Here is a 56,174-nt window from a genome sequence, read left to right on the forward strand (position 1 = left end):
ACCCACGTGGTCACCCTCGGCGGCCAGGCCAACGACGCCGAGCTGACGGTGCGCACCTCGGACGGGGAGGTCTACGCTGCCACCGTCGTGGGCACCGACCCGCTGTCCGACCTGGCCGTCATCAAGATCGACGCCCCGGACCTCACCCCCATCCAGATCGGCCGGTCCGGGGATTTGAAGGTCGGGGACGAGGCCGTCGCCATCGGCGCCCCCCTGGGCCTGCCGAACACCGTGACCGACGGGATCATCTCCACCCTGGACCGGACCATCGCGGTGGCGTCCTCCGAGGCGCCCGAGCCGCAGGGCGAGAGCTCCGGCTCGTCCTCCGGCACCGATCAGTACCGTTTCCAGCTGCCGGGCACCCCGCAGGGCACCCGGGGCGAGGTGTACATCAACGTGCTGCAGACCGACGCGGCCATCAACCCCGGCAACTCCGGAGGCGCGCTCGTCGACGCCGAGGGTCGCCTGGTGGGCGTGAACGTCGCGATCGCCTCGGCCGGCCAGGACCCGAGCGAGGCGGGCAACATCGGGGTCGGATTCGCCATCCCCGTGGACTACGCCCAGCGGGTCGCACAGGACCTGATCGACCACGGCAAGGCCACGCATGCCATGCTCGGCGTGAGCGTCACCCCGGAGCCCGCCGAGGTGCAGGGCGGCAGCGAGAACGCCCGGACCGTGTTCAGCGACGGCGCCCGCGTCCAGCAGGTCGTGGGAGAGTCGGCGGCCGACGCGGCCGGGCTGAAGGAGGGCGACGTGATCACCGCCGTCGGCGACCGCGCGGTGATCGACTCCGAGTCCCTCACCGCCGTCGTCCGCGAGCACCGCGTGGGAGACTCGGTGGACGTCACCTACCTCCGCGACGGCGCGGAGCAGACGACCGAGGTGACGTTCACGGAGGACACCCGCTCGTGACCACCACGCTCACCACCCCCGCCGCGCTCGCGGCCCACCACGGCTGGCGCCGGGTCCTGGCCGTCGGCGCCCACCCGGACGACCTCGACTTCGGGGCCGCCGCCACCCTGGCCGGCTTCCGCGCGGCCGGGCTGCACATCGAGCTGTGCATCGTGACGGACGGGGACGCCGGCGGCTTCGACTCGGAGGGCCCGGAGGCGATGACCGCCCGCCGGCACGCCGAACAGCGCGCGGCCGCCGCCGTCGTCGGTGCCGCCGAGGTCCACTTCCTCGGCGAGCGCGACGGGCATCTCGAGCCGGACCACGGCGTGCGCCGCAAGCTCGTGGCGCTGATGCGCCGCGTCCGGCCGGACGTGGTGCTCAGCACCCACCCGGAGCGGGACTGGGAGCGGATGCAGGCCGCCCACCCGGACCACCTCGCCTGCGGCGAGGCCGTGGTGCGCGCCGCGTACCCGGCGGTCGAGAACCCGTACGCGTACCCGGAGCTCGCGGCGGAGGGGCTGGAGGCGTTCAAGATCCGGAACCTGCTGCTGTACGCCGCCCCCGCCGCACGCCGGAACACGGTCGTGGACGTCACGGGCCTGGCGGAGCAGAAGCTGCGCGCCCTCGACGCCCACCTCTCCCAGCACCCGGACGTCGACGCGATGCGGCGGCACGTGCTCGCCCAGATGGCCGAACACCACCGGCGCGCCGCCGGCCCGGCCGCCGGGCCGGGCCACGCCGAGGCGTTCCACCTGGTCACGGTCAACGGCCCGGGCACCATCGCCGGGTTCTGAACCCTAACCCTGCGGGACCTCTCAGTTGGTGCTCGGTCGCCCGCCGTAGCGCGGGCCGGTCTGCGCGGTGGGGTCGAGGTCCACGCCGACGACGGGCTCCGACGTCGGCACCTCCGAGCCCGAGCTGGGCTCCACGGAGATGCCCATCGCCGCGAAGCGGTCCAGCCCCCGGAAGGTGATGGGCTCGCCGAAGCCGTTGGCGTCGTACGTGCCGAGCGAGGCCGGGGCCGTCCCGTCCGAGGGGTAGAGCCACAGCTGGTAGGACTGGCCCTCCGGCAGCTGGGGCATCCCGCTGATCGTCAGGTAGCCGCTGTTCTGCTCCCGGGACAGGAACGCCTGGACCGTGCCGCCGTCCTGGGCCGGGTACTCCGAGGTCGTGAACAGGTCCTTCGACTGGTCGATGCGGTGCACGATGCCCGGCCGTGTGAACTGGCTCCACACCGTCCACCCGCCGACGCCGAGCACGAGGGCCGCGAGCAGCAGGAGGGCGGTCACTTTGAGCCAGCGCAGGCGGTCCCGCGGCGGGCCGGCGGGGGCGGACTCGTCGCCGATCAGGTCCATGCCCACGTCTTGGGCGGGCAGGCGACGCAGGACCTCGTCGAGCAGGGCCGACGGCGGCTCGGCCGTCACGGACCGGAACGCCCAGGCCACCGCCTGGCGCGCACCGTCCACCCGGGAGCGCCACCGGGCCAGCTCGCCGCCCCGCCGCTGCACGGCGGAGAAGGCCGCGGTGTGCCCGGCCGTGTCGAGCGCGTGCACGGCCGAGAGGTCGGCCAGCTCGAGTGTGCGGCCGGCGTCCACGTCCTCGCGCACGTCCGCGCCGAGTGCCGGGCCGGTCGCCGGGGCCGGCGCGGACGGCCGGGCGGCGTCCTGCGTGAGGTCGCGGCGGGCCGCCACGACCTGCCGCACGCCGTCACGCAGGAGGGTGCGGGCCTGGCCGGCCGGCAGACCCAGCCGATCGGCGACCTCCCGGTCGGTGCAGCCGCCCAGCCACGCCAGTCGCACGGCCTCGTAGGCGTCCGGGGCCACGCGGCCGACGAGGTCCTCGGGCAGCGGCGCGGGCCCGGCCGGGCCGGGACGACGCCCACGTTCCGCCGCGGAGCCGCCGGCGCGACGCAGCGAGGTCATCACGCGGTGGGCGAGGACCTCGAGCCACGTGAACACCTGACGCTCACGGTGGGTCGCGTCGTCACGCTCGCTCAGGTCGAGCCCGGCCTCGGAGGCCTCCTCCCACGCCGTCAGGTAGGTGCGGACCGTGGCCGCGGCGGCGTCGTCGCCGGGGCCGAACATCGCTTCGGCCAGGCCGTGCACCCACGGGACCGTGGCGTCGTAGAACGCGGAGAACGCGGCCCGGTCACCCTCGGCGCTGCGGCGCAGGAGGGTGTCCAGGGCGGGCTGGCCGGCGTCATCGGGGCGGTCGACGTGGGGCTCGGACGCGTCAGGAGTCTGCATGGTGGCCTCAGTCTAGGGAATCGGGACGGACCGCGGATCCGGCGAAGTCGTGCTGGCGCCAGGCCTCGTACACGGCGATGGAGACGGCGTTCGCCAGGTTCAGGGACCGACGGGCCGGCTGCATGGGCAGGCAGACGGTCTCGGTGACCCGCGGATCGGCCAGCACCTCCTCGGGCAGGCCGGTGGACTCGCGGCCGAAGAGCAGCACGTCGCCGGGCCGGTAGGCGACCCGGTCGTGCCGCACGGACCCGCGCGCGGTGAAGGCCAGCACACGGGCGGGGGCGAGGGCAGCGAGCGCAGCGTCGAGGTCCGGGTGCACCGTCACCACCGCGAGGTCGTGGTAGTCCAGGCCGGCGCGGCGCAGGTGGGCGTCCTCGAACCCGAAGCCCAGCGGCTCCACGAGGTGCAGCTCGGCCCCCGTGAGGGCGGCGAGCCGGATCGCGTTGCCGGTGTTGCCGGGGATCTCCGGGGTGAGCAGCAGGATCCGGAAGCCGGGGGTGCCGGGCGCCGGGGCGCGGTCGGCGCCCTCGTGCGGGTTCGGGCGGGGTGGGGTGGGGGAGTCGGGCACGCGCCCAGCCTAGTGGGGCGCCGCCGGGCGGGGACGTGCCTCAGTGGAGCCGGTCGACCAGCGCGCCGAGCGCGCGCCGGTCCACGAGATCCGGGTCCGTGCCGGTGCCCAGGAAGAGCGCGACCTCGCGTGCGAACGCGATCCCGGGTGCGGGCGGGGCGGTGAGCAGGTCGGCCTGCGCCTCCGGCGCGTCGGCGCCGCGCGTGTGGCGGATCACGGGGGCGTGCCGCGCGTCGCGGTCCGTCATCACGTGCACGAATCCGCCGACGGTGACTTGGGGCAGGGCCTGCTGCCACGCCATCATCGCGGGGCCGAGCAGCGGCGGGGCCACGGGGCGGCCCCGGGAGCGCAGGTCCGCCCCGTCCCAGGTGTAGGTCCCTTCCGGGACCATGACGGAGCCGATCAGCGCCAGGCGGTGGCCGCACAGCACCGCGTGGTCCACGTCGAGGTGCCGTCCCCAGCGCCCGCCCAGCCGCAGCCCGGTCAGGACCCGGGCGGCCGGCAGCGCGTCCGCCACGTGGCGCAGCAGCACGTCGAGGGTGCGGGCCTGCCGCAGCACCCGGTGCTCGTCCGGCAGGATCCCGCGCGGCCGCGGCGCCCCGTGGACGCGTTGGCTCGATCGCGGCAGGTCCAGCACGGTCGGGTCCGCCTCCGCCTCGCCGGGCGGGGGTTCGTAGCGCACGGGGCGGTCGGCACGTCCGCCGGGTCCGGACCGTCCCGACGGTCTCGCCCGCCCTGATCCGGCCGTCGCGCGGGGGCTGCGGGCACCGACGTCCGGGACGGGCAGTGAGAGGTCGTACCGGCGCCGGGCCTCGGCGTCGCCGAGCAGGTCCCACGCCCGCGTCACGGCCCGGAAGGCGGCGGGGTCGCCGCCCACGTCGGGGTGCGCGGCCCGGGCCGCGCGGCGGTAGGCCCGCCGGACCTCCTCGGCCGTCGCGTCGCGGGGCACGCCGAGGACCTCGTAGGCGGTGCGGTGCTCCTCGGCCGCGCTCACGGCGTGGGATCCGGGCCGGGGGAGGCGTGCCGCTCGTGGTGCAGGCGCAGGAACAGCATGCCGTCGTCGTGGAGCACCTGGACCAGCTGCAGCCGGGCGGGGAGGCCGGGGCCGTCCTCACCGGTCAGGACGCGGCCGGCGGCGGGTCCGGCCAGCAGCGGCGCCACGGTGAGGTGCACCTCGTCCACGAGGCCGGCCGCCGCGAGGCTGCCGAACAGGCGCGGTCCGCCCTCGCAGTGGACGACGCGGGCGCCGCGCGCGTGCAGGGTGGCCACCACGGTCTGGGGGTCCACGTGCTCCTCGCCGACCGCCAGCACGTCCGCGTGCGCGGCCAGCGCCGCCGCCCGCTCCGGTTCGGCCGCGAGGGCGGCCCGGGACGTCAGGATCCAGGGGCGCACCGGGGCGGCCGTGAAGAACGCGGACTCCAGGTCCAGGTCCAGGCTGCCGCTGACCACGGCCACGGGCGGGTCCGCGGGCCCGCCGGCCTCCGCGCGTCGACGCCGGTCCTCCTCGGACAGCAGCGCTCCCTCGTAGCCCTCGGCCCGGATGGTCCCGGCCCCCACGAGCACGACGTCGGCGTCGTGCCGGGACAGCGAGAGCAGCCGCTGGTCCGCGGGGGAGCCGAGCCCGCCCGCACGGCCGTCCAGGGTGGCCGCACCGTCGGCGGAGGCGATGAACACGACGCGGACCCAGGGTCCGGGGCCGGTGTCCTCGGCCGCCGGGGCCGCGAGGGCGGCGCGGAGGGCGTCGTCGTCCAGGCCGGGGCCGGTCTCGGTCAGCCGTCTCATGCCCGCCCCCGCGGTGGGCGCGGTGTCCGGCCAGGGTGCTGCGGTCCGGCGGCGGGTTCTCCGCCCCCATGTTGTGGACCAGGCGCGCCGGCTGACGCCACCCGAACACGCACTCGAGCATGCGGGCCGCCGAGACGGAGGCGTCGGCGTCGTGCATGCGCAGGATCCGGGCGCCGCCGTACACGCAGGCCGCGGCCGCGGCCAGCGAGCCGGGCAGCCGCTCGTGCCGGTGCCGGTCCAGGCTCTCGCCGATGAAGTCCTTGTTCGAGACCGCGGCCAGCACGGGCAGCCCCAGGGCGGCGATCTCGTCCAGCCGCCGCGTGATCTCGAGGGTGTGCCGGGTGTTCTTGTTCAGATCGTGGCCGGGGTCCACGATGATCCTCTCCTCGGGGACGCCGAGCGCCACGGCCCGGTCGACGGTGCGCCGCAGGTGGTCGCGGACCTCCCTGAGGACGTCGCCGTAGGTCGGCCGGGGGACCACGGCCCGGGGTCCGTGCACGTGGGCGAGGGAGTGGGTGACCACGAGGTGCGCGCCCGCGGCGGCCACCACCCGGCCCAGGTCCGCATGGAACAGCCCCGTGGTGTCGTTGACGACGTCCGCCCCCGCGGCCAGGGCCGCCTCGGCCACGGCCGGCTGGAACGTGTCCGCCGAGAGGATCAGCCGGCGCGACGCCTCGGACGACCCGGCCCCGTCCCCGCTCCGCAGGGCCGCGATCAGGGGGACCACCCGCGCCGCCTCCTCGGCCGGGTCAAGCTCCGCCCCGGGCGCGAACGGCACGCCGCCGACGTCGACCCACTCGGCTCCGGCGTCCGCCGCGGCGTGGGCCTGGGCGAGGGCGTCCTCCAGGACGGCGCCGGCGCCGTCGTCATAGAAGGAGTCCGGGGTGCGGTTGACCACGGCCATCGTGACGATCCGGCGGCGGAAGTCGATCTCGTGGTGGGCGAACCGGTGCACCGGGTGGACGAGGGGGACGGAGGGGGTCGGCACCCGGCCATTCAACCACCGGCGCCGCACAGTGACAGTGCGCCCCGGGAGGACTATGCTTCCCTCCCGTGGCATCCACCTCGTCGCCGCGGGTCGGCCCGCGCCGGCCCCGCATCCGTCCGACCCAGCTCGTGGTCGGGTCCTTCCTCGTCGCCATCGTGACGGGCACCGGCGCACTGCTGCTGCCCGCCTCGTATCAGGGCCGCGCGCCCACCCCGTTGGAGGCTGCGTTCACGGCGACCAGCGCCACCACGGTGACGGGCCTCGGCGTCGTGGACACCCAGACGTTCTGGACACCCCTGGGCCAGGTCGTGATCCTCGCGCTCATCAAGCTCGGTGGCCTGGGCGTCATGACGTTCACGTCGCTGCTGGGGCTGGTGATCCTCCGGCGGCTCGGCCTCACCCAGCGCCTCGACGCCGCGGCCTCCACCCGGGCCGAGGGGATCGGGGACCTGCCCCGGGTGCTGCGGGCCCTGATCCTGTACTCCACGGCCGTCGAGGCCTCGGTGGCGCTGCTGCTGAGCCTGCGCTTCTGGCTGGGCGCGGGAATGTCCCCGGGCCAGGCACTGTGGCAGGGGGTCTTCCACGCGGTCTCCGCATTCAACAACGCCGGGTTCGCGCTGTTCAGCGACAACCTCATGGGCTTCGTCTCGGACCCGTTCATCTGCCTGCCGATCGCGGCGGCGATCATCTTGGGCGGCCTGGGCCTGCCGGTCGTGCTGACCCTGCGGCGAGACCTGCGCCGACCCGAGCGGTGGAACCTCACGGTCCGGCTCGTGCTCGTGGGCACCGCGGTGCTGCTGGTGGGCGGCACGCTCATGTACCTCGTCCTCGAGTGGTCCAACCCGCGGACCCTGGGCGGTCTGGACCCGGCCTCGCGCGTGCTCGCGGCGTTCTTCCAGTCCGTCACGACCCGCACCGCCGGCTTCAACACCCTGGACTACGGGCAGATGCACCCCGTGACGCTCTTCGCCACCGACGTGCTCATGTTCATCGGCGGCGGCCCCGCCGGCACCGCCTCGGGCGTGAAGATCACGACGGCGAGCGTCCTGCTGTTCATCGTGCTCGCGGAGATCCGGGGGAGGGCGCCGTCCATGCGTTCGGCCGCCGGCTCTCCCGGACCACGCACCGCGAGGCGATCACCGTGATCATGCTCTCCGCGACCGCGATCGCCGTCGCCACGATGGCGCTCATGGGCCTGTCCTCGTTCACGACCGACCAGATCCTGTTCGAGTGCGTGTCCGCGTTCAGCACGGTGGGCCTGTCCACCGGCATCACCGCCCAGCTGCCGCCGGCCGCGCAGGGCATCCTGATGCTCCTCATGTTCGTCGGCCGCATCGGCCCCGCCACCGTCGCCGGCAGCCTGGCCCTGACCGACCGCACCCGCCACTTCGAGTACCCGAAGGAGAGACCCCTCATTGGCTGATCTCACCCGTTCCCTGTTCGCCCCCCGCCGGGGCGACCGCCCCACCGTGGCCGTCCTCGGGCTCGGCCGGTTCGGCTCAGGGGTCGCCCGCGAGCTCATGGAGTCCGACTGCCACGTGCTGGGGGTCGACGCCGATGCCGAGGCCGTCCAGGCGCTCAACGGCCGGCTGACCCACGTCGTCCGCGCGGACAGCACGGACGAGGAGGCGATGCGCCAGCTCTCGGTCCACGAGATGGACCACGTCGTCGTCGCCATCGGCGGCGACCTCGCGGACTCGATCCTCACCGTCTCGCTGATGCGGCGGTTCGGGACGCACCAGCTCTGGGCCAAGGCCAATGACGACCGCCACGGCGAGATCCTGCGTCAGCTCGGCGTGGAGCACGTGGTCCACCCGGAGCGGGACATGGGCCGCCGCGTGGCGCACCTGGTCAGCACGTCCTTCCAGGACTTCGTCGAGGTCGAGCCGGGCCTGGCCATGGTCCGGGCCACGCCGCCGTCGCGCCTGCTGGGCAGGGACCTGCGAGCCACCGGGCTCGCGGGGGAGCGGGGCATGCGCGTGGTCGCGGTCCGCAGCCGCGGCACGTGGCTCTACCCGCCGAGTCACTACGTCCTCGAGCCCGAGGACACGATCCTCCTGGTGGGCCCGACCCGCGACGTCGAGCGGTTCCTCGCCCGGGACTGATCCGGGCACATCCGGCGCGGCTCCTAGACTGGCCGGGTGACCACCCCGGACCGCGTGCACCTGGACCACGCCGCCACCACGACGGTGCGCCCCACCGCGCTCGCGGCCCTGGCCGAGGCGGCCGCGCTGCCGGGCAACCCGGCCTCCCTCCACGCCTCCGGCCGCCGGGCCAAGCTGCACCTCGAGGAGGCGCGGGAGCGCATCGCCGCGGCGCTCGGGGCGCACCCCCGAGGTGATCCTCACGTCCGGGGGCACCGAGGCGGACAACCTCGCCGTCCAGGGGCTGTACCGGGCCCGCCGCGCGGTCGCGCCGGAGCGCACCCGGATCGTGCTGACCGGCATCGAGCACCACGCGGTCCTCGACGTGGTGGACTGGCTCGCTGCGCACGAGGGTGCCGAGCCGGTGCTCGTCCCGGTCGACGACGACGGGCGGGTCGACCTCGCCGCATGGGGGGCCGCGCTGGCGGCCGCGCCCGAGCGGACCGCCCTGGCCACGCTGATGTGGGCCAACAACGAGATCGGCACGGTCCAGCCCGTCGCGGAGGCCGCCCGGCTCGCGGCCGACCACGGGATCCCGTTGCACACCGACGCCGTCCAGGCCCTCGGGGCGGTGCCCGTGGACTTCGCCGCGTCCGGGGCCGCGACCCTGGCCGTCTCGGGGCACAAGGTCGGTGCCCCCGTGGGTGTCGGCGCCCTGTTCGTGCGCCGGGACGTCACCCTGGAGGCCGTGGTGCACGGCGGCGGTCAGGAACGCCGCCTGCGCTCGGGCACGGTGTCGGTGGCGCTGGCCGCCGCGCTGGCGGCCGCCGTGGCGGAGGCCGTCGCGGAGCAGCCCGCCGAGGCCGCCCGCCTGGGCGGGCTGCGGGACGAGGTGATCGCCGCCGTCGACGCCCTGGACGGGGTGCGCCTGACCGGGCCGCGGGACCTCGACCCGGCGACGGGGGAGCCGCTGCCGCCGGGGACGCGCCGACTGCCCGGCAACGTCCACATCACCGTGCCGGGCCGGACGGCGGACGCGCTGCTGTTCTCCTTCGACATGGCCGGACTGGACACCTCGTCCGGGTCGGCGTGCACCGCCGGGGTGGCCGAGCCGTCGCACGTGGTCGCGGCCCTGCCGGGGCGGACGGAGGCCGACGCGCGGGCCACCCAGCGGTTCACCCTCGGCCGGACGACGACGCTGGCCGAGACGGCCGCGCTCATCGACGCGCTGCGGACGCTGCTGGGGCCGGGCGTCTAGACTGGAGCGCCCGTCCGTCGTCGAGAGAGGAGTCCGCCCGTGAAGGTCCTGGCCGCCATGTCCGGGGGAGTCGACTCCGCCGTCGCCGCGGCGCGTGCCGTGGACGCCGGGCACGACGTCGTCGGCGTCCACCTGGCCCTGTCCCGCATGCCCGGCACCCTGCGCACCGGCTCGCGTGGCTGCTGCACCATCGAGGACGCCTCGGACGCGTGGCGCGCGTGCGAGCGGCTCGGCATCCCCTTCTACACGTGGGACTTCTCCGAGCGGTTCGCGGAGGACGTCGTGGACGACTTCGTGGCCGAGTACGAGGCCGGCCGCACGCCCAACCCGTGCATGCGCTGCAACGAGCGCATCAAGTTCGCGGCGCTGCTCGAGCGCGCCCTCGAGCTGGGCTTCGACGCCGTCTGCACCGGCCACTACGCCGCCGTGCGGCCCGGTCCGGACGGCTCGCTGGAGCTGCACCGCGCCGCGGACGACGCGAAGGACCAGTCCTACGTGCTCGGCGTGCTCACCGCGGATCAGCTCGCCCACTGCCTCTTCCCGCTCGCGGACACGCCGTCCAAGGAGCTCGTGCGCGCCGAGGCGGCCGAGCGCGGCCTGTCCGTGGCGGCGAAGCCGGACTCCCACGACATCTGCTTCATCCCGGACGGCGACACCCGCGGCTGGCTCGCCGAGCGCATCGACCTCGCCCCCGGCCCCATCGTCGACCCGGAGGGGCAGGAGCTCGGCACCCACGCGGGCGCCCAGGCGTTCACGGTCGGCCAGCGCAAGGGCCTGGCCATCGGCCGTCCCGCGCCCGACGGCAAGCCCCGGTTCGTGCTCGAGGTGCGGCCGAAGGAGAACACCGTGGTCGTCGGCGGGCGCGAGCTGCTCGACGTCGACCGCATCACCGGCATCCGCCCGTCCTGGGCCGGCGCCCCGGTGCCCGAAGCCCGCACGGGCGCCTGGTTCGACTGCGCGCTGCAGTTCCGGGCCCACGGCGAGATCGTCGAGGCCCGCGCCCGCCAGCGCGCGGACGCGGCGGGGCACCCGGGGTGGGAGATCGAGCCGGCGCGCCCCCTGCGCGGGGTGGCCCCCGGTCAGACGGCCGTCCTGTACCGGGGCACCCGCGTGCTCGGCCAGGCCACCATCGACACCGCCCGCAATGCCCGGCTGTCCGCCCCCGCGGATGCGTAGGCTTCGGCCATGAGCCCGGACTACGACCCCCACGCCAGCTCGCTGCCCGGCACCGCGGACCCGGCGGTCCTCGACGAGCTCTTCGCGATCCGCGGCAGCATCGACAACATCGACGCCTCGCTCGTCTACCTGCTGGCCGAGCGGTTCAAGTTCACGCAGCGGGTCGGCGCGCTGAAGGCCCGGCACGACCTGCCGCCCTCGGACCCCGGACGTGAGGCCGCCCAGATCGCGCGGCTGCACCGACTCGCGCTCGAGGCGGACCTCGAGCCCGCGTTCGCCGAGAAGTTCCTGAACTTCATCATCGCCGAGGTCATCCGCCACCACCGCGCGCTGGCGGCCGAGGGCCGGCCGGACGCCGAGGCGGAGCCGGGGGAGAGCCCCGGGGACGCGGATGACTGAGGCCGCCCACGACGACGGCGCCACCGGCCCCGTCGCCCTCGGCGGCACGCCGTGGCGCGGCACCGACGTCGCCGAGGCGCAGCTCGTCACGCTCGGCGAACTCGGCGCGGACCACTGGCCGGTGCTCCCCGAGCTGCCCGATCGCGGACCCGGCGCCGACGCCACCGGCCGCTCGGCCGCCCTCCTGCAGGAGCTGGCCGTCGACCTGCAGCCGCACGGCTGGCGGGTCAGCCCGCCCGGGGCCGCCGGCTCCGGCCGTGACCGACGCCGCGCCGTCTCCCTCTGGCACGAGGACGCGCACCGCTGGGCGGACACCGCGGGGGCCGAGGGCGCCGTCGTCGAACGTCTGGCCGTGCGGGTGCGCGGCCCGCTCAGCCTGCTCGCCGGCCTCTGGCTGCCCGGGGAGAGCGCGTCCTCGGCGACCACGGCGCGCGCCGCGACGTCGCCGAGTCCTATCTCGCGGGGCTGCAGGATGCCCTGCCCCGCCTCCGGAGGGCCACCGGCGCGGCCCGCCTCGGCGTCGTCGTCGACGAGCCGTGGGCGGCGGCCGTCCTCGCCGGGACCCTGCCCACCGCGAGCGGGTACCGCACCGTCCGGTCGCTGCGGCGCGAGGAGGCCCGCGGGCTGTGGCGCGCCGCCCTCGACGGGCTCACCGCCCTGCCCGACGTCGCCCGGGTGTGGCTCGCGCCGGGCCGCCGGGCCGCCTCCCCGGGGGCCGAGCTGCCCGGGCCCGCCGCGCTGGCGACGCTGACGGGAGAGTCCCTGCCCAGGCCCGACGCAGCCGCGGACGCGCCCGCTCCGGCCCCAGTTTCCCTCGTGGTGGGGGTGGGCGCCCTCGACGACGGCGCGGACGGCACACCCGGCACCCGCGAGGCGTGGGAGGCGGCGGCGGGCTGGGCCGACATCGGGCGCGGGCTGACGCTGGCCCCCGAGCCGGGCGTGCGTCCGGTCGACGTCGTCCGCACGTGGGAACGGCTGGGGGTGGACCCCGGACGCGTGGGCGACGTCGGCCTCACGGCGGCGGGGTCGCACGACCCCGCCGTGCTCCGCACTCTGCGGCGGGACGCGGAGGAGCTGACCGCACGGCTCGCCGAGCTGCGCGGCTGAGCCGGCGCCCCGACAGACCAGGGCGACCTCCGGCGTCGTCCGCCGGGGACGGGCCCGCCCGGCGGGTATCATCGGGCTGATCCTGAAAATTTCCTGTGCCCGGGGCCGGTCCCGCCCGCGGCGCCGGGGGGAGCGCTGACGAGGAGGTCAGGATGGGCAAGGCCAAGATCCTGGTGGTGGACGACGACGAGGCGCTGGCCGAGATGATCGGCATCGTCCTGCGCAACGACGGCTTCGAGCCGACGTTCGCCGCAGACGGCACCTCCGCACTGCCCGCGTTCCACCGCGAGCGCCCCGATCTGGTGCTGCTGGACCTCATGCTCCCCGGCATCGACGGCATCGAGGTCTGCAAGCTCATCCGAGCCGAGTCGGACGTGCCGATCGTGATGCTCACGGCCAAGTCGGACACGGCGGATGTGGTGCGCGGCCTCGAGTCGGGTGCGGACGACTACGTGCCCAAGCCGTTCAAGCCCGCCGAGCTCGTGGCTCGCGTCCGGGCGCGCCTGCGTGAGGGGGAGGCCAAGCCGGCGGAGGTCCTGCACATCGGGGACCTCGAGATCGACGTGGCGGGCCACCAGGTCACCCGCGCCGGCGTCGGCATCGCCCTCACCCCGCTGGAGTTTGACCTCCTCGTGGCCCTCGCCCGGCGGCCGCGCCACGTCTTCACTCGCGAGATGCTCCTGGAGGAGGTCTGGGGCTACCGGCACCAGGCCGACACCCGGCTCGTGAACGTCCACGTCCAGCGCCTGCGCTCCAAGGTCGAGCCGGATCCCGAGAACCCGTGCGTCGTGCTGACCGTCCGCGGCGTCGGGTACAAGGCCGGCCAGGGCTGAGCGCATGACCGTGTCCGGCCCGGATGTGAGCGCGGCCCCGGCGGCCGAGTCCGGTGCCGAGCCGGTCGAGCCCGCCGCCGCCCGCCCACGGTCGTGGGGCCCCGGCCCCGCGTGGCGTGCGCTGCGCCGCCGGTGGCGTCGGTCCCTGCGGCTGCGCACGGCGGTGCTCGCGGCCCTGCTCTCGATCCTCGCGGGCCTCGTGGTCGCCGCGTTCCTCACGCAGCAGATCACCCAGGCCCTCTTCGAGGCCCGCTACGAGCAGGTCCAGTCCGAGGCACGCCGTGGCCTGAGCCAGGTGCGCGAGACGTTCGCGCAGACCACCGCCACGGACGCGCAGAGCACGGACGTGCTGGTGACCCAGACCCTGCGCGCCCTCGAAGGCGACTCCGGCACGACGATCCGCCGCCGCTACCACCTCGCCCCGCTGCCGGACTCCGAGTCCGCGTACGTGGGGACGATCTCCTCCGCCGGGCTCGATCCCGCGGTGATCCCCCAGGAGCTGCAGGACGCGGTCGCCTCCGGGCCGGGCGTGTACGACGCGAGCGTGGCGCTGCCGAACCCCGGCGGCGGCACCCGGCCCGGCCTCGTGTTCGGCGCCCAGGTGGTGCTGCCCCCGGGTGCCACCTACGGGCTCTACCTCGTCTACGACCTCGCGGACGTCCAGAGCTCGCTCGACTCGGTGCTCGGGGTGCTGCTGGTGTTCGGCGTCGGCTTCCTGGTGATCAACGTGCTGGTCTCGTGGTGGGTCTCGCGGCATGTGACCCTGCCCGTGCAGCAGGCGGCCCGGGCGGCCGAGTCCCTCTCGAGCGGCAACCTGGCGGTGCGGATGCCGGTCGACGGTGAGGACGAGATGGCCCGCCTGGGCATGTCCTTCAACCGGATGGCGGACAGCATCCAGGACCAGATCGGCCAACTCGCCCAGCTGTCCCAAATGCAGCAGCGGTTCGTCTCGGACGTCTCCCATGAGCTGCGCACGCCGCTGACGACCGTGCGGATGGCGGCCGACGTGCTGTACGGCTCACGCGAGGACTTCGACCCGGTCAGCCGACGCTCGACCGAGCTGCTCTACCACCAGGTGGACCGCTTCCAGGCCATGCTCGCGGACCTGCTGGAGATCACCCGGTTCGACGCCGGCGCCGCCACCCTCGCCCTCGAGGCCACGGACATGCTCGAGCTGGCCCGCGACGTCGTGCTCACCTCTCAGCCGCTGGCCGATCAGATCGGCGTGCCCGTGTACGTGGTGCCCATGGACCGGGACCGCGCCGACGGCCACGTCGCCTGGGTCGACCCGCGGCGCATCGAACGGATCCTGCGCAACCTGGTGAACAACGCGATCGAGCACGCCGAGGGCCGGCCGGTGGACGTGCTCGTGGCGGCCGACGAGGAGGCCGTCACGTTCGCCGTCGTGGACCACGGCATCGGCATGAGCCCCGAGCAGGTGCAGCGCGTGTTCGACCGGTTCTGGCGTGCCGACCCTGCACGCAAGCGCACCACCGGCGGGTCCGGACTGGGTCTGGCGATCGCCACCGAGGACACCCGGCTGCACGGCGGCCGGCTCGAGGCGTGGGGCGAGCTGGGGGAGGGGTCCACCTTCATGGTGACCCTGCCGCGGGCGCCGCGCCCGGCCGCGCAGGGCGCGGAGGCCCCCGAGCCGATCGGCCGCTCCGTGCTGCCCATTCCGCCCCGCTACAGCACGGCGGACCGCCGGTACGCCGATGACCTGTCCCGGCCCGTCCCGCAGGAGGCGGACGCCGACGCCGTCGGCACGGTCGCGGACGTCGCCACGGCGGCCCCGCCGTCCGCGCGCCAGGCCGAGCAGGCCCTGACCGCACCGACCCGGCCGGTGCGCGTGGTCCCTGCGGAGGATCCCGCCCACGGGCCGGCCACCGGGGACCCGACCGGCGATGACCCGGCCGAGGAGGCCCGATGACCACCGTGGATCCGCAGCCGCCCCGCCCGCCGCGGCTCGCCGTCGTCGGCGTGATCGTCGCCCTGATGCTCGCCCTCAGCGGCTGCACTCAGATCCCCCAGAGTTCCGAGGTGCGCAGCGCGGACCCGGTCGACTGGGCCACCGCAGACGCCGACGCGCCGCAGTTCCATCCGCCGGGACCGGCCGAGTCGGACACGGCGGAGGAGGCCATCCGGGGCTTCCTGCTCGCGGGCACGAGCCCGCAGGACGACTACGCGGTGGCGCGCGAGTTCCTCGACGGGCCCGCGGCCACCCAGTGGACGCCCGGGCAGCGCACCCTCGTGTACTCGGCGGAGCCGCGCATCACCCGGGGCGACGGCGCCGGGGACTACCAGATCCAGGTCGAGGTCGACTCGGAGATCGACGAGTACGGCCTGCGGACCATCGCGCCGCCGGGGACCACGCGGGCCTGGGCCGTCACGGTGCAGGAACGGCCGCAGGGCATGCGGATCACGTCCACGGAGAACGGCACGCTGCTCTCCCAGGCGCAGTTCGGACAGCTGTTCGCCCCGCACGAGCTCGCCTTCTACGACACCGCGAAGCGCTACGTCGTGCCGGACGTGCGGTGGTTCGTCAATCGGGGCACCACCGTGACCGCGGTGACGCGAGCGCTGCTGCGCGGGCCGGCACCGTATCTGGCCGGGGCGGTGGACACGGCCTTCCCGCTGCGCACCGGCACCGACCTGGCCGCACCCACGGTGCCCGTCGACGACGACGGCGTGGCCCACGTCGACCTCACCCAGGCGGCCGCCGAGGGGGCCGACGCCGACCGGCGGCACCGCATGCGGGAGCAGCTGGAGCTGACCCTGACGGGCCTCCAATCGGTCAAGGAGGTCGAGGTGACCGTCGCCGGCGCCCAGCTGTCCACGTCGGGAGACGACGGCCCCGCCCCGGTCCAGACCGACCCCGCCGTCGGCTCAGTCCAGGTGGGCATCGACACGGCGACGGGCGGACTCGTGTACGTGCAGGGGACCAGCGTCACGCCGGTGGGCGGCGCCCCGGACGTCACCGCGCTCGATCCGGTCCGCCCGACCATGTCCGGCGACCGCAGCCGCTTCGCGTTCGTCACCCGTGACCGGACGGCGGTCCACGTCGCCGGCACGGACGGCTCCCTGCGGGAGGTGCTGCGCGGCACCGGGCTCACCGTCCCGTCGCTGGACCTCCTGGGCTGGGTGTGGGCGGCCGACCGGGGCACGACCTCGCGGATCCGCGCCGTCTCGGCCCAGCCCGGCGGGCAGGAGCGCATCGTGACGGCCACCTGGCTGCGCCCCGGCGAGCGGATCGTCGACCTGCGGTTGGCCCGGAGCGGGGCCCGGGCCGCGATGCTCGTCGACGACGGCCAGCGGACCACCCTGCGCGTGTCCGGCGTCGTGCGCGGTTCGGACGGGGTGCCGAACGCCCTGACCGAGCCGATCCTGCTGCCCTCCTCCGGGTCGGAGGACTCGGTGGAGTGGGCCGGCGACACGAACCTGCTCGTCTCGGCGTACGCCGCGAAGCCCGACGAGCGCGTGGTGCCGCGGATCGTCTCGGTCGATGGCACCGTCCGGGAGCTCAACCCACTGGGCGGCCTGCGGGGGATCTCCGCCGGCGACGACGGCGCCTATTACGCGGAGACGGAGGAGTTCGTGTTCCTGCTGGTGGGCTCCTCGTGGCGGGCGCAGGAGCTCGACCGCGGGGTACGCGACCTCTCGTTCCCGGACTGAGCCGGGCCGGCGCCGGGCGCCCATCGTCCATTCCTGCACAGCCGCCCCGTCCCGCACAGTGGCCCGCCCCGGCGCCCGGACGGCGGTGGCGTGCGGTGGACTCATCGCCATGCATTCCCCGCCGTCCTCCCCGTCCCCGGCGTTCGGCGCCCTCGGTCGGGCCCTGGCCGACCTGGTCCTGCCCGCCGAGTGCGCGGTGTGCGCGGCGCCGGGCCACCGGCTCTGCCCGGCCTGCGCGGAGGGACTGACCGCCGCCCTGTCCCGGCCCTTCCGGGCGGAACAGGACGCCCCGGCCCTGCCCGTGGGCCCCGGCGGCGCTCCCCTGCCGGTGATGGCGGCCGGCCGCTACGCAGACCCGCTGGCGGCCGCCGTGCTCGCGTTCAAGGACCATCACGCGCTGCACCTGCGCGGCGTGCTGGGCGAGGCCCTCTGCCGGACCGTCGCCGCGGCGCGCCTCGAGCCGGACCTGCCCGGGGCACCGCACGCCCTGCTCGTTCCGGTCCCGGGCGGCGCGGTCGGATTCCGACGGCGCGGCTACGACCCGCTCGCCGAGCTCACCCGGGCGCTGCCGGCGCCGTGGCTGGTCTCCGACGCCGTCCGCGCTCGGCTGCTGCCCCGCGCGAGCACACTCCGGGGCGGCGGCCCGTCCCATGCGGGCACCGGGGCGGGCCAGCGCCGCCGGCGGGCCCGGGACTGGCGCGTCCTCGCCGCACGGCTGCCGGCCGGCGCGCCCGTCCTGCTCGTGGACGACGTCCTCACCACCGGCGCCACCCTCGCCGCGCTCGCGGAGGCGGTGCGCCGCGCCGGCGGGCACCCCGTCGGGGCCGTCGTGCTCGCGGCGGTGGCCCCGCCGCGGGACCCCGCCGAGCCTGGCCCCCGGCCAGGCCCCCGGGTAGGGTGAACGGCACGGAATCGCCCCTACGGTTCCCGTCCTGCCGACGGCTGGAAGGAGGTCGCCCCCTCGGACCCGACGCCCCCCTGCGGACGCGACACCGAGGCGCACCTCCCTCCCGAGGCCGGACCCGTGAGAGTCGGACCAGGAGGACGCCATGACCATGGATGTCAGCTACATCGCCCGCAACATCAGCCTCTCGGAGAGCTTCCGCGACCACGTCGTCGAGCGCACCGAGCGCCTCCAGCGGCTCGCCGAGGGCGCCGACACGCTCGAGGTCCGCGTGACGAAGGAATCCCACCACAAGCACTCAGACGAGGCGGTCCGCGTGGAACTGACGGTCCGCGGCCCGCGGGACGTCGTGCGGGCTGAGGCCGCCGCGGACGACGAGCTGGCAGCCTTCGACAAAGCCGCCGCCCGACTGACCGAGCGCCTGCGGCGCCTGCGCGACCGGCGCAAGGACCGTCGCCGCGGCAAGCTCGGCGCCTCCCGCGGCGCGGGCGAGGTCGGCTTCGTGCCACCGCTGCCGCCGTCGGGCGCCGCGCTGGCCGCGGAGGACGCCTCCGCGCAGGACGCCCCCGAGGCGGGCACCCCGGTGCGCATCCGGCAGAAGGCGTTCCCCGCGACCCCCATGAGCGTGGACGACGCCGTGGACGCGATGGAGCTGGTCGGCCACGACTTCTACCTCTTCCAGAACGCCGAGACCGGCGTGCCCTCCGTCGTCTACCGCCGCCGAGGCTGGAGCTACGGCGTGATCCGCCTGGACGAGTCCCTCCCTCAGGATCACGTCTCCGCCTCCGAGGGGGAGCAGGCATACCAGACGCGGGAGGACTGACCGCCCCGCCGACGTCGACCACGACCTGCTGACGCCGCGACGCCCCTCCCTCCGGGACGGGCGCCGCGGCCCGTCCGGACTCGGCCCGTACACTGTCCCGGAGACCGCGCCACGGCCGCGCGCGAGGGGCATCCCGTCCCGCCCCGGCCACACCGCAAGGGAGCAGAGAACCAGTGCCTTCGATCATCGACCGCGTCCTGAAGATCTCGGACAACCGCGTCCTCAAGCGCATGCAGGCCACGGTGGACGCCGTGAACCTCCTCGAGGACGACTTCCGGGCGCTCAGCGACGCGGAGCTGCGTGCCGAGACGGACACGCTCCGGGCCCGGCATGCGGACGGCGAGTCGTTGGACCTGCTCCTGCCGGAGGCCTTCGCCGCGGTCCGCGAGGCCGCGGGACGCACGCTCGGCCAGCGGCACTACGACGTCCAGCTGCTCGGCGGCATCGCGCTGCACCAGGGCAACATCGCGGAGATGAAGACCGGCGAGGGCAAGACCCTCGTGGCCACCGCTCCGGCCTACCTCAACGCGCTGTCCGGCAGGGGCGTGCACGTGGTGACGGTCAACGACTTCCTCGCCTCCTACCAGGCCGACCTCATGGGCCGCGTGTTCCGCTTCCTCGGCATGCAGACGGGCGTCATCGTGGCGGGCCAGACCCCGGCCGTACGGCGCGAGCAGTACGCCGCGGACATCACCTACGGCACGAACAACGAGTTCGGCTTCGACTTCCTCCGCGACAACATGGCCTGGTCCCTCGACGAGCTCGTGCAGCGTGAGCACCACTACGCGATCGTCGACGAGGTGGACTCGATCCTCATCGACGAGGCCCGCACCCCGCTGATCATCTCCGGCCCCGCCCAGGGCGAGGCCAACCGGTGGTACGGCGAGTTCGCCCGGCTGGTGCGCCGCCTCGAGGCGAACACGGACTACGAGGTGGACCACAAGAAGCGCACCGTCGGCATCCTCGGCCCCGGCATCGAGAAGGTCGAGGACCACCTCGGCATCACGAACCTGTACGAGACGCAGAACACCACGCTCATCCAGTTCCTGAACAACGCGGTCAAGGCCAAGGAGCTGTTCAAGCGGGACAAGGACTACGTGGTCCTCGACGGCGAGGTGCAGATCGTCGACGAGCACACGGGCCGCGTGCTCAAGGGACGCCGCTACAACGAGGGGCTCCACCAGGCCATCGAGGCCAAGGAGGGCGTGGAGGTCAAGCCCGAGAACCAGACGCTGGCCACGGTGACCCTGCAGAACTACTTCCGCGGCTACGAGAAGCTCGCCGGCATGACGGGCACCGCCGAGACGGAGGCCGCCGAGTTCACGTCGACCTACGGCCTCGGCGTCGTCGTGATCCCGCCGAACCGGGAGCCACAGCGTGTGGACCGCAACGACGTGGTGTACAAGAACGAGAAGGTCAAGTTCGACGCCGTCGTCGACGACATCGCCGAGCGGCACGCGAAGGGCCAGCCGGTCCTGGTGGGCACCACCTCCGTGGAGAAGTCCGAGTACCTCTCCACGCTGCTGGCCAAGCGCGGCATCCGCCACGAGGTCCTGAACGCGAAGAACCACGCCCGCGAGGCCGCCATCGTGGCGCAGGCGGGCCGCCCGGGCGCCGTCACCGTGGCCACCAACATGGCCGGCCGCGGCACCGACATCATGCTCGGCGGCAACGCCGAGTTCACGGCGGTGGCCCGCATGCAGGAACTGGGCCTCGACGCCGCCGAGGACCCGGAGGCGTACGAGGCCCGCTGGCCCGAGGTGCTGGCGGAGGCCGAGGCCGCCGTGGAGGACGCGCACCGCGCGGTCATCGAGGCCGGCGGCCTGTACGTGGTGGGCACCGAGCGCCACGACTCGCGCCGCATCGACAACCAGCTGCGCGGTCGTTCCGGCCGTCAGGGCGACCCGGGCGAGTCCCGGTTCTACCTCTCCCTCACGGACGAGCTCATGCGCAACTTCAACCCGGGCGTGGCCCAGCGGATCATGAACAGCCCGTCGATCCCGGACGACATGGCGCTCGAGTTCGGCTTCGTCTCGAAGGCGATCCAGAACGCGCAGGCGCAGGTCGAGGGGCGCAACGCCGAGCAGCGCAAGAACGTGCTCAAGTACGACGACGTGATGAACCGCCAGCGCGAGGCCATCTACACGGACCGCCGTTCCATCCTCGAGGGGGAGGACCTGCAGGACCGGGTGCGCCGCTTCGTGGAGGACGCCGTCGGGAACATCGTGGACGCGGCCACCGAGGAGGGCCACGCCACCGACTGGGACCTCGACCAGCTGTGGCGGGACCTGGCAGAGCTCTACCCCGTGGGCATCTCGCAGGAGGACGTCCTCGACGAGGTCGGCGGCCGGGGCCGGCTCAAGGCCGAGGTCCTCAAGCGCGAACTCGTCTCCGATGCGCTCCTGGCGTACGAGGACCGGGAGGCGCAGGTGGGGTCCGAGGCGCTGCGGGAGGCGGAGCGTCGCGTGGTGCTCGCCACCATCGGGCGCCGCTGGCAGGAGCATCTCTACGAGATGGACTACCTCAAGGAGGGCATCGGGCTGCGCGCGATGGCCCAGCGCGAGCCCCTCGTGGAGTACCAGCGCGAGGGCTACACGATGTTCCAGAACATGCTCGCCGCCATCCGCGAGGACGCCGTGCGCACGCTGTTCCAGGCGCAGATCAGTGCGGCCCCCGCGCCGACGTCGCTGCCCGGCGTCCAGGACGCCCGCGCCGTGACGATGGCCCCGCAGATCTCCGTGGAGGGCATCGACGCCCCGCAGCAGCCGGCGCAGCTGCGTTTCACCGGTCCGTCCGAGGACGGGCAGAGCGCGGTCACCCGCAGCGGCACGGACTCCGGCGCCACGGTCGCGGCGGGCACGAACCGCCGCTCCCGCCGTCAGGCGGAGCGCCGCGGCCGCCGCGGCTGACCGGCATCCCGCCACGACGCAGGACGAGGGCCCGCAGACCTCCAGGTCTCCGGGCCCTCGATCGTCGGTCCGACGGGACGATCCGGCTCAGCCGATCTCGACCGACGTCACCTTCCACCGGCTGAGCCGCCGCTCGAGTCGGAGCGCGAAGGCCCGGGCCCGGCCCTCCCACAGCACCGTCGCGCTGGCCTCCACCCGGCCGGGCGCGACCTCGCACACGCGGGCACCCACCGGGCGGGGTGCGGACGCGGGCGTCCGGGGCGGGACGGCCGCGGAGGGCCGTCGACCGGGCCCGGTCGGCGCGACGGCGCCCAGCAGCTCCATGCGACGGGTCAACTTGTCCAGGACCTCGGGCGAGAGCCAGGCGGAGAGGTCCCGCAGGGCACGGCGGCCCGTCTCGACCTCGACGCAGGCGACGGCGATCACGGCGGCGAGCGAGCGGACGCGGCGCAGCTCCTCGCGCCCCTGTTCGGTGCGGGCCCGCCGGGCGATCTCCTCACCGCGGGGCAGGACTGCGGGGCTGTGGGCGGGCCCGTGGAGGAGGGTGTCGGCGGTGCGCCGGTCGGAAGCGGCGCGGGGGCGGGTGGCGAGGGTGGTCATGGCGGTCTCCTGAGGACGAGGCGAAGCGGGGGAGTGCAGGGTCGTGGATGTCATGGCCGTGGTCCGTCCACGCCGGCGTGCGGGGTGAACACGGGGGAGGTCAGCACGGTGCCGGGCAGCAGCAGGTGCGGGTCGTCGCCGATCACCCGTCGGTTGGCCTCGTACCAGCGGCGCCAGCGGGCGTCGATCTCTCGGGGGGTCGCGTCCGGGCCGAGCTCGGCGGCGGCGAGGTGCCACAGGCAGTCGCCGCGCCGGACGGTGACGGTCGGGTGGTCCGGATCCGCACGGCCGGTGCCGGCGCCCGGTGGGGCCGGCGCCGGGGGCCGGGGCGTCCACGCGGCGTCCGGCGCCGGGGCCTCGACGCCGGTGGCGTGCGCAGGCACCGCAGCCACGGTCCAGGAGGCGTCCGGCACGGGATGAGCCGCGTCCGCCCACGCGGCCGGTGCCGCGAGCAGCTGGGCACCGACGACGGCGCCTGCCACGCGTCCGAGCAGGGCGGGAGTGAGGCTCCGGCCCAGGCGGGCCCAGGCCGGCCGACCCGCGCGGCGCCCCAGCGCGACGAGCGCCAGCCCGATCAGGCCCACCGCCCACCATGCGAGCAGTCCGAGCCCGGCGAGACCGGCACCGAGGCCCAGCACGCGGGTCAGTTCCGCCCCGGGCGCGCTGGTGCCCGTCTGCAGCAGCGCCGCGGCACAGGCGAGCAGACCGGGACCGGCCAGAAGCAGGACGGTGAGGCCGACGGCGTCCGCCGCGTCGACCGGACGGGTCGGGGCCGGGCCGGCCGGTGATGTCGAGCGCTCCATGGATTCCCCTCCTGTGCGTCCGTCCGGCCGGGATCCCGCGATCAGGCCGGTGATGATGATCACAGTGAACTGCACGGGCCGATAGGTGTCAAGAGTGATGTTTGATGATGTTTGATGACGACCGATGTCCGGCGCTGAGCCTCCTATGCTGAGCGCATGCGGTGGAACGGACTCTTCGACGACCTGGAGGCGCACTGGGCCGACCTCGGCTGGCAGGAGACGGTGGCCGAGGCCGCGGAGCTGACCCGAGCGGAGTGGATGGCGCTGTCCCTGGCCGACCGCCTGCGCGGAGCTCGAGGGCGGCAGGTCCGGCTGCACCTGGCCTGGGGCGAGGTCGTGGACGGCGTGGTGCACACGGTGGGCCAGGGCTGGGTCGGCGTGCACGTCGACGGCTCGGGGTCGGCGATCGTCGCGGTGGACTGCGTGGCGGCCGTGGAGGCCGACCTGACCCGGGCCGCGGTCGCGCCCGAGCTCGCCGCGGCCGGCTGGGGGACGGTGCTGCGCGGCATCGCGCGGACGCGCCAGCCGGTGGCGGTGACGGGGCGCCTCGGCGCGGCACTGGCAGAGGGCACCGTGGACCGGGTCGGCGGCGACCACCTCGACATCGCCCGCCACCCGCGGGACGAGGCCCGGCGGGCCGCCGCCGTCCGCGGGCGGCTCGTCATCCCGTTCGGGGCGCTGGGGACGGTCCGGACCGCGCTGCGCCCCGCCTGAGCAGACCGTGTGGGCTCAGCGGGCCTGCGCGTCCGCCTCGGTCCACTCCCGGACGCGGGCGCGCGTCACTTCCTTCTGACGCTCCACGTAGTCCTCGAGCCAGGACACCTCGATGCGCCACTGACCGCGGCCCCCGACCTGGATGGCCTGCAGCTCACCCGAGCGGACCAGGGCACGGGCGGCCTGACCGGAGATGTTCAGGGTCTCCGCCACGTCGGTCAGGGTGAGAAAGCGCTGCACGGTGCTCCTTCGGTCGAGGCGTCCAGGACGGTCGCGGGCGGCCCACGACGTCGACCCATTCAACCCCGGGAACACCCGGAGGCGACACTTTTCCACAGCGTACGCGGCGGATCCGGCGATCCACGGCCCCTGTGGTTACTCTGGGCGCAGCGCGGAGGGGCCGACACCGACGGGGTGCCGGGGCCGCGGCGGCCCGAGAGGCCGGTCCGAAGGGGGGAACATCCGGTGTCCACGACCATGTCCGCGTCCGCCGAGGGCGGCCGTCTGCGCCGGCCCCGCTGGCGGGATCCCCGGCTCCTCGTCGGTCTCATGCTCGTCCTCGCCTCGATCGCCGGCGTCGTGGCGCTGGTCGCCTCCTCCCAGCGGACCGCCGCGTACTGGACGGCTGCGGAGGACCTGCCCCCGGGCACACCCATCGCGGCCGGGGACCTGCGGCCCGTGGAGGTGAACCTCAGCGAGGCCGGCGAGCGGTACCTCAGCGCCGATGCTCCGGCGCCCGAGGGGCGGATGGTCTCCGGGACGGTCCGGGCCGGCGAGCTGCTGCCGGCGGCGGCACTGGTGGACGCGGACCCGGACGGCCGTCGTCCCGTCGGGGTGGCCCTGGACGAGCCGCTGCCGTCCGGCGTGGGCGTGGGAGACCGCGTGGACGTCTGGGTGGCCATGCCCGCGGAGGGAGGCCGCGGCCATGCGGACCCGGCCCGGCTGGCCGAGGCGCTCGAGATCTCCGAGGTCACGGCGGAGCAGAACGGCTTCGGCGGCTCGGGCACCACCCGGGTACAGCTGCTGGCACCGGAGGAGACCCTGCCGCGCATCGTGGACGCGAAGGTCAAGGACGCGCGGGTCACCCTCGTGCCGGCCCACGGGGTGCGCTGACCGTGCGCATCGCCCTGGCCACCACCGTCCAGCCGGGCCTGGACCACATCGGCCCGCTCGAGCGGCACCAGACGGACATCACGGTCCTCCGCCGGGCCGAGGACCTCGCCGAGCTGCTCGCGATCGCCCGCTCCGGTCTCGTGGACGCGGTCCTCGTAGCCGGGGACACCGAGTCCCTCACCGCCGCCTTCCTGGAGGAGACGGCCCGGCTGCCCCGACCCGTGGGCGTGGCGGCGCTCAGCGAGGTTCGCACCGAGCGCCGTCGCCTCCGCAGCATGGGGGTGCCCTGCGTGCGCGCCGACGCCGACCCCGAGCAGATCGCGGCCGTCGTCGTGGAGTCCGCGAGCGCCGCCGCGGAGGGCCGCCGGCCGGAGACCTCGCACGGGGAGGACGCCGACCACGCCCGGGATCACGCCGAGGACCTCGACGACCTGCCGATCACCCTGGAGACGCTCGGCGCGGACGAGGTGCCCGGCCTCACGGACCCCTGGCGCGACGCCGACGAGCCCGACGACGCCGGGCCGGGTGCCGCCCCCGCCGCGGCCACGCCCGACGGCGGCCCCGCCACGGCGGACGAGGGAGCCGACCCCGCACCCTCTCCGGAGGAGGGCGAACCGGCCGGACCCGCGCGGGAGTCCCTGGTGACCGTGGTGTGGGGCCCCACCGGCGCTCCGGGACGCACCACCGTCGCCGTGAACCTCGCCGCCGAGCACGCCGTGGCCGGCCGGAACACGCTGTTGATCGACCTGGACACGTACGGCCCCGCCGTCGGTGTGCACCTGGGGCTGACGGAGGAGTCGGCCGGCGTGGCGCGGGCCGTGCGGCGGGCCGACCACGGCCGGCTGGGCGCCGCCGACCTGGCGGCCGCGGGCGTCCGCGTCCGCGTCGCCGGCGCGGACCTGACGGTTCTGACGGGACTCACCCGCGTGGACCGGTGGCCCGAGCTGCGCCCCGCCGCCGTCTCCGCGCTGATCGCGGCCGCCAGGGAACACTGGGACCGCGTGGTCGTCGACGTCGGGTTCGGTCTCGAGCAGGACGAGGAGTTGTCCTTCGACGTGCCCGCCCCACAGCGCAACGGTGCGACCCTGGCGGCGCTCGCCGCGGCCGACGAGGTCATCGCGGTCGGCGGGCCGGACGCCGTCGCACTGCCCCGCCTGGTCCGCGGGGTCGAGGACCTGGCGGAGGCGGCCCCGGCGGCACGGCTGCGCGTCGTGGTCAACCGGCTCCGGCCCGCGGCCGCCGGCGTCGCCCCGCGAGGCCAGGTCGAGGCCGTCTGGAACCGCTACGCCTCGCCCGCCACGCCGCTGGAGGCGTTCCTGCCGTGGGACCCGGCCGCCGCGGACCCCGCGCTGCTCGCCGGCCAGGTGCTCGCCGAGGCCGCTCCGAACAGCCCGCTGCGTCGCGCCCTCGCCACGCTGGCCGGCGTCCCTGCCCGCCCCGCCCGCCGCGGACGGCACCGCGCACGGCCCTCGCAGACCATCGCCGCCGCGTCCTCCGACGACGCCCGCGACGCCACGGACCCGGGCCGCCCGGCACGTCGCCGTACCCTGATCCCATGGTCAGTTCGCTCGCGCAGGACCCCCTGACGTCGCACCCGGACATCGGAGACGAGGACCGCGCCTGGCTGCAGCGGCTCGTGGGGGACTGGCAGCTCGTGGCAGACCTGGCGCTCGCGGACCTCGTGCTCTGGTGCCCCGTGCCCCGCCGCGACGAGGCCGGAGGGTTCGTCGCGCTCGCCCAGGTCCGGCCCTTCACCGCTCCCACCCTCTTCCACCGCGACATCGTGGGCTCGCGCGCCCGCGCGGACCTGCGGGCCGTCGTCGGGCAGACGTGGCATGGCGGGGAGCGGGCCGAGGGGGCCGGCCCCGTCGAGGCCCCGGGCGGCACGCTGCAGGTGCGTCTGTGGCCGGTGGTCCGCGCCGGGAGGGTCATCGCGGTCGTCTCCGCGCACGCGGACCCGAACGGCCGGCCGGCGCGCTCGGTGATCGAGGAGAACTACAGCCGGACGGCCAGCACCCTGCTGGACATGATGCAGCACGGCCGCTGGCCGGCGCCCGAGGAGCCCTCCGGCCTCTGGGCGGGCGGCACGCCGCGGGTGGGGGACGGCCTCGTCGTGCTCGGGCCGGACTCGGTCGCCGAGTTCACCAGTCCCAACGCGGTCTCCGCCCTGCGCCGGCTGGGCATCGCCTCGACCCTCGAGGGGCACCGGCTCACCGACGTCCTGGCCAGCACCGACGCCGCCCGCGTTCCCACCGACGAGGGGACGTGGGCCGTGCTCACCGGCCTGCGTGCCGGACGGCGGGAGGTGCAGTCCGGCGGGGCGTCCCTCACGGTGCGCTCCGTCCCCCTGCTCGGTCCGGACGGCTGGCAGGGGGCGCTGCTGCTGCTGCGCGACGTGACCGAGCTGCGCCGCCAGGAGCAGCGTCTGCTCACCAAGGACGCGACCATCCGCGAGATCCACCACCGCGTCAAGAACAACCTGCAGACCGTGGGATCGCTGCTGCGCATGCAGGCGCGGCGCACGTCCTCGCCCGAGGCGGAGCGTGCGCTGCGTCAGGCGATGCAGCGGGTGGACACGATCGCCCTCGTCCACCAGACGCTGAGCGAGGAGATCGAGGACCAGGTCCCCGTGGACGGTCTGCTGCAGCGGCAGTTCCGCCTGGCCGTCGAGGTGGCCGGGGACGGGCGGCCGCTGCAGGTCGCGGTCACGGGCGAGTTCGGTGAACTGCCCTCCCACGTGACCACGCCGCTGGCGCTGGTGCTCAATGAGCTGGCGGCCAACGCCGTCGAGCACGGCACGGCGCCGGGCGGTGGCTGCGTGGGCCTGCACGCCGACCGCGAGTCGACCCCCGCGGGAACGGTGCTGGTCGTGTCCGTGACGGACGGCGGCCCCGCCGCCCCCGACGGATGGGTGCCGGGGGAGTCTCCCCGCGCGGGCGAGGGATCGGGGCTCGGCCTGCGCATCGTGCACTCGCTCGTGGAGGGGGACCTGCGCGGCACCCTGCGCTGGGAGCGGTCCGACGACGGCGGCACGCGCGTCGTGCTGCGACTGCCCCTGACGTGAGCCCGGCCGGGCATGACGACGGCCCCGTCGACGAGGTCGACGGGGCCGGTGGTCCGGGTGGGTCAGGAGGCGCGGCGGGCGCGCGCCGCGCGGCGCTTCATGGCGCGCCGCTCGTCCTCGCTCATGCCGCCCCAGACGCCCGAGTCCTGGCCGGACTCCATGGCCCACTTCAGGCACGTGTCCACGACCTCACACGAACGGCACACCGCCTTGGCCTCCTCGATCTGCAGGAGGGCGGGGCCGGTGTTGCCCACGGGGAAGAACAGCTCCGGGTCCTTGTCCAGGCACGCTGCTTTACTGCGCCAATCCATCGGTCCGCTCACTTTCTGTCGGAAGAGCCGGAGCCCGCGGGCGCCGGTGGTCACGGCCTCCGCCGGCGGCGGGCGCGGGGGCCTGCGCGGACGACGCGCGGCACGACCGATACGGAGGGCGACCCTGGTCATTGCAACGGGGACCGCTTTCGTACGAACGCGGCCCCCGGAAATCTTTCGCGTGCCATCCTCGCACGGCCCTCACGAGTGAACAAGAGGTGAATGAGGTGCATCACCGCACCTCCCAGTGAGTCCTTGGTCACACCCATGCCCGGGGCGGCGCGTCGCCGCGGACCTGGCCCGCGCACCGCCCGGCGTACGGTGGGGGACACGTCCGTCCCCGCAGCCGTCCCGCAGGAGAGGCCCCATGGCACAGTCCCGCCGCCCCGACCCCGTCGCCCCGTCCGAGTCGTCGGGCGCCGACGCGACGACGGTCCCGCCCCGCCCCGGCCGGGGCCTGCCGGTGGCCGTCCTCGTGGTCGCCGCGGCGCTCGTGGTCGAGGCGGGCGCGCTCCTCTGGCTCGCCGTGGACGCGGTGGTGCATGCGGCGGACGGGGTGCTCCCGGCCGGCGCCCGCGTGATGCTGATCGTCATCTACGCGCTGCTCGCCCTGTGGATCATCGCGACCTCCGTCGCCCTGCTGCGCGGTCGGGCGTGGAGCCGCGGCGCCGCCGTCGCGATCCAGCTCTTCGGTGTGCTCCTGTCCTCGTGGCTCTTCAGCGTGGACGCCGCCGCTCTGGGTGGGCCGCTGCTCGCGGTCTCCGGCGTCGCGCTGCTCACCCTCTTCACGACGCCGGTCACCCGGCATCTCACCCCCGCCCCGGAGGCCTCGACGGACGCCTGAGCCCCGCCCCGACGACGACGGCGCGCCCCCGGCCAGGGGCGCGCCGTCGTCGTCATCGGGGCCGTGGTCAGTTCACCGGGCCGGTGAACTTCTCGCCGGGGCCCTTGCCCGGGGCGTCCGGGAACGGGGAGGCCTCACGGAACGCCAGCTGCAGCGAGCGCAGCCCGTCGCGCAGCGGTCCGGCGTGCTGGCTGCCGATCTCGGGGGCCGCGGCCGTGACCAGCCCGGCGAGGGCCGTGATGAGCTTGCGGGCCTCGTCGAGATCGATGAGCTCGCGGGCGTCGGGGGAGTCGGCCAGGCCGCACTTGACGGCGGCGGCGGTCATCAGGTGCACGGCGGTGGTCGTGATGACCTCGACGGCGGGGACCTCGTGGATGTCGCGGATCTCGGCGGGGGCGTCCATGGGGGTGGCGTCCTGGGCCTGACGTTCGTCTGTCATGGTGGTAAGCTTCCCATAGACCACTCGTGGTCCGCGCAAGACCTCGTCATCCGGTGACCCCGGGGCGGGCATGCACGGGCCAGGAGCAGCAAAGTGGAGGCCTCTCTCCCACCCGCGTCAGCAGGATGTCCGGTTCGCCCCGGGCCGAGTTGCCGGGTCGCCGGTCGGGACCGCCGCGTCGTGGCGCGCAGCCCGCACCGAGGGTCCCGTCCGACGGGATCGTGTCGAGGCCTCCGTCTGCGTCCGCGCAGGGGAGGCCTTCCTCGTTTCCGAGGGCCCCTCCGGTGGGCGCGGGGTCACCCGTCGTCTCACACAGAGGAGTACCACCATCAGCGATCCCCGCATCAACGAGCGTATCCGCGTTCCGGAAGTCCGCCTGGTCGGCCCGAACGGCGAACAGGTCGGCATCGTCCGCGTCGAGGACGCCCTCCGGCTCGCCGCCGAGGCGGACCTGGATCTCGTGGAGGTGGCCCCCACGGCCAAGCCTCCGGTGTGCAAGCTGATGGATTTCGGCAAGTACAAGTACGAGGCCGCGGTGAAGGCCCGTGAGTCGCGCAAGAACCAGGTGAACACGGTCCTCAAGGAGGTCCGCTTCCGCCTGAAGATCGACAAGCACGACTACGAGACCAAGACCGGCCACGCCAAGAAGTTCCTGAGCCAGGGCGACAAGGTCAAGGCCATCATCCAGTTCCGCGGCCGTGAGCAGCAGCGTCCCGAACTCGGCATCAAGCTGCTGCAGCAGTTCGCCGAGGACGTCGCCGAGCTGGGCACCGTCGAATCGCAGCCGCGCCAGGACGGCCGCAACATGGTGATGGTGGTCGGCCCGCTGCGCACCAAGGCCGATGCGCGGGCGGACCAGCGCAAGAACTCGGCCGAGAGCCACCGCGAGCGTCAGGGCGGCGGTTCGCGTCGCGACCAGGCCGCCCGCGAGGCCAAGGAGCGCGCCGCGCAGAAGGCGGCGTCCGACTCCGCCCCGGTGCGGAATTCGGTCGGGGATGCGTTCCCCGAGCAGCTGAAGGCCATGGCCGCCCGGACGCAGGAGAACGCCTCCGCGGCCCCGGCCGAGACGACGCAGGCGCCGAAGACCCCGGCCCCGGCGGCTCCCCGCCCGGCCGCGGCCGCCCCGGCTGCGAAGCCGGCCTCCAGCGCCACGCCCGCATCGGCCCCGAAGCCGGCCGCGACGCCGAAGCCGCAGTCCTCGGCTGCGCCGGCTGCCACGCCGAAGCCGCGGTCCGCCGCCAAGCCGGCCGCGCCGTCGTCGGCTCCGAAGCCGGCGGCCAAGCCGATGCCGGCCCCGCCCAAGCCCGCCGCCCCCCGCGGCGGTGCCCCCAAGTCCGGTCCTCGGGCCTGACCCCCGGGGTCGCCACAGACCAGCCCGGTCCGGACGGACCGGGGTGACCAGCACTGCCGTGCGCGCCGCGCACGGCAGCGATGAGTGAAGGAGAACGGCAGCCATGCCGAAGATGAAGACCCACAGCGGTGCCAAGAAGCGCTTCCGCGTGACCGGCTCCGGCAAGATCATGCGCCAGCAGGCGAACCGCCGCCACTACCTGGAGCACAAGTCCTCGCGCCTGACCCGCCGTCTCAAGGGCGACCAGCTCGTCTCCAAGGGCAGCATCAAGCAGATCAAGCGGATGCTCGGCATCTGACACCCCCGGCCTCGCCGGAACCCCTTCCTCCTCGACCGTGACGCGCCAGTGCGCGCCCCGGGGACCACACAGATTGGAGTACGCACGTGGCACGTGTGAAGCGGGCAGTGAACGCCCACAAGAAGCGTCGGACCATGCTGGAGCGCGCCTCCGGCTACCGCGGCCAGCGGTCTCGCCTGTACCGCAAGGCGAAGGAGCAGATGCTCCACTCGTTCACCTACAACTACCAGCATCGCCACAAGCGCAAGGGTGACTTCCGTCGCCTGTGGATCACCCGCATCAACGCGGCCGCCCGCGCCAACGGCATGACCTACAACCGCTTCATGCAGGGCCTCAAGCTGGCCGGCGTCGAGGTGGACCGCCGCATGCTGGCCGAGATCGCCGTCTCCGACGCCGCGACCTTCGCCGTGCTGGTGAAGACCGCCCGCGAGGCGCTGCCCGCAGACGTGAACGCCCCCGCCGCCTCCCGCTGAGCCGGCTCAGGGGCCCTGAGGGCCCCATCACCACGCCCCAGGCGTGAACACCACCGCCGACGGGGCGGGTCCTCCACCGAGGCCCGCCCCGTCGGCGTCTGCACACCCGCAGCCGAGCCCCGACCAGAAAGACCCCATGACACCGCACGCCGAGCCGATGACCCATCCCCGTGCCGAGCGCGTGCGCGCGGTGGCAGCCCTGGCGGGCCGCTCCGCCCGACGCCGGACGGACACGTTCCTCGTCGAGGGGCCGCAGGCCTGCCGCGAGGCGTTGCGTGCCCACCTGGGGGAGGGGCCGGCGGCTGCCGCGGGGCAGTGGCGGGCGGGGCGGGTGCTGACCCAGGTGTACGTGTCCGTCGGTCTCGTGGACCGGGATCCCGCGCTCGCCGAGCTCGTGGCGCGCGTCCGGGACCGCCCGACGCCGGGTGGTGAGCGCGTCCTGGTGCGCGAGGCCAGCGACGAGGTGCTCACCGCCATGGCCGACGCCGTGACGGGGCAGGACATCGTTGCCGTGGCGCGGATGCCGCCGCCGCAGGCCGTCGAAACGGTCCTCGAGGAGGCGCGCCTGGCCGCCGTGCTGTGCCGCGTGCAGGACCCGGGGAACGCCGGCACCGTCATCCGGGCCGCGGACGCGGCCGGGGCGGACGCGGTGGTCCTCACGCCGGGCTCCGTCGACCCGTTCAACCCCAAGGTGGTCCGGTCCACCGCAGGGTCGCTGTTCCACCTGCCCGTGGTCACCGCCGTCCCCGTAGAGGCGGCCGCGGCCGCCGCCCGGGCCGCAGGCCTGCAGGTGTGGGCCGCCGACGGCTACGGCTCGGATCGGCTCGACGCCCTCGCCCCCGGCGTGGTCGCCGCGCCGACCGCGTGGCTGTTCGGCAACGAGGCCCAGGGCCTGGACGGCGGCGAGCTCGCGCTGGCGGACCGCCGGGTGGCGGTGCCGCTGTATGGGGCCGCGGAGTCCCTGAACGTGGGGACCGCCGCCACGGTGTGCCTGTACTCGTCCGCGATGGCGGGGGCACGGCGCGCCGGCTGACGGGGCGCACGAGGCGGCGCCAGCCGTCCGGAGACGCAGATGGGGCGGGGATCCGAGTGGATCCCCGCCCCTTCTGCGCGTTCCCGGGTCGAAACCGGGCCGCTCAGCTCGCTCAGGCGCGGGTGCCGGTGCGGCGGGTGATGGCCTGCCACACGGCCGCGACGATGACACCACCGATGATCGCGAAGATCCAGGTGCCCAGACTGAAGAACTTCTCGTTCACGTTGATGTTGAACACCAGGGAGGCAATCCAGCCGCCGAGGAGAGCACCGACAATGCCGGTGAGGAGGGCGCCGAGCCAGCCGCCGCCCTGACGTCCGGGGAGGATGGCGCGAGCGATGGCACCGGCGATGAGGCCGAGAACGATCCAGCCAATGAAGCCCATGATAGTGATTCCTTTCAGGTTGCGAATCTGACGTACGAGAACGAACGTAGCAAGGGGTTTTCGTCCGGGGCCACCTCTGGCGCCCCGGCTTTTTCGGGATTTCCCGGCCGCACGAGGATCGCCCCGGCCGGGAGCGGGCCGATCAGCGGGGCGAGCCGCCGTCGTCAGCCTGGACGCCGGGCCGCGCCGCGACGTCGCGGCGCACGAGCAGGAACGCCAGCACCAGGCCCGCCAGGGCGATGCCCGCGCCGACCAGCGGCGGGGTCCGCAGCGACGCACCGGCCCCGATCGCGGCGGCCCCGACCCACGCGCCCATCGCGTTGGCCATGTTCAGCGCGGAGTGGTTGAGCGAACCGGCCAGCTGGGGTGCGGTGGGCGCGGAGTCCACGAGCAGCACCTGCAGGGACGGGGCGATCCCGGAGCCGCTGACGGCCACGCAGAAGAGGAACACGATCATCACCGGAGCCCACGAGGCCGTCAGCGCGACGGCGGCCAGCGAGACCGCGCTGAGCCCGAAGCTCAGGCGCAGGGTGCCCACCGGGTCGCGGTCCGTGAGGGCGCCGCTGACGAGCGTGCCGATCACCATGCCGACGCCGTAGAGGGCCAGCACGGCGGGGACCCACCGTTCCTCGAGGCCCGCGACCTCCGTGAGCAGCGGCGCGATGTAGGTGTAGAGCGCGAACATGCCGGCGAAGCCGATCACGCCCACGGCCACCGTCGCCCACAGGCGGCCGGAGGCCAGACCGCGCAGCTCGCGGCCGACCGAGGCGCCCGCGGGGGCCGGCACGGACGGGACGAGCCACGCGGTCGCCCCGACGCACAGGGCCGCGCAGACCGCCACGATGACGAACATCCAGCGCCAGCCGACGGCCTGCCCGAGCGCCGTCGCGCCCGGCACGCCCAGCACGTTGGCCACGGACAGCCCGGCCATCACCCAGGCCACGGCCTGGCCGCGGCGGGCGGGCCCGGCGAGGTCCGCCGCGGCCAGGGCGGCCGCGGAGAAGTAGGCGCCGTGGGGCAGGCCCGACACGAACCGGGCCGCCATCATGCTCCCCATGTCCGGGGCGAGGAACGCGGCCACGTGCCCCACGACGAACAGCAGCATCAGCACGATGCTCGTGACCCGCCGGTCGACGCGGGCGAAGGACGCGGCCAGCAGGGGAGCGCCGATCACGACGCCCAGCGCGTACATGGAGATGAGCACGCCGCCGGCCTCGAGACCGATGCCGAGGTCGGCCACCGCCTGCGGCAGCAGGCCCATCATCGCGAACTCCGTGGTGCCGATCGCGAAGCTGCCCAGGGCCAGCGCGAGGATGGCCGGCAGCAGACGCACGCGGCGGCCGCCCAGCAGCGCGCCGGGGCCCGTCGGCGCGGTCGGTGGGATGGACGGGTCCGGGCGCGTCGGACGCGGGGCGCGGGGGGAACGGTCGTGGGCGCCGTCGGCGGCGGGAGTGGGGATGGGCACCGACCCAGCCTACGGACTCCGGTCTGCGGGGGCGGGGGCCTCGCTAGCCTGGGCTCATGACCTCCGCCACACCTGCTCGCCCCGCGCCCGCCGCCCGCCCGACGACGTCGCCCCGGGACGGTGCGCGACCGCGGCAGGTCGTGGGGCTCGCGCTGCTCGACGATGTGGCCGCGCCGACCCGCCTGCTGGCGGCCCGTCGCAGCGCGCCTGCCCCGCTGCGGGGGCTCTGGGAGTTCCCCGGGGGCAAGGTCGAGCCGGGGGAGGGCGTCCAGGAGGCGCTGCTGCGGGAGTGCCGGGAGGAGCTCGGGGTCGCCGTGCGGCTCGGCCCCGAGGTGGCGGCGCCGGAGCCGGACGGGTGGGAGCTGGCCAACGGCGCCCGGATGCGGGTGTTCTGGGGCGTCCTGGCGGAGGAGGGGGCGACGCCCCGAGCCCTCCAGGACCACGACCTGCTGGCGTGGCTGCCGCTCGCCGGGCCGGGCGTGCGGCACCTGGACTGGATCCCGGCGGACCGGCCGATCGTGGCCGAGGTGCTCCGTGGCGCCGCCACGGCGTTCTCCGCGGGGCGCTGAGTCGACACGCGGCCGGCCGCGCCCCGCGGACCGGTCAGAACAGCGCGGGCTGCGCCGCCGGAGCGGAGGGCCGGGACGCCGGCCGGCGCCGGGCCGGGGGATCGTCCTCGCGCCGGATGCCGTGGGCGCCGCCGCGGGCCAGGCCGTGCCGTGCGGCGGCCTCCCCGGCCATCCGGGTGAGCATGCGGCGGTACGACTCGGGCGCGTAGGCGGACCGGGCGTACATCTGCTCGTAGCCGGCCAGCAGATCCGGGTGCTCGCGGCGGATCCAGTCCAGGTACCACTCCTTCGCGCCCGGCCGCAGGTGCAGGGCGCCCGGCATGACGCGCGCGGCTCCGGCGTCCGCCAGCGCGCGCATGAGGGCGTCGATCTCGCGGTCCCCGTCCGTGAGCCACGGCAGCAGGGGCATGGCCATGACGGTGACGTCCGCACCCGCGGCGGCGAGCCGCTCGATCAGGCGCAGGCGTGCGGTCGGCGACGGCGTGCCCGGCTCGACCGCGGCGGCGATGGCGGGGTCGAGCATCGCCAGGGACAGCGAGACCTGCACCGGCACCTGGCGCGAGGCCGCCTGCAGCAGGGGCACATCCCGCGCGAGCAGGGTCCCCTTGGTCAGCACGGAGAACGGGGTGCCGGAATCGGCCAGGGCCCGGATGATCCCGGGCATCAGCGCGTAGCGGCCCTCGGCCCGCTGATACGGGTCCGTGTTCGTCCCCAACGCCACCGCCTCGCGGCCCCACGTGGGGCGGGCGAGTTCGGCGCGCAGCACCTCGGCGACGTTGACCTTCACGACGATCTGCCGGTCGAAGTCGGCCCCGGCGTCGAGCTCGAGGAAGGTGTGGGTGCTGCGGGCGTAGCAGTACCGGCAGGCGTGGGTGCAGCCGCGGTACGGGTTCACGGTCCAGCGGAACGGCATGGCCGAGGCGGACGGCACCGAGTTCAGTGCGGTCTTGGCGAGCACCTCATGGAAGGTGACGCCCGCGAACTCCGGGGTGGTGACACTCCGCTGCAGGTCCGAGAGCGGCAGCAGGGCGGCGGAGCCGGCCGGTGTGCCGGCCGTCGCCCGCTGGGCTCCGCCCTCGGACCGCAGGGTCTGCGCTTCCCATCGCATGGCCAGAAGTAGAACACATGTTCGAATCGACCCGCAAGCGTGTTCGAGTCCGGGCGTGGCGCGGGCGCCGAGACGCGCCTACCGTGGTCGCCATGACCTCCCGTGCACCCGCCCCGGCCGCCCGCGTCCTGCTCACGGGCTTCGAGCCCTTCGGCGGCGATGTCCACAACCCGTCGATCGCCGCCGCGCGGGACGCCGTGGGCATCCTGGCGGACCGGGGTGTGACGGCCGAGGCGGTCGAGCTGCCGTGCGCGTTCGGCGCGGCCGGGCCGGCCCTGACCGCGGCCCTCGACCGGGTCCGGCCGGAGGTGGCGATCGCCGTCGGGCTGGCTGGCGGCACGGCGACGGTCCGGGTCGAACGGGTGGCCGTGAACCTGCAGGACGCCCGGATCCCGGACAACGCGGGGGAGCAGCCCGTGGACCGGCCCGTGCGCGCCGACGGTCCCGCGGCCCTGTTCGCCACCCTGCCCGCCAAGCGTGCCGTCGCCGCGATCCGGGAGGCCGGCGTCGCCGCGGAGCCGTCCCTGTCCGCGGGCGCGTTCGTGTGCAACCACGTCATGTACTCGCTCCTCGACGGCCCCGGCACCACCCGGGCCGCCGGCTTCATCCACGTGCCGTGGGACACCGAGCACCGCCCGACGCCGGACACCCCGGCCCTGCCCGCGGCCGACCTGGCGCGCGCGGTGGCCGAGGCCGCCCTGACGGCGCTGGCCGGCGGCCCCGACCTCGACGTCCCCGGCGGCACCCTGCACTGACCTCCCCGGACCCCGGGTCCGTGTCGGCGCGATCGCCCGTGCCCGTCAGCGGCGGCGCCGCAGGCCGCGGACCACGGGCCGCTCGATGTAGCCGCCCAAGGCCAGGCTCGCGCGTCGTTCGAAGACGTTGCGCGAGGCCGGATCCCCGGTCCGCCACATCGACCACGCCGCCGCCAGCGCGTACGCCGGCAGGAAGGGCAGACCCAGCAGGAGGGCGTACTGGTCCGCATGGCCGGCCTCGTGCCGCCACAGCGCGGGCGTCATGCGCAGGCCGGGGCGGGTGAACACGACGTCGCCGACCGTGAACGCGGCCCCGCCCGGGAACCGGTGCGTCCAGCCGTGGGCCTCGATCAGCCCGTGCGGTCCGGGCCGCAGCGCGCAGCCGGCGACGACGGCGCCCACCAGCCCCAGCGGCGTCGCCAGGTTCAGCAGGTTCCACAGCCCGCGCGCCCGCACGTGCGCCGGAGGCGACGGCCGGGAGGGGGCCGCGGTCATGGCTGTGCCGCAGGATCGGCGTCCCCGGCGGGGGACCCGGACGCGGGGACGTCGAAGTAGAGCGGGGCATGGGCGGCGCAGCCCGGGTTGAACGGCGCCCCGCAGGCCGGGCACGCAGGATCAGCGGTGGCCTCGAGGGCGAGGTAGGCGGTCACGCTCAGCTCGGTGCGGCACACCCCGCACAGCACATGCGGCCGGTCGAACTCGCCGGCAGGCACCGGCACGGCCGGGTGGTCGGCGAGCTCCGCGTGGCAGCGGTGGCAGGACCAGTACGCGGGGCAGCAGGCGAAGCGCAGGGCGACGACGTCCCGCGCCGTGGCGTAATGGGCGCAGCGGGTCTGCGCGTCCAGGCCCACGCCCCGCAGCAGCGGGTCGGTGCCGTCGAGGGAGTCCGGGGCGGTCATGCGCCTCAGCCTAGGCCGAGCGGGCCCGGGGCGGACACTAGACTGACGGGCGTCCCACCGTCCCCCATGCGAAGGTCGTTGCCCTGATGACACCCAGCCCCGAGACCGGCGCGGAGCCCACCGCGCCCGTGGCGGAGATCTCCCCCGTGGACGCGGAGGCGGTGGAGGCCGCTGTGCAGGCCGCGCTCGCCGCATATGAGGCCGCGGCCGACCTCGATGAACTCAAGGCCGCCCGCCTGGCCCACACCGGCGACCGGGCCCCCTTGACTCTCGCGAACAAGGCGATCGGCGCTCTGCCCAAGGAGCGCAAGGCGGAGGCCGGCAAGCTCATGGGCGCCGCACGCGGCCGCCTGGGCAAGGCCCTGGCCGCCCGCACCGAGGTGCTCGAGACGGAGCAGGCCGCGCGGATCCTGCGCGAGGAGACGGTGGACGTGACCACCGCGGTCCGTCGCCGCCGCGTCGGCGCCCGTCACCCGCTCTCGCTGACGATGGACCGTGTCTCGGAGATCTTCGTCGGCATGGGCTGGGAGATCGCGGAGGGCCCCGAGCTCGAGTCCGAGTGGTTCAACTTCGACTCCCTCAACTTCGCGCCGGATCATCCGGCCCGCGAGATGCAGGACACCTTCTTCGTGGACCCGGCCGAGGCCCACCTGCTGCTGCGCACCCACACCTCTCCGGTGCAGATGCGCTCCCTGCTCGAGCGGGGAGCCCCCACCTACGTGCTGTGCCCGGGCCGCACGTTCCGCACGGACGAGCTGGACGCCACGCACACCCCGGTGTTCCACCAGTTCGAGGGCCTGGCCGTGGACAAGGGCCTGACCATGGCCCACCTGCGCGGCACCCTCGAGTACTTCGCCCGCCAGATGTTCGGGGCGGAGGCGGCCATCCGCCTGCGCCCGAACTTCTTCCCGTTCACCGAGCCCAGCGCCGAGCTGGACATCTGGCACCCCGGCGCCAAGGGCGGGCCCCGCTGGATCGAGTGGGGCGGCTGCGGCATGGTGCACCCGAACGTGCTGCGCGCCGCGGGCCTGGACCCGGAGGAGTACTCCGGGTTCGCGTTCGGCATGGGCGTGGAGCGCACGCTCATGTTCCGCAACGAGGTCCCGGACATGCACGACATGATCGAGGGCGACGTCCGCTTCTCCCAGCACTTCGGAATGGAGGTCTGATCCATGCGCATCCCCCTGGACTGGCTGCGGGAGTTCGTCCCCGTGCCCGCGGAGCACCGTGCCGAGGACGTGATGGCCGACCTCGTCCGCGTCGGCCTCGAGGAGGAGGACGTCCACCGTCCGGCTGCCGAGCTGCAGGGCCCGATCGTCGTCGGGCAGGTGCTCTCCAAGGAGCCCGAGCCGCAGAAGAACGGCAAGACCATCAACTGGTGCTCCGTGCGCGTGGTGCCCGAGGGCGCCGCACAGCCGCTCACCGGCGAGGGGATCGAGCCCTCCGGCGTGCAGGGCATCGTGTGCGGCGCCCACAACTTCGAGGTCGGGGACAAGGTCGTCGTGGCCCTGCCCGGCGCGGTGCTGCCCGGCGACTTCCGCATCAGCCCCCGCAAGACCTACGGCCACGTCTCGGCCGGCATGATCGCCTCCAGCACGGAGCTGGGCATGGGCGACGACGGCACGGACGGGATCATCGTGCTCGGCGACCTCGGGCTCGACCCCGAGCCGGGCACCGACGCCCGGGACGTCCTGGACCTGCACGGCGAGGCCGCCGAGATCAACGTGACGCCCGACCGCGGCTACGCGTTCTCGATGCGCGGCGTCGCGCGCGAGTACGCGCACGCCACCGGCGTGCCCTTCACGGACCCGGCCGCCGCCGTCCACCCGCCCGCGGCCGACGACGCCGGCCCGGCCGTCCGCATCGACGACGACGCGCCGATCCACGGCGAGCCCGGGGCCACCCGGTTCGTGGCCCGCACGGTCTCCGGCGTGGACGCGACCCGCCCGACCCCGCCGTGGCTGGCCGCGCGCCTGCGCCTGGCCGGCATCCGCACCATCTCCCTGCCGGTGGACATCTCCAACTACGTCATGTGGGAGCTGGGCCAGCCCCTGCACTTCTACGACGCGGACACGCTCTCCGGCGAGATCGTGGTGCGCCGCGCGCGGGCCGGAGAGACCCTGACCACCCTCGACGGCAAGGAGCGCGAGCTCGACCCCGAGGACCTGCTCATCACGGACGACTCCGGCCCCATCGGCCTGGCGGGCGTCATGGGCGGGGCCGCCACCGAGGTCACGGACGCCACCACCACGATCGTGGTCGAGTCCGCGAACTTCGACCCCGTGTCGATCGCCCGTACGCGGCGCCGGCACCGCCTGCCCTCGGAGGCGTCGAAGCGCAACGAGCGCGGCGTCGACTGGGAGATCGCCGACGAGGCGGCCGAGCGGGCCGTGCAGCTGCTCGTCGAGCTCGCCGGCGGCACCGCCGAGCCCGGGGTCACCGACGTCGGGACGCGGCCGCAGCCGGCCGTCGTCGAGATGGCCGCCGACTTCCCCTCCGCCCTGGTGGGCGTGGCGTACACGACCGACGAGGTCGTGGAGACGCTGCGCGCCCTGGGCGCCGAGGTGGCCGTCGCCGAGGCCGCCGCCGACGTCGCCCCGCGGCTGACCGTGACCGCCCCGTCGTGGCGCACGGACCTGCGCATCCCCGAGGACCTCGCCGAGGAGGTCGCGCGCCTGCGCGGCTACGACGCGATCCCCTCCGTGGTGCCCGTGGCCCCGCCGGGCCGCGGCTTCACCCGCCGCCAGGCCCAGCGTCGCCGCGTGTCGGCCGCGCTCGCGGCCGCGGGACTCACCGAGGTGCTGGCCTACCCGTTCGTCTCCGAGGAGCAGAACCGGCGTTTCGGGGCGGACTCGGACGCGCAGGGCCAGGCCCTGGCGATGGTGGCCCTGGCCAATCCGATCGCCTCCCAGTACCGGTACCTGCGCCTGTCGCTGCTGCCGGGCCTCGTCGAGACCGCGCGCCGCAACCTCGGACGCGGCTTCCGCGATCTGGCGCTGTACGAGATGGGGCTGGTCTTCCTGCCCGGCGCGCAGCTGGGCTCGGCGACGATCCCCCCGCGCGCGGTCCACCCCTCCGCCGAGGTCCTCGCCGACCTCGAGGCCGGCATCCCCGCTCAGCCGTGGCACGTGGCCGGTCTGTACGCCGGGCACGACTCGGCGCCCGGGCCGGACCACGACCCCCGCCCGGTGGACTGGCAGGACGCGATCGCCGGGGCCCTCGACGTGGCCGACGTCCTCGGCGTCGAGCTGACCGTCCGGCAGGGCCGGCACCACGCGTTCCACCCGGGCCGGGTGGCCGAGCTCGTCGTCGTGACCGAGCACGGGGACCGGGTGGTGGGCGTCGCCGGCGAGCTGCACCCGCAGTGGCTCGAGGCCGAGGACCTGCCCGCCCGCACGAGCGTGTGGGAGCTGGACCTGGACGCGCTGTGCGCCGCGGCCCCCGAGATCGTGGTCGCCGCACCGCTGTCCACGTTCCCCGTGAGCACGCAGGACGTGGCGCTCGTGGTGGACGAGGCCGTCGTGGCCGGGGACGTGCGCGCGACCCTCGCCGAGGGTGCCGGGGAGCTGCTCGAGGCCGTCGAGCTGTTCGACGTCTACCGGGGCGCGGGCGTGCCGGAGGGGCGGAAGTCCCTCGCGTTCTCCCTGCGCTTCCGCGCCCCTGACCGCACGCTCACCGCGGAGGAGGTCTCCGAGGCCCGCGCCGCGGCCACCGCGCTCGCGGCGCAGCGGCACGGGGCGGTCCAGCGCTGACCGTGTCCGTCGCGACCGGCCCGTGGGGCCTGACCTCGGCCGTCCCCGCCTCGGCGGGGGCGGCCGACGCCGTCTCCGCGCTGCTCGGTCAGGTGCGCACCGCCCTGACGGCGGCCTGGGGCGTGCCGGTGGGGCCGCTCGGGCTCCGGCACGCCTGCCCGCGCTGCGGCTCGGCCGCGCACGGCGTCCCCGCGCTGACCGGCCTGCCCCCCGGCCGGGTCGCCCTCGTCTCGTTCACGCGCGTCCGGATGCCCGGCACTGAGGACCGGGCTCGGATCGGGGCGTGGTGGGCGCCGGCACGGCCCGCCGACGGGCTCGGCCTCGGGGTGGACGTCGAGCGGGCGGACGCCGCGGCCTTCGCGGACGAGGACGGCCTGGGCGGGGTGGGCTTCTCGACGGCGGAGCGCGCCCGGGTGCGGGAGCTTCCCGCCCCCGAGAGGCCCGCCGCGCGGGCCCGGCTGTGGACGCGGAAGGAGGCGCTCGTGAAGGCCGCCGGCACCGGCTTCACGGGCGACCCCGCCGCCGTCGACGCACTGACCGTGCCGGCCGACGTCGTGCTGGTGGACCTCACCGACCGGCTGCCGGGCGGTCTCCTCGGGGCGCTGGCGCTGCGGGGCCGCTGAGTCGACCGCGCGGGCGCCTCAGCCCGGGAACGGCGGCAGCTCGGGCCGCAGCGTCCACGCGTCGAAGAGCTCGTCCACCTGCGCTCGGCTCACCCCGGCGTGCGGGGCCCACGCGTGCACGTGCGTGCGCAGCCCCAGGGAGTCGACGGTGCCGAACCGGTGCTCCCGCACCCAGGCGCGCAGCATGGAGCCGAAGAGGTCCGTGCCCAGCAGGTGCCGCAGCGCCTCCACGGTGAGCGCGCCGCGCTTGTACACCCAGTCCTCGAACATCTCCTCCGGCCCGGGCTCGGCCAGCGCCTGCTCCACCGGGTGCGCGGCCAGCTTCTGCCAGGCCCGCCGCGCCATCGAGGTGATGCTGGACCGCCCCGAGGCCTCGGCCCACAGCCACTCGGACCAGCAGGCGAAGCCCTCGTGCAGCCACAGGTCGGACCAGCGGCCCAGGGTCACGGCGTTGCCGAACCACTGGTGGGACATCTCGTGGGCGATCAGCCGCTCGGACTCCCACGAGCCGTCCAGGTGGTTGGTGCCGAACAGCGACATGCTCGCGGCCTCGAGCGGGATCTCGAGCTCCTCGTCGGCCACGACCGCGGTGTAGTCCTCGAATGGGTATGGCCCGTAGGCGTCGATGAACGTGGCCATCATGGCCGGCTGGGGGCAAGGGCCCGGAGGGCCCGCTGCTCGGTCCGCGGGGAGACCACGAGGCGCAGCGGCGGCAGGCCCTCGGCGGGAGGGGCGGCGTCCACGAGCCGGTAGCGGCCGATCTGCACGCTGAGCAGGTAGGCGGGCACGGGCTGGTCGAGCCGCCACCGCCACGTGACCCGCGAGCCGCGCGTGCGCACGGGCGCGCCCACGCCGTTGGCGACGGGCAGGTAGCCCGCGTCGCAGGTGAGGGTGATCTCCGCCGTCGAGCGGGAGGTGGGGGAGTCCACGCACGGCAGCCACGTGGAGGCGCCGTGGGGCTGCCCGGCCACGAGCACGCCGTCCGTGAGCTCCTCCCAGCCGATCGTGCCCCACGGGCTGCGCCGCAGCGTGGGCGTGCCCGCGTAGACCACGGTCAGCTCCACGAGCGTGCCCTCCGGCCGGCTCTCGTCCAGGTCGACGACGAGGCGGCTCGGGGCGCGGCCCGGCTGGGTGAACGAGGAGGCGACGGCGCGGCCGTCGACGACGGCGTCCACCCGGGACACGCGCAGCCGGTACAGGTCCAGCTCGATGCGGCGGCTCTGCTTCGTCAGGCGCACGCGCAGGACGGCGGTGCCGGAGACCCGGTTCGCGGCCAGGCGCACGTCGAGGTCCAGTGCGATGTGCTCGACGGTGGCGGCGTCGGTGCCGACGCCCGGGACGTAGGGATCGGTGCTCATGCTTCCTCTCGGGAGGGGGTGGCCGCGGCGGCGGGGTCGCCGTCGGGACGACGCCACGGGGAGACCGGGTTGCCGAGCCACCACGTGCCGGCGGGCAGCTCCTCGCCGCGCATCACGAGGGACCCGGCACCGACGGTGGTGCCGCGGCCCAGGCGGGCGGCGGGCAGCACCACGGAGTGGGGGCCGAGGGTGGCGCCGTCCTCCAGGACGACGGCGTCCAGGGACATCACGCGGTCGTGGAACAGGTGGGTCTGGACGACGCAGCCGCGGTTCACGGTGGCGCCGTCGCCGAGCTCCACGAGGTCGGCCTCGGGCAGCCAGTAGGACTCGACCCAGGCGCCGTGGCCGATGCGGGCGCCCATCGCGCGCAGGAACCAGACCAGGGCGGGGGTGCCGGCCGCGGCCCGGCTGAACCACGGGGCGGCGAGGAACTCGGTGAAGGTGTCCGCGACCTCGTTGCGCCAGATGAACGAGGACCACAGCGGGTGCTCGCCCGCGCGGATCCGGCCGACGAAGACCCGCTTGGCGAGCACGGTCAGGCTCGCCGCGACCGCGCCGGCCGCGAGCAGGACGACGCCGCCCAGGACGAAGGCCAGCGCCCACGTGCCGACCGCGATGAGGGCGGCCAGCGTCGCGCCGACGGCGAGGGACAGGGCCACGTGCAGCCACACCGGGATCGCGCGCAGCAGCTCCCAGGCGGTGCGGGCGGCCTTGAGTCGGGCCGGCGGGTCGTAGGTGAGGGCGGCGTCTGCGGTGACCTCGTTGCGGCGCAGGCGCACGGGCGGGGAGCCCATCCAGGACGTGCCCGCCTTGGTCTTGGCCGGGGTGGTGGACAGCACCGCCACGAGCGAGTCGCGGCGCAGGGTGCGGCCGCCGGGCACCATGCCGGAGTTGCCCACGAACGAGCGCTTGCCGACCTTCGCGGGGGCCACGTGCATCCACCCGCCGTCGAGGGAGTAGGAGGAGACCATCGTGTCGTCGGCGAGGAACGCGCCGTCGCCCACGCGGGTCATGCAGGGCAGGAGCACCACGGTGGAGGCCTCGACGCCGCGGCCCACCTCGGCGCCCAGCAGGCGCAGCCACGTCGGCGTGAAGCGGGAGGCGTAGATCGGGAACAGCTGGTCGCGGGCGGCGTCGAGGACGCGCTCGGTGGCCCACACCTGCCAGCCGACCCGGGAGCGCACGGGGTGGTGCCCCTCCGTGATGCCGAGCGCGAGCAGGCGCACGGTGACGAGCACGAGCAGCATCTGGGTCAGGAACCAGACGCCGGCCACCAGGGGGCTTGCGGCCAGCAGGCGCGCCGCGGTGGTCCCGACGGCGGCCAGCGGCCCCGCCTCCGGGGCCGGCGGCCACCAGGTCAGCGACCACGCGGCCACCGCGGCCGCCGCGGCGGCGGAGACGAGCGGAAGGAGGGAGATGAGGGTCGAGAGGACGGTCGCCATCAGGCGCCAGCCCGGGGTCTCCCGCGGCGCCTCGGCGGGGCCGCGGGACTTCACCTTGCCCACCTTGACGGCGGGGGAGCCGGCGTGGCGCTGGCCGCCGCGCACCCGCCCGGCGACGGTGGACCCGGCCTCGACGTGCGCCCCGGCGCCGACCTGGGCGCCCGGCAGGAGCGTGGAGCGGGCGCCCACGACGGCGTCCGCGCCGATGCGCACCTCGCCGAGCCGGACGACGTCGCCGTCGACCCAGTAGCCGGACAGGTCCACCTCAGGCTCGATCGCGGCGCCCTCCTCGACCGTGAGCATGCCGGTGACCGGTGGCACGGTGTGCATGTCCACGTCCTTGCCGATCCGGTTGCCCAGCAGTCGCGCGTAGGCGGGCACCCACGTGGCGCCGGCCAGCGAGTAGGGGTCCACGAGGTCGCTGATCTGCTGGGCGAGCCACAGGCGCAGGTGGACGCGGCCACCGCGCGGGTAGGACCCGGGGCTCACGCCGCGCAGCAGCAGCCGGGCCGTCGCGGCGGTGAGCAGCATGCGGCCGGGCACGGTCACCACCAGCAGACCGGCCACGATCAGCACCCACCACGGCACGGTGGGCAGCCCGGGCGCGAGCCCGGAGAGCGTCAGCAGGTTCAGGGCCAGGCCGGTCCACACGCCCAGGCGCAGGGCGGGCAGGACGAACACGGGCAGTCCCACGAGGGTCTGGACCCACTGGGTGCGGTGGCGGGTGCGGTCGACGTGCCGGTCGTGCACCTCGATGCCGCGGGGGCCGTCGTCGCCCACGACGGCGGCCACGAGGGCCCCGGCGGTGGGGTTGCGGTAGACGTCCTGGACGGTCACGGCCGGGTGGCGCAGGCGCAGGCGGGCCACGAGCTGGGCAGCGGCGAGCGAGCCGCCGCCGGCCTCGAAGAAGTCGGTGTCGGCGTCCTTGGGGGGCGCGCCGAGCACGTCCGCCCACTGGCGCAGCACCCAGCCGTCGGCGGTGTCCTCGTTCGGCTGGGGCGCGTCCTCGTCCACCTCGGCGCCGGGCAGGGGCCACGGCAGCGCGTGGCGGTCCACCTTGCCGGAGGTCTTCGTGGGCAGGGAGTCCACGACGGCCAGCCGGGGCACGAGTGCGGCCGGCAGCTCCGCCGCGAGGTGCTCGCGGGCCATGTGCAGGTCGAGCTCGGCCTCGGGGTCCGCGGGGACGAGGTAGCCGACGAGGATCTGGTGGCCCGCCGGGGTGGTCTGCACGGCCGCGGCGCCGCCGTGGACGCCGGGCAGGGCCTGGAGGGCCGCGTCCACCTCGCCGAGCTCGATGCGGCGGCCGCCGAGCTTCACCTGGTCGTCGGCGCGGCCGACGAACAGCAGGCCCTCCGGCTCGAAGACCACGAGGTCACCGGAGCGGTAGGCACGCTCCCAGCCGAGGGAGGGCATGGGGGCGTACTTCTCGGCGTCCTTGGCCGGGTCGAGGTAGCGGGCCAGGCCGACGCCGCCGATGATCAGCTCGCCCGTCTCGCCCTCGGCCACGGGCAGCGTGGTCTGCGGGTCGACGACGGCCAGGTCCCAGCCGTCCAGGGGCAGGCCGATGCGGACCGGGCCGAGACCGCTGAGCGGGGCCGCGCACGCGACGACGGTGGCCTCCGTGGGGCCGTAGGTGTTCCAGACCTCGCGGCCGTCCTCCGCCAGGCGCGCGGCGAGCTCGGGCGGGCAGGCCTCGCCGCCGAAGATCAGCAGCCGGACGTTGTCCATGGCCTCGGTGGGCCACATCGCGGCGAGGGTCGGCACGGTGGACACGGCGGTGATGCGCCGCTCGGCGAGCCACGGGCCGAGGTCCATGCCGGAGCGCACGAGCGAGCGGGGGCCGGGACCAGGCACGCACCGTGACGCCAGGCGAGCCACATCTCCTCGCACGAGGCGTCGAACGCGACGGACAGTCCCGCCAGCACGCGGTCGCCCGGGGCGAGCGGATCGTCCGCCAGGAAGATCCGCGCCTCGGCGTCCACGAAGGCCGCGGCCGAGCGGTGGCTCACCGCCACGCCCTTGGGGGTGCCCGTCGAGCCCGAGGTGAAGATGATCCACGCGTCGTCCTCGAGCCCGGGGGCGCGGGCCTCGGCGGCCGGGTCCACGGTGTGCTCGGGGTGCGGGGCATAGATCCGCTCGTCGGTGAGGACACCGGCCACCTTCGCCTCGCCGAACACGAGACGGGCGCGCTCCTCCGGATCGTCCGCGTCCACGGGGACGTAGGCCGCGCCGGCGGCGAGCACGCCGAGGATCGAGACGTACAGCGCGGCCGTGCCCGAGGCGATCCGCACGCCGACCCGGTCTCCCGCCCGCACGCCGGCGTCCCACAGGTGGCGGGCGGTCTCGTCGACGCGCTCCCGCAGCTCCGCGTACGTCAGCGGCTCGACGCCGTCGTCCAGGGCGGTCGCGTCCGGGTGCTCGCGCGCCGTGGCGTCGAAGAGCTCGACGAGCGTCCGGGCGGGCGGGGTGCGCTCGGAGCCGGGCAGCTGCGGCCGATGCGGCGCGCCCGCGGGGTCGATGGGGACGGAGGGCGGGGTGGGCGCGGCGGACGAAAGGGACACAGGGGCCTCCGGGGGTGTGAGCGGCAAACCGAGGGTCGGACGCGGACCAGGCCGCAGCGGGACATTCTATGCCCCGCCCGCGGCCGCGCGGGGCGCCCGGAAGGCACCGGGCGGGTCCGGCTCAGGAGAGGGTGAGCAGCACCTTGCCCGTCGTCGACCGGGACTCGAGGGCGGCGTGCGCGGCGGCCGCGTCCGCGAGCGGGAAGCGCTCGCCGATCCGTACGTCGAGCTCGCCGGAGGCCCACGCCCCGAACACCTCTCCACCACGCCAGCGGGTCTCCTCGCCCGTGCGCGTGTAGTGCACCAGCGAGGGTCGGGTGACGTACAGCGCGCCGGCCGCGTTGAGTCGCTGCAGGTCGAAGGGGGGCACCTGCCCGGAGGCCCCGCCGAAGAGCACGAGCGTGCCGCGCACGCGCAGCACCTCGAGCGAGGTGTCGAAGGTGTCCTTCCCCACGCCGTCGAACACGGCGTGCGCGCCCTCGCCGTCGGTCAGCTCGGCCACCGTGGCGGCGAGGTCCGGATAGTCCACCGCGGCAACGGCGCCCGCGCCCCGGGACAGCTCCCGCTTCTCCTCCGTGGACGCCGTGGTGACCACGCGGGCGCCGCGGGCCGTCGCGAGCTGGGTGAGCAGGAGCCCCACCCCGCCGGCACCGGCCGTCACGACCACCGTGTGGCCCTCCTCCACCGGGAAGGTGGACCGGCAGAGGTAGTGGGCCGTCATGCCCTGCAGCGGAAGGGCGGCGGCCTCGGCCAGGTCGATGCCCTCCGGGACGGTGAGGAGACGATCCGCGGGGGCGGTGAAGTGCTCGGCGTACGCACCGGTGGCCGTCGCGGTGGCGACACGGGCCCCCAGGAGCCCGGCGTCCACGCCCTCGCCGAGCGCGACGACCTCGCCGGAGCCCTCCGTACCGGGGGTGAAGGGCAGGTCCATCGTGTAGACCCCGGAGCGCTGGTACGTCTCGATGAAGTTCAGGCCCGCCGCGGCGGTCCGCACCAGCACGTGCCCCGGCGCGGGGGAGGGCACCTCCGTCTCGGTCCACTGCAGGACCTCGGGGCCGCCCGTGGCGGACACGACGACGGCGTGGTGGGTGCGGGGGACGGCGGGGGTGTTCGCAGTGGTCATGGCCCCACTCTAGGAGCGGGCCGGGCCATCCGGCCCGGCCCGGGGGACCCGAGGCGCCGCATAGATATTCGGTGCAACGCATATCTGCGCTAGGATGAAGCCATGACCCACACCGTCGCCGTCTCCGGAGCCAGCGGCTACGCCGGGGGAGAGGCCCTGCGCCTGCTCGCCGGCCACCCGTCCGTCACCGTCGGAGCCATCACGGCCCACTCGAACGCGGGGGAGCGCCTCGGCGCTCTCCAGCCGCACCTGCACGCCCTGGCGGACCGCGTCCTCGCCGAGACCACCGCGGAGGTCCTCGCCGGCCACGACGTCGTGATCCTCGCGCTGCCCCACGGGGCCTCCGGGGCGCTGGCGGCCGAGATCGCAGAGCGATCCCCGGACACCCTGGTGATCGACGCGGGCGCCGACCACCGCCTCGAGTCAGCCGCAGACTGGGAGGCCTTCTACGGCACCGCGCACGCCGGGACCTGGCCCTACGGCCTGCCCGAGCTGCCCGGTCAGCGTGAGCGACTCGCCGGCACCCGCCGCATCGCCGTCCCCGGGTGCTACCCGACCACCTCGATCCTCGCCCTCGCGCCCGGCTTCGCCGCGGGGCTGCTCGAGCCGCAGGACGTGGTGATCGTCGCCGCCTCGGGCACCTCCGGGGCGGGCAAGGCGCTCAAGCCGCACCTGCTCGGCGCCGAGGTCATGGGCGGGATGAGCCCGTACGGCGTCGGTGGCGGGCACCGGCACACCCCGGAGATCGAGCAGGGCCTGGCCCAGGCGGCCGGCGAGCCGGTCCGCGTCTCCTTCACGCCCACGCTCGCGCCGATGCCGCGCGGCATCCTCGCGACGGCCACGGCGCGGCTGCGCCCCGGCGTGGCCGCCGCGGACGTGCGCGCGGCATGGGCCGCGGCCTACGGCGGCGAACGCTTCGTGCACCTGCTGCCCGAGGGGCAGTGGCCGACGACGAAGGCGGTCCTCGGCTCCAACCACGTGCAGCTGCAGCTCGCCGTGGATGAGCGTGCCGGCCGCGTGATCGTCTGCGCGGTGCTCGACAACCTCACCAAGGGCACGGCCGGCGGCGCCGTGCAGTCCATGAACATCGCCCTGGGCCTGCCGGAGCAGGCGGGGCTCGAACAACAGGGGGTCGCGCCGTGAGCGTCACCGCAGCACAGGGGTTCCGGGCGGCCGGCGTCACCGCGGGGCTGAAGGCCTCGGGCACGCCCGACGTCGCCGTCGTCGTCAACCAGGGCCCGCGCGACGCGGCGGCCGCCGTCCTCACCGAGAACCGGGTGGCGGCCGCCCCCGTGGTCTGGACCCGCCGCGCCGTGCGGGACGGCCGCGCGACCGCGGTCGTCCTGAACTCCGGCGGGGCCAACGCGGCCACCGGCGCCGAGGGCCTCGAGGACGCCCGTCGCACCGCCGAGCACGCGGCCGCCGCCCTCGGAACCGCCGCCGACGACGTGCTCGTCTGCTCGACCGGCCTCATCGGCGAGCGCCTGCCGATGGACACGCTCACCGCGGGCGTGGCCGAGGCGGTCGCCGCCCTGAGTCCGGACGGCGGCGAGGACGCCGCCGTCGCGATCAAGACCACGGACACCGTGGCCAAGACCGCCGTGGCCCGCGGCGCGGGCTTCACCGTGGGCGGCATGGCCAAAGGGGCGGGCATGCTGGCACCCGGCATGGCCACGATGCTCAGCGTCATCACCACGGACGCCGACGTCCCCGCCCCCGCCCTCGACGCGGCCCTGCGCGAGGCCGTGCGCGCCACCTTCAACCGGGTCGACTCGGACGGGTGCATGTCCACCAATGACACCGTGATCCTGCTGGCCTCGGGCGCGTCCGGGACGGCGCCCGAGCCCGCGGCGTTCGCCGCGGCCCTCCACGAGGTCTGCGCGGACCTGTCCCGCCAGCTCGTCGCCGACGCCGAGGGTGCCCGGCACGACATCGCCGTGCGCGTGGTCCACGCCGAGACCGAGGAGGCGGCCGAGGCCGTCGCGCGCGCTGTCGGCCGCTCCAACCTGTTCAAGACCGCGATCTTCGGCCAGGACCCGAACTGGGGACGCGTGATCGCCGCCGTCGGCACGGTCCCGGAGTCGGTCGCCGCCTTCGACCCGTACGCCCTCGACGTGCGCTTCAACGGCGTCCAGGTGTGCCGCGCCTCCGGCGTGGGAGAGGACCGCTCCCGCGTGGACCTCTCGGCCCGCGAGGTGCTCGTCGAGGTCGACCTGCACGCCGGCGACGCCGAGGCCACGGTCTGGACCAACGACCTGACGCACGACTACGTCCACGAGAACTCCGCCTACTCCACGTGAGGACCCCCAGCATGAGCCCGCACACCGATCCGGCCACGGCGGCCGCGCCCGTCCTGTCCACCGCGGACCGGCTCGACCGCGCCGAGTCCAAGGCGGAGGTCCTCGTCGAGGCCCTGCCCTGGATCCGGCGGTTCGCCGGCACCGTCATGGTCGTCAAGTACGGCGGCAACGCCATGGTCTCGGAGGAGCTGCGCCGGGCGTTCGCCGAGGACATCGTGTTCCTGCACCACGTGGGGGTCCACCCCGTGGTGGTGCACGGCGGCGGCCCGCAGATCAACGCGATGCTCGACCGCCTCGGCATCGCCTCGGAGTTCCGCGGCGGCCTGCGCGTGACCACCGAGGAGGCCATGGACGTGGTCCGCATGGTGCTCACGGGACAGGTGGGCCGCGAGCTGGTCGGCCTCGTGAACTCCCACGGCCCGTACGCCGTCGGCTTCTCCGGCGAGGACGCGGGGCTGCTGCGCGCCCGCCGCACGGGCGCCGTCGTCGACGGCCAGGAGGTGGACCTCGGCCTCGTGGGAGAGGTCACCGGAGTCGACCCGACCGCGATCCTCGACGTGATCGAGTCCGGGCGGATCCCCGTGGTCTCGTCGGTCGCCCCCGAGATCGACGACGACGGCGAGCCCACCGGGCAGGTCCTCAACGTCAATGCGGACACCGCCGCCGCGGCCCTGGCCGCCGCCCTCGGCGCCGCGAAGCTCGTGCTGCTCACCGACGTCGAAGGCCTCTACGCCGACTGGCCGGACCGCGACTCCCTCATCAGCTCGCTCACCGCCGCCCAGCTGCGCGCGCTGCTGCCCTCCCTGGCCTCCGGGATGATCCCGAAGATGGCCGCGTGCCTGGCGGCCGTGGACGCCGGCGTGCAGCGCGCCCACGTCGTGGACGGCCGCCGCCCCCACTCGATGCTGCTCGAGGTCTTCACCTCTGCGGGCGTCGGCACCCAGGTGGTGCCCGACGCCGAGCCCACCGCCCCGACCACCCCCGAGGAGGACGCATGAGCACCGACCAGTCCGCGCTGCTGGAGCGCTACCACGCCGCCCTGACCGGAGTCTTCGGCCGCCCCACCCGCGTGCTCGTGCGCGGCGAGGGGGTCCACGTGTGGGACGCCGACGGCCGGCGCTACACGGACCTGCTGGCCGGCATCGCCGTGAACGCGCTCGGCCACGGCCACCCGGCGCTGGTGCGGGCGGTGTCCGAGCAGGTCGCCACGCTCGGCCACGTGTCCAACCTCTTCACCTCCGAGCCGCAGATCCGCCTGGCCGAGCGCCTGCTGGAGCTGGCCGGCGCGCCCGCGGGCTCCACCGTGTTCTTCGCGAACTCCGGCACGGAGGCCAACGAGGCCGCGTTCAAGCTCGCCCGCCGCCACGGTGCGGACGACCCGTCCGGCCGCCGGACGCGGGTGATCGCGCTCGAGCGGGCCTTCCACGGCCGCACGATGGGCGCCCTCGCGCTCACGCACAAGGAGGCCTACCGGGCGCCCTTCGAGCCGCTGCCCGGCGGCGTGGAGCACGTGCCGGGCGGGGACGCCGCGGCCCTGCGGGCGGCCCTGGCCCCGGACGACGACGGCGCCACCGTCGCCGCCGTCATCCTCGAGCCGGTCCAGGGCGAGGCCGGCGTGCACGGCTGGCCGGCGGGCTACCTGGCCGAGGTGCGGGCCGCGACCCGCGAGGCCGGCGCCCTGATGATCCTCGACGAGGTGCAGTCCGGTGTGGGCCGCACCGGCACGTGGTTCGGCTTCCAGAACCCGGCCGTCACCGGGGCGGCCGAGCCGGTGGTGCCCGACGCCTTCACCCTGGCGAAGGGACTGGGCGGCGGCGTGCCGATCGGGGCGCTCGTGTGCGTCGGCCCCGCCGTCTCCGGGCTGCTCACCGCCGGCCAGCACGGCACCACGTTCGGCGGCAACCCCCTGGCCACCGCCGCGGGCCTGGCCGTGCTCCAGACCGTCGAGGACGAGGGCCTGCTCGGCCACGTCCGCGCGGCGGGTGAGGCCGTGGCCGCCCTGCTGGAGGATCTGCCCGAGGTGGCCGCGGTGCGCGGTCACGGCCTGTGGATCGGCGTCGATCTGGCCGACCCCGCGGGAGCGGCCCCGGCCGGCGGGCTGGCCCCCGCCGTCGTCGCCGCCGGCCTCGAGGCGGGCTGGATCCTCAACGCCACCGGCCCGTCCACCCTGCGCCTGGCCCCGCCGCTGACCGTGCCCGTGGCCGAGCTCGAGCGCTTCGCCGCCGCCCTGCCCGGGCTCGTGGCCGCCGCCCTGACCCCCGCCGAAGGAGACCGCCCATGACCCCCGCCACCGCCGTCCGCCACTTCATGGTGGACACGGACCTCACCCCGGCCGAGCAGGCCGAGGTGCTCGACCTCGCCGCGCAGATGAAGGCCGACCGGTTCCGGCACCGCCCGCTGGCCGGGCCCCGGACCGGCATCGTGTTCTTCGACAAGACCTCCACGCGCACCCGCGTCTCGTTCGCCGCGGGCATCGCCGAGCTCGGCGGGACGCCCTTGATCGTGAACCCGGGGGAGTCGCAGCTGGGCCACAAGGAGTCCGTGGCCGACACGGCCCGCGTGCTGGAGCGGATGGTCGGCGTCATCGTCTGGCGCACGTTCGCCCAGGCCGGCCTCGAGGAGATGGCCGCCCATTCCTCGGTGCCCGTGGTCAATGCGCTCAGCGACGACTACCACCCCTGTCAGATCCTCGCCGACCTGCTGACGGTGCGCGAGCACCTCGGCGGCACGGCGGGCCGCACCCTGGCGTATCTGGGGGACGCGGCGAACAACATGGCCCACTCGTACCTGCTCGGCTGCGCGACGGCCGGCATGCACGTGCGGGTCGCCGGACCCGAGGGGCACCTGCCTGCCGAGGACGTCGTGGCCGCCGCCCGACGGCGGGCGGCGGAGACGGGCGGTTCCGTCCTCGTCACGACGGACGCGGCCGAGGCTCTGGCGGGCGCGGACGTCGTCGTGACCGACACGTGGGTGTCCATGGGCCAGGAGGAGGAGAAGGAGGCCCGCCTGGCGCTGTTCCGGGACTACCAGGTGGACGCCGTCGCGATGGCGCGGGCGGCCGACGACGCGATCTTCCTGCACTGCCTGCCCGCGTACCGGGGCTACGAGGTCACGGCCGAGGTGATCGACGGGCCGCGGTCCGTGGTGTTCGACGAGGCCGAGAACCGCCTGCACGCGCAGAAGGCTCTCATCGCCTGGCTGCTGTATCGCTCCGGCCTGGCCGAGGAGCCGCGCTGATGGCCGCCCCCACGACGAAGATCGCCCGTCAGGCCGCGATCCGGGAGATCCTGGCCACCCGGGGCATCCGCTCCCAGGCCGAACTCTCGGACGCCCTGGGCGATCGCGGGCTGTCCGTCACCCAGGGCACGCTCTCGCGGGACCTGGTGGACCTCGGCGCGGTGCGGACGCGCGGGCCGGCCGGCATGGTCTACGCCCTGCCGGCGGAGGGCGACGACGCCGCCGTGCCGGGCCGCGGCTCGGACGCGCAGCTGAATCGCCTGGCGAGCATGGCCCGCGAGCTGCTCGTCTCCGCCGAGCCCACCGCCAACCTCGTGGTCCTGCGCACGCCCCCGGGTGCGGCGCAGTTCCTGGCCAGCGTGATCGACCAGGCGCGCGTGGAGCACGTGCTGGGCACGATCGCCGGCGACGACACCATCCTCCTCATCACCACGGGGACCACGTCCGCCCCGGCCGTCGCGGCCCACCTGCTGGGTCTGGCGGGCTAGCCGACCCGTCCGGCCCCGCCCGCGCGGGTGACGGGCACCAGACACGAGGAAGGCCCCCGCCGACGGCGGGGGCCTTCCTCGTGCCGCACCGGTCCGGGGGACCGGTCAGGCGTCTCAGGCCTGCGGCAGGACGAGCTCCTGGCCGACGTAGATCACGGCGGCGTCGGAGACGGCGCCCTTGTTGGCCTCGTAGAGGGCGGTCCAGCCGCCCTCCACCTCGTACTCGTTGGCGAGCTTCCAGAGGGAGTCACCGGACTTGACGACGATGGTCTCGGCCTCGGCGACGACGGCCTGCTCCGCGGCAGCGGCCTTCTCAGCGGCGGCAGCCTTCTGAGCGGCGGCCTTCTCCGCGGCGGCAGCCTTCTGAGCGGCGGCCTTCTCCGCGGCGGCGGCACGCTGGGCGGCGGCCTTGTCGGCGGCGGCCTGCTCGGCAGCAGCCTGCTCGGCGGCCCAGCGCTCGGCGGCGGCCTGGTCAGCGGCGGCCTGCTCGGCAGCAGCCTGCTCGGCGGCCCAGCGCTCGGCGGCGGCCTGGTCAGCGGCGGCCTGCTCGGCAGCAGCCTGCTCGGCAGCGGCCTCGTCGGCGGCAGCCTGCTCAGCGGCAGCCTCGTCGGCGGCGGACTGGCGCTGCACGGTGGCGGTGCGCTCCACGGCGACCGGGGCGGCCTCGGTGGCGTCCACGTCACCGGCGTCCGCGTCAGCCTGGGTCAGGCCCAGCTTCTGCGAGCACAGCGGCCAGGCGCCCCAGCCCTGCAGGTCCTGGAGGATCTCGGCGCGCTTGATCTGCTCGGCCTTGGAGGCCTGGTGCGGGTAGCCCTCGCCGCCGACGGCCTGCCAGGAGGACAGGGTGAACTGCACGCCGCCGTAGAAGCCGTTGCCGGTGTTGATGTCCCAGGTGCCGTTGGACTCGCACTCGGCGAGGCGGTCCCAGGTGTCCACGGTGGCGGCCTGGGCCGGGGCGGAGAAGCCCACGGCGGCGGCGCCGGCGAGGGTCATGCCCGCAACGATCGAGGCGGTGGCACGGCGGGAGCGGGTGGCGGAAGTGGTGAAGAGAGTCATGATGTCCATAGCGAGTCCTCGCTGATCGGCGGCCGAGGCGCACCGGGGTCGTCCTTCTCCTTGGTCGGGTCATGCCCTCCGTCGGTTCGAGACGACCCAGCAGCGGGCGACCGTCGGAGGGGGTTCGATGTCGTGGCCTCCCCGTCCCCGACCTCTCGGTCAGATCACGGTTCGATCACGAATCGGCTACGGAAGAGTCAACGACGGGAGCCCCCCTCGCGTCAAATCATGGGTCGACGAATTCTTGCCCGTCCGTCTCACATTTGAGATCAGGTGACGAATCGCTACCTGAGGCGGGAGTACGTGGACGAAATGCACGCCACTGGCCGCATTGGAACTCAGGGCGTCTGATTGGACGGTGTGGACG

At 75.1% G+C, this 56,174-nt stretch carries 52 protein-coding genes and 3 pseudogenes (1 of these 55 running past the window's edge); 35 read left to right on the forward strand and 20 right to left on the reverse strand.

The window, feature by feature from the left end; translation table 11 throughout:
* Together POD19_RS07330 and POD19_RS07335 are read left to right on the forward strand one after the other, a co-directional pair.
* On the forward strand, positions 1 to 912 hold the 3' portion of the coding sequence (locus POD19_RS07330; protein ID WP_051995236.1) for a S1C family serine protease. 369 nt of this gene lie to the left of the window's left edge; only the last 912 of its 1,281 coding nucleotides appear in the window; its start codon lies off the left edge, out of view; it ends in the stop codon at positions 910 to 912.
* Complete coding sequence (locus POD19_RS07335) at positions 909 to 1,688, forward strand: PIG-L deacetylase family protein (RefSeq protein WP_340309404.1); 780 nt, start codon at positions 909 to 911, stop codon at positions 1,686 to 1,688. Before POD19_RS07330 ends, POD19_RS07335 begins: the two co-directional genes overlap by 4 nt.
* Before the next feature lie 21 nt (positions 1,689 to 1,709).
* Here the strand turns inward: POD19_RS07335 and POD19_RS07340 are convergent, their stop codons facing one another.
* The 5 genes and pseudogenes from POD19_RS07340 to folP all read right to left on the reverse strand — a co-directional run.
* Positions 1,710 to 3,140, reverse strand: a complete 1,431-nt coding sequence (locus POD19_RS07340) for an anti-sigma factor (RefSeq protein WP_340309405.1) — start codon at positions 3,138 to 3,140, stop codon at positions 1,710 to 1,712.
* Positions 3,141 to 3,147: 7 nt separating this feature from the next.
* Positions 3,148 to 3,708, reverse strand: a complete 561-nt coding sequence (locus POD19_RS07345) for a tRNA (cytidine(34)-2'-O)-methyltransferase (RefSeq protein WP_340309406.1) — start codon at positions 3,706 to 3,708, stop codon at positions 3,148 to 3,150.
* A 40-nt stretch (positions 3,709 to 3,748) separates the two neighbouring features.
* Entirely contained in the window at positions 3,749 to 4,702 is a 954-nt protein-coding gene (locus tag POD19_RS07350; RefSeq protein WP_340309407.1) for a J domain-containing protein, read from the reverse strand.
* Complete coding sequence (locus tag POD19_RS07355) at positions 4,699 to 5,490, reverse strand: pyrimidine reductase family protein (protein WP_340309408.1); 792 nt, start codon at positions 5,488 to 5,490, stop codon at positions 4,699 to 4,701. The genes POD19_RS07350 and POD19_RS07355 overlap by 4 nt, the downstream gene beginning before the upstream one ends.
* 10 nt (positions 5,491 to 5,500) lie before the next feature.
* Positions 5,501 to 6,478, reverse strand: a pseudogene (gene folP / locus POD19_RS07360) (dihydropteroate synthase); the annotation flags it as partial.
* 65 nt (positions 6,479 to 6,543) lie between these two features.
* Between folP and POD19_RS07365 the strand changes: the two are divergent.
* The 13 genes and pseudogenes from POD19_RS07365 (at position 6,544) to secA (ending at position 21,643) form a co-directional block, all read left to right on the forward strand.
* The gene (locus tag POD19_RS07365) at positions 6,544 to 7,623 is read left to right on the forward strand and encodes a TrkH family potassium uptake protein (RefSeq protein WP_340309409.1); all 1,080 of its coding nucleotides are present in this window, start codon (positions 6,544 to 6,546) and stop codon (positions 7,621 to 7,623) included.
* A gap of 2 nt (positions 7,624 to 7,625) precedes the next feature.
* Complete coding sequence (locus POD19_RS07370) at positions 7,626 to 7,901, forward strand: potassium transporter TrkG (protein WP_284144257.1); 276 nt, start codon at positions 7,626 to 7,628, stop codon at positions 7,899 to 7,901.
* Entirely contained in the window at positions 7,894 to 8,583 is a 690-nt protein-coding gene (locus POD19_RS07375; protein WP_036315984.1) for a potassium channel family protein, read from the forward strand. The genes POD19_RS07370 and POD19_RS07375 overlap by 8 nt, the downstream gene beginning before the upstream one ends.
* Positions 8,584 to 8,619: 36 nt before the next feature.
* A pseudogene (locus tag POD19_RS07380) lies at positions 8,620 to 9,820 on the forward strand (cysteine desulfurase family protein).
* 39 nt (positions 9,821 to 9,859) lie between these two features.
* Positions 9,860 to 10,996: a tRNA 2-thiouridine(34) synthase MnmA gene (gene mnmA, locus POD19_RS07385; protein WP_036315990.1), complete on the forward strand. Its 1,137-nt coding sequence runs from the start codon at positions 9,860 to 9,862 to the stop codon at positions 10,994 to 10,996.
* A gap of 9 nt (positions 10,997 to 11,005) precedes the next feature.
* Entirely contained in the window at positions 11,006 to 11,395 is a 390-nt protein-coding gene (locus POD19_RS07390; protein WP_060974202.1) for a chorismate mutase, read from the forward strand.
* A 675-nt stretch (positions 11,396 to 12,070) separates the two neighbouring features.
* Positions 12,071 to 12,502: a hypothetical protein gene (locus POD19_RS07395; RefSeq protein ID WP_340309411.1), complete on the forward strand. Its 432-nt coding sequence runs from the start codon at positions 12,071 to 12,073 to the stop codon at positions 12,500 to 12,502.
* 152 nt (positions 12,503 to 12,654) lie between these two features.
* A complete protein-coding gene (gene mtrA, locus POD19_RS07400) occupies positions 12,655 to 13,335 on the forward strand; it encodes an MtrAB system response regulator MtrA (protein WP_060974204.1) in 681 nt (226 codons plus the stop codon).
* 4 nt (positions 13,336 to 13,339) lie between these two features.
* Complete coding sequence (mtrB, locus tag POD19_RS07405; protein WP_144818724.1) at positions 13,340 to 15,265, forward strand: MtrAB system histidine kinase MtrB; 1,926 nt, start codon at positions 13,340 to 13,342, stop codon at positions 15,263 to 15,265.
* A complete protein-coding gene (locus tag POD19_RS07410) occupies positions 15,262 to 17,007 on the forward strand; it encodes an LpqB family beta-propeller domain-containing protein (protein ID WP_144818725.1) in 1,746 nt (581 codons plus the stop codon). The genes mtrB and POD19_RS07410 overlap by 4 nt, the downstream gene beginning before the upstream one ends.
* Positions 17,008 to 17,116: 109 nt before the next feature.
* Positions 17,117 to 17,908, forward strand: a complete 792-nt coding sequence (locus tag POD19_RS07415) for a ComF family protein (RefSeq protein WP_049147327.1) — start codon at positions 17,117 to 17,119, stop codon at positions 17,906 to 17,908.
* Positions 17,909 to 18,056: 148 nt separating this feature from the next.
* Entirely contained in the window at positions 18,057 to 18,734 is a 678-nt protein-coding gene (gene hpf, locus POD19_RS07420; RefSeq protein ID WP_036316002.1) for a ribosome hibernation-promoting factor, HPF/YfiA family, read from the forward strand.
* Between the two features lie 173 nt (positions 18,735 to 18,907).
* Positions 18,908 to 21,643 carry a preprotein translocase subunit SecA gene (secA, locus tag POD19_RS07425; protein ID WP_049147323.1) on the forward strand — a complete coding sequence of 912 codons (2,736 nt, stop codon included), beginning with the start codon at positions 18,908 to 18,910 and terminating at the stop codon, positions 21,641 to 21,643.
* A gap of 87 nt (positions 21,644 to 21,730) precedes the next feature.
* Here secA and POD19_RS07430 read toward each other — a convergent pair whose 3' ends face one another.
* Together POD19_RS07430 and POD19_RS07435 are read right to left on the reverse strand one after the other, a co-directional pair.
* Entirely contained in the window at positions 21,731 to 22,243 is a 513-nt protein-coding gene (locus POD19_RS07430) for an Rv3235 family protein (protein ID WP_049147321.1), read from the reverse strand.
* A gap of 50 nt (positions 22,244 to 22,293) precedes the next feature.
* Positions 22,294 to 23,046 (reverse strand): LysM peptidoglycan-binding domain-containing protein, encoded by a 753-nt coding sequence (locus POD19_RS07435; protein ID WP_044659782.1) that lies wholly within the window; start codon positions 23,044 to 23,046, stop codon positions 22,294 to 22,296.
* A 156-nt stretch (positions 23,047 to 23,202) separates the two neighbouring features.
* On the opposite strand from POD19_RS07435, the gene POD19_RS07440 reads away from it, so the two are divergent.
* A complete protein-coding gene (locus tag POD19_RS07440) occupies positions 23,203 to 23,760 on the forward strand; it encodes a hypothetical protein (RefSeq protein WP_049147319.1) in 558 nt (185 codons plus the stop codon).
* A gap of 15 nt (positions 23,761 to 23,775) precedes the next feature.
* Here the strand turns inward: POD19_RS07440 and POD19_RS07445 are convergent, their stop codons facing one another.
* Positions 23,776 to 24,000: a helix-turn-helix domain-containing protein gene (locus tag POD19_RS07445; protein WP_049147317.1), complete on the reverse strand. Its 225-nt coding sequence runs from the start codon at positions 23,998 to 24,000 to the stop codon at positions 23,776 to 23,778.
* A gap of 225 nt (positions 24,001 to 24,225) precedes the next feature.
* On the opposite strand from POD19_RS07445, the gene POD19_RS07450 reads away from it, so the two are divergent.
* Genes POD19_RS07450 through POD19_RS07460 form a run of 3 tightly spaced genes read left to right on the forward strand, consistent with a single transcriptional unit; the run spans position 24,226 to position 27,937 of the window.
* Positions 24,226 to 24,873, forward strand: coding sequence for an SAF domain-containing protein (locus POD19_RS07450; RefSeq protein WP_113914377.1), 648 nt, complete (start codon positions 24,226 to 24,228; stop codon positions 24,871 to 24,873).
* A 2-nt stretch (positions 24,874 to 24,875) separates the two neighbouring features.
* Positions 24,876 to 26,459, forward strand: coding sequence for an ATPase (locus POD19_RS07455; protein WP_144818727.1), 1,584 nt, complete (start codon positions 24,876 to 24,878; stop codon positions 26,457 to 26,459).
* Positions 26,429 to 27,937 (forward strand): sensor histidine kinase, encoded by a 1,509-nt coding sequence (locus POD19_RS07460; protein WP_144818729.1) that lies wholly within the window; start codon positions 26,429 to 26,431, stop codon positions 27,935 to 27,937. Before POD19_RS07455 ends, POD19_RS07460 begins: the two co-directional genes overlap by 31 nt.
* 62 nt (positions 27,938 to 27,999) lie before the next feature.
* Here POD19_RS07460 and POD19_RS07465 read toward each other — a convergent pair whose 3' ends face one another.
* Entirely contained in the window at positions 28,000 to 28,248 is a 249-nt protein-coding gene (locus POD19_RS07465; protein WP_002854852.1) for a WhiB family transcriptional regulator, read from the reverse strand.
* Positions 28,249 to 28,615: 367 nt separating this feature from the next.
* Between POD19_RS07465 and POD19_RS07470 the strand changes: the two genes are divergently transcribed.
* On the forward strand, positions 28,616 to 29,092 hold the full coding sequence (locus tag POD19_RS07470) for a hypothetical protein (protein WP_144818731.1): 477 nt from the start codon (positions 28,616 to 28,618) through the stop codon (positions 29,090 to 29,092).
* 67 nt (positions 29,093 to 29,159) lie between these two features.
* Here the strand turns inward: POD19_RS07470 and POD19_RS07475 are convergent, their stop codons facing one another.
* Positions 29,160 to 29,531: a DUF1844 domain-containing protein gene (locus tag POD19_RS07475; protein WP_036313345.1), complete on the reverse strand. Its 372-nt coding sequence runs from the start codon at positions 29,529 to 29,531 to the stop codon at positions 29,160 to 29,162.
* A gap of 376 nt (positions 29,532 to 29,907) precedes the next feature.
* Between POD19_RS07475 and infC the strand changes: the two genes are divergently transcribed.
* From infC to POD19_RS07495, 4 genes are all read left to right on the forward strand, one after another.
* Entirely contained in the window at positions 29,908 to 30,882 is a 975-nt protein-coding gene (gene infC / locus POD19_RS07480) for a translation initiation factor IF-3 (RefSeq protein ID WP_371470175.1), read from the forward strand.
* A gap of 103 nt (positions 30,883 to 30,985) precedes the next feature.
* Positions 30,986 to 31,180: a 50S ribosomal protein L35 gene (rpmI, locus tag POD19_RS07485; protein WP_002853699.1), complete on the forward strand. Its 195-nt coding sequence runs from the start codon at positions 30,986 to 30,988 to the stop codon at positions 31,178 to 31,180.
* 86 nt (positions 31,181 to 31,266) lie between these two features.
* Positions 31,267 to 31,653: a 50S ribosomal protein L20 gene (rplT, locus tag POD19_RS07490; protein WP_002853696.1), complete on the forward strand. Its 387-nt coding sequence runs from the start codon at positions 31,267 to 31,269 to the stop codon at positions 31,651 to 31,653.
* A gap of 136 nt (positions 31,654 to 31,789) precedes the next feature.
* The gene (locus tag POD19_RS07495) at positions 31,790 to 32,686 is read left to right on the forward strand and encodes a TrmH family RNA methyltransferase (protein WP_144818733.1); all 897 of its coding nucleotides are present in this window, start codon (positions 31,790 to 31,792) and stop codon (positions 32,684 to 32,686) included.
* A 112-nt stretch (positions 32,687 to 32,798) separates the two neighbouring features.
* Here POD19_RS07495 and POD19_RS07500 read toward each other — a convergent pair whose 3' ends face one another.
* The gene (locus tag POD19_RS07500) at positions 32,799 to 33,071 is read right to left on the reverse strand and encodes a GlsB/YeaQ/YmgE family stress response membrane protein (RefSeq protein WP_020624693.1); all 273 of its coding nucleotides are present in this window, start codon (positions 33,069 to 33,071) and stop codon (positions 32,799 to 32,801) included.
* A 142-nt stretch (positions 33,072 to 33,213) separates the two neighbouring features.
* Positions 33,214 to 34,536, reverse strand: coding sequence for an MFS transporter (locus POD19_RS07505; protein ID WP_144818735.1), 1,323 nt, complete (start codon positions 34,534 to 34,536; stop codon positions 33,214 to 33,216).
* A 56-nt stretch (positions 34,537 to 34,592) separates the two neighbouring features.
* Between POD19_RS07505 and POD19_RS07510 the strand changes: the two genes are divergently transcribed.
* Complete coding sequence (locus tag POD19_RS07510; protein ID WP_098092377.1) at positions 34,593 to 35,105, forward strand: (deoxy)nucleoside triphosphate pyrophosphohydrolase; 513 nt, start codon at positions 34,593 to 34,595, stop codon at positions 35,103 to 35,105.
* Between the two features lie 34 nt (positions 35,106 to 35,139).
* Here the strand turns inward: POD19_RS07510 and POD19_RS07515 are convergent, their stop codons facing one another.
* Positions 35,140 to 36,213: an Rv2578c family radical SAM protein gene (locus POD19_RS07515; RefSeq protein WP_098092380.1), complete on the reverse strand. Its 1,074-nt coding sequence runs from the start codon at positions 36,211 to 36,213 to the stop codon at positions 35,140 to 35,142.
* Between the two features lie 92 nt (positions 36,214 to 36,305).
* Between POD19_RS07515 and POD19_RS07520 the strand changes: the two genes are divergently transcribed.
* Positions 36,306 to 36,968, forward strand: a complete 663-nt coding sequence (locus POD19_RS07520) for a pyroglutamyl-peptidase I family protein (protein ID WP_313955368.1) — start codon at positions 36,306 to 36,308, stop codon at positions 36,966 to 36,968.
* Positions 36,969 to 37,013: 45 nt separating this feature from the next.
* On the opposite strand, the gene POD19_RS07525 is transcribed toward POD19_RS07520, so the two are convergent.
* Positions 37,014 to 37,463, reverse strand: a complete 450-nt coding sequence (locus POD19_RS07525; protein WP_049147952.1) for a hypothetical protein — start codon at positions 37,461 to 37,463, stop codon at positions 37,014 to 37,016.
* Complete coding sequence (locus tag POD19_RS07530) at positions 37,460 to 37,867, reverse strand: CHY zinc finger protein (RefSeq protein WP_049147953.1); 408 nt, start codon at positions 37,865 to 37,867, stop codon at positions 37,460 to 37,462. The genes POD19_RS07525 and POD19_RS07530 overlap by 4 nt, the downstream gene beginning before the upstream one ends.
* 86 nt (positions 37,868 to 37,953) lie before the next feature.
* Between POD19_RS07530 and pheS the strand changes: the two genes are divergently transcribed.
* Genes pheS through POD19_RS07545 form a run of 3 tightly spaced genes read left to right on the forward strand, consistent with a single transcriptional unit; the run spans position 37,954 to position 42,242 of the window.
* Positions 37,954 to 39,036, forward strand: a complete 1,083-nt coding sequence (gene pheS, locus POD19_RS07535; RefSeq protein WP_144818740.1) for a phenylalanine--tRNA ligase subunit alpha — start codon at positions 37,954 to 37,956, stop codon at positions 39,034 to 39,036.
* Positions 39,037 to 39,039: 3 nt separating this feature from the next.
* Positions 39,040 to 41,619, forward strand: a complete 2,580-nt coding sequence (pheT, locus tag POD19_RS07540) for a phenylalanine--tRNA ligase subunit beta (RefSeq protein ID WP_078025580.1) — start codon at positions 39,040 to 39,042, stop codon at positions 41,617 to 41,619.
* Positions 41,620 to 41,621: 2 nt separating this feature from the next.
* Positions 41,622 to 42,242: a 4'-phosphopantetheinyl transferase family protein gene (locus POD19_RS07545; protein WP_036337488.1), complete on the forward strand. Its 621-nt coding sequence runs from the start codon at positions 41,622 to 41,624 to the stop codon at positions 42,240 to 42,242.
* A gap of 18 nt (positions 42,243 to 42,260) precedes the next feature.
* On the opposite strand, the gene POD19_RS07550 is transcribed toward POD19_RS07545, so the two are convergent.
* From POD19_RS07550 to POD19_RS07565, 4 genes and pseudogenes are all read right to left on the reverse strand, one after another.
* Entirely contained in the window at positions 42,261 to 42,884 is a 624-nt protein-coding gene (locus POD19_RS07550; RefSeq protein ID WP_236743531.1) for a M1 family aminopeptidase, read from the reverse strand.
* Entirely contained in the window at positions 42,881 to 43,600 is a 720-nt protein-coding gene (locus POD19_RS07555) for a hypothetical protein (protein ID WP_236743530.1), read from the reverse strand. Before POD19_RS07555 ends, POD19_RS07550 begins: the two co-directional genes overlap by 4 nt.
* Positions 43,597 to 47,603 (reverse strand): annotated as a pseudogene (locus POD19_RS07560) (Pls/PosA family non-ribosomal peptide synthetase). The gene POD19_RS07555 and the pseudogene POD19_RS07560 overlap by 4 nt, the downstream one beginning before the upstream one ends.
* 121 nt (positions 47,604 to 47,724) lie before the next feature.
* Positions 47,725 to 48,726: a quinone oxidoreductase family protein gene (locus POD19_RS07565; RefSeq protein WP_144818744.1), complete on the reverse strand. Its 1,002-nt coding sequence runs from the start codon at positions 48,724 to 48,726 to the stop codon at positions 47,725 to 47,727.
* A gap of 102 nt (positions 48,727 to 48,828) precedes the next feature.
* On the opposite strand from POD19_RS07565, the gene argC reads away from it, so the two are divergent.
* The 6 genes from argC to argR are packed head-to-tail and all read left to right on the forward strand — an operon-like array spanning position 48,829 to position 54,751.
* On the forward strand, positions 48,829 to 49,869 hold the full coding sequence (argC, locus tag POD19_RS07570) for an N-acetyl-gamma-glutamyl-phosphate reductase (RefSeq protein WP_044659908.1): 1,041 nt from the start codon (positions 48,829 to 48,831) through the stop codon (positions 49,867 to 49,869).
* Entirely contained in the window at positions 49,866 to 51,026 is a 1,161-nt protein-coding gene (gene argJ, locus POD19_RS07575; RefSeq protein ID WP_044659909.1) for a bifunctional glutamate N-acetyltransferase/amino-acid acetyltransferase ArgJ, read from the forward strand. The genes argC and argJ overlap by 4 nt, the downstream gene beginning before the upstream one ends.
* 11 nt (positions 51,027 to 51,037) lie before the next feature.
* Positions 51,038 to 52,024: an acetylglutamate kinase gene (argB, locus tag POD19_RS07580; RefSeq protein ID WP_169577793.1), complete on the forward strand. Its 987-nt coding sequence runs from the start codon at positions 51,038 to 51,040 to the stop codon at positions 52,022 to 52,024.
* Entirely contained in the window at positions 52,021 to 53,307 is a 1,287-nt protein-coding gene (locus POD19_RS07585; RefSeq protein WP_144818746.1) for an acetylornithine transaminase, read from the forward strand. Before argB ends, POD19_RS07585 begins: the two co-directional genes overlap by 4 nt.
* Positions 53,304 to 54,263 (forward strand): ornithine carbamoyltransferase, encoded by a 960-nt coding sequence (gene argF, locus POD19_RS07590; RefSeq protein WP_340309412.1) that lies wholly within the window; start codon positions 53,304 to 53,306, stop codon positions 54,261 to 54,263. Before POD19_RS07585 ends, argF begins: the two co-directional genes overlap by 4 nt.
* The gene (gene argR, locus POD19_RS07595) at positions 54,263 to 54,751 is read left to right on the forward strand and encodes an arginine repressor (protein WP_095694721.1); all 489 of its coding nucleotides are present in this window, start codon (positions 54,263 to 54,265) and stop codon (positions 54,749 to 54,751) included. Before argF ends, argR begins: the two co-directional genes overlap by 1 nt.
* A gap of 114 nt (positions 54,752 to 54,865) precedes the next feature.
* Here argR and rpf read toward each other — a convergent pair whose 3' ends face one another.
* Positions 54,866 to 55,816, reverse strand: coding sequence for a resuscitation-promoting factor Rpf (gene rpf, locus POD19_RS07600; RefSeq protein WP_115166107.1), 951 nt, complete (start codon positions 55,814 to 55,816; stop codon positions 54,866 to 54,868).
* Positions 55,817 to 56,174: the final 358 nt, after the last annotated feature.

Origin of the sequence: Micrococcus sp. GPGPB33, from assembly GCF_037853785.1 — a bacterium.
In the GTDB taxonomy this organism is placed as follows: Bacteria; Actinomycetota; Actinomycetes; order Actinomycetales; family Micrococcaceae; genus Micrococcus; species Micrococcus luteus.

What these genes read in the sequence shown, in the direction of transcription:
- POD19_RS07340 (WP_340309405.1), bottom strand. Translation starts at nt 3,140, where the DNA reads ATGCAGACTCCTGACGCGTCCGAGCCCCACGTCGACCGCCCCGATGAC.
- POD19_RS07355 (WP_340309408.1), bottom strand. Translation starts at nt 5,490, where the DNA reads ATGAGACGGCTGACCGAGACCGGCCCCGGCCTGGACGACGACGCCCTC.
- POD19_RS07415 (WP_049147327.1), top strand. Translation starts at nt 17,117, where the DNA reads ATGCATTCCCCGCCGTCCTCCCCGTCCCCGGCGTTCGGCGCCCTCGGT.
- POD19_RS07530 (WP_049147953.1), bottom strand. Translation starts at nt 37,867, where the DNA reads ATGACCGCCCCGGACTCCCTCGACGGCACCGACCCGCTGCTGCGGGGC.
- POD19_RS07500 (WP_020624693.1), bottom strand. Translation starts at nt 33,071, where the DNA reads ATGGGCTTCATTGGCTGGATCGTTCTCGGCCTCATCGCCGGTGCCATC.
- POD19_RS07495 (WP_144818733.1), top strand. Translation starts at nt 31,790, where the DNA reads ATGACACCGCACGCCGAGCCGATGACCCATCCCCGTGCCGAGCGCGTG.
- POD19_RS07515 (WP_098092380.1), bottom strand. Translation starts at nt 36,213, where the DNA reads ATGCGATGGGAAGCGCAGACCCTGCGGTCCGAGGGCGGAGCCCAGCGG.
- POD19_RS07550 (WP_236743531.1), bottom strand. Translation starts at nt 42,884, where the DNA reads ATGATGGCCACGTTCATCGACGCCTACGGGCCATACCCATTCGAGGAC.
- mtrB (WP_144818724.1), top strand. Translation starts at nt 13,340, where the DNA reads ATGACCGTGTCCGGCCCGGATGTGAGCGCGGCCCCGGCGGCCGAGTCC.
- POD19_RS07370 (WP_284144257.1), top strand. Translation starts at nt 7,626, where the DNA reads ATGCTCTCCGCGACCGCGATCGCCGTCGCCACGATGGCGCTCATGGGC.
- pheT (WP_078025580.1), top strand. Translation starts at nt 39,040, where the DNA reads ATGCGCATCCCCCTGGACTGGCTGCGGGAGTTCGTCCCCGTGCCCGCG.
- POD19_RS07520 (WP_313955368.1), top strand. Translation starts at nt 36,306, where the DNA reads ATGACCTCCCGTGCACCCGCCCCGGCCGCCCGCGTCCTGCTCACGGGC.
- pheS (WP_144818740.1), top strand. Translation starts at nt 37,954, where the DNA reads ATGACACCCAGCCCCGAGACCGGCGCGGAGCCCACCGCGCCCGTGGCG.
- POD19_RS07510 (WP_098092377.1), top strand. Translation starts at nt 34,593, where the DNA reads ATGACCTCCGCCACACCTGCTCGCCCCGCGCCCGCCGCCCGCCCGACG.
- POD19_RS07440 (WP_049147319.1), top strand. Translation starts at nt 23,203, where the DNA reads ATGCGGTGGAACGGACTCTTCGACGACCTGGAGGCGCACTGGGCCGAC.
- POD19_RS07435 (WP_044659782.1), bottom strand. Translation starts at nt 23,046, where the DNA reads ATGGAGCGCTCGACATCACCGGCCGGCCCGGCCCCGACCCGTCCGGTC.
- POD19_RS07525 (WP_049147952.1), bottom strand. Translation starts at nt 37,463, where the DNA reads ATGACCGCGGCCCCCTCCCGGCCGTCGCCTCCGGCGCACGTGCGGGCG.
- rpmI (WP_002853699.1), top strand. Translation starts at nt 30,986, where the DNA reads ATGCCGAAGATGAAGACCCACAGCGGTGCCAAGAAGCGCTTCCGCGTG.
- POD19_RS07390 (WP_060974202.1), top strand. Translation starts at nt 11,006, where the DNA reads ATGAGCCCGGACTACGACCCCCACGCCAGCTCGCTGCCCGGCACCGCG.
- POD19_RS07460 (WP_144818729.1), top strand. Translation starts at nt 26,429, where the DNA reads ATGGTCAGTTCGCTCGCGCAGGACCCCCTGACGTCGCACCCGGACATC.
- POD19_RS07410 (WP_144818725.1), top strand. Translation starts at nt 15,262, where the DNA reads ATGACCACCGTGGATCCGCAGCCGCCCCGCCCGCCGCGGCTCGCCGTC.
- argF (WP_340309412.1), top strand. Translation starts at nt 53,304, where the DNA reads ATGACCCCCGCCACCGCCGTCCGCCACTTCATGGTGGACACGGACCTC.
- mtrA (WP_060974204.1), top strand. Translation starts at nt 12,655, where the DNA reads ATGGGCAAGGCCAAGATCCTGGTGGTGGACGACGACGAGGCGCTGGCC.
- POD19_RS07470 (WP_144818731.1), top strand. Translation starts at nt 28,616, where the DNA reads ATGGCACAGTCCCGCCGCCCCGACCCCGTCGCCCCGTCCGAGTCGTCG.
- hpf (WP_036316002.1), top strand. Translation starts at nt 18,057, where the DNA reads ATGACCATGGATGTCAGCTACATCGCCCGCAACATCAGCCTCTCGGAG.
- POD19_RS07555 (WP_236743530.1), bottom strand. Translation starts at nt 43,600, where the DNA reads ATGAGCACCGATCCCTACGTCCCGGGCGTCGGCACCGACGCCGCCACC.
- POD19_RS07430 (WP_049147321.1), bottom strand. Translation starts at nt 22,243, where the DNA reads ATGACCACCCTCGCCACCCGCCCCCGCGCCGCTTCCGACCGGCGCACC.
- argC (WP_044659908.1), top strand. Translation starts at nt 48,829, where the DNA reads ATGACCCACACCGTCGCCGTCTCCGGAGCCAGCGGCTACGCCGGGGGA.
- argR (WP_095694721.1), top strand. Translation starts at nt 54,263, where the DNA reads ATGGCCGCCCCCACGACGAAGATCGCCCGTCAGGCCGCGATCCGGGAG.
- argB (WP_169577793.1), top strand. Translation starts at nt 51,038, where the DNA reads ATGAGCCCGCACACCGATCCGGCCACGGCGGCCGCGCCCGTCCTGTCC.
- POD19_RS07585 (WP_144818746.1), top strand. Translation starts at nt 52,021, where the DNA reads ATGAGCACCGACCAGTCCGCGCTGCTGGAGCGCTACCACGCCGCCCTG.
- rpf (WP_115166107.1), bottom strand. Translation starts at nt 55,816, where the DNA reads ATGGACATCATGACTCTCTTCACCACTTCCGCCACCCGCTCCCGCCGT.
- POD19_RS07475 (WP_036313345.1), bottom strand. Translation starts at nt 29,531, where the DNA reads ATGACAGACGAACGTCAGGCCCAGGACGCCACCCCCATGGACGCCCCC.
- POD19_RS07465 (WP_002854852.1), bottom strand. Translation starts at nt 28,248, where the DNA reads ATGGATTGGCGCAGTAAAGCAGCGTGCCTGGACAAGGACCCGGAGCTG.
- POD19_RS07565 (WP_144818744.1), bottom strand. Translation starts at nt 48,726, where the DNA reads ATGACCACTGCGAACACCCCCGCCGTCCCCCGCACCCACCACGCCGTC.